A 57,671-nucleotide genomic window follows, 5' to 3' on the forward strand; every position below is an offset into this window, starting at 1 on the left:
ACATGCCTTTTCCCTTCGGCGCCGCACCGGCGCTCCGTCCGCGCGTCTTCGTTCCCCTTCGTGACAACTCATCCAAAAGGAGTGACTCGTGAATATCGCTGCTGAACATCCGGCGCAGAGTGCGTCCGTCCGTACGGCCAAACTGCTGATCGACGGCCAGTTCGTCGATTCGAAGACGACGGATTGGCGCGACATCGTCAATCCTGCGACGCAGGAAGTCGTCGGTCGCGTGCCGTTTGCGACGGTCGATGAAGTCAACGCCGCCGTTGCCGCCGCGCACAAGGCGTTTCAGACGTGGCGCACGACGCCGCTCGGCACGCGCATGCGTCTGATGCTCAAGTTTCAGGACCTCGTGCGCCAGAACCAGAAGCGCATCGCGCGGACGCTGACGGCGGAGCAGGGCAAGACGCTCGCCGATGCCGAAGGCGACATCTTTCGCGGTCTCGAAGTGGTCGAGCACGCGTGTTCGATTTCGACGCTGCAGCAGGGCGAATTCTCCGAAAACGTCGCGGGCGGCGTCGACACGTACACGCTACGGCAGCCGCTCGGCGTGTGTGCCGGCATCACGCCGTTCAATTTCCCCGCCATGATCCCGCTGTGGATGTTCCCGATGGCGATCGTCTGCGGTAACACGTTCGTACTGAAGCCGTCCGAACAGGATCCGCTCTCGACGATGGAACTCGTCGAACTCGCGCTCGAAGCGGGCGTGCCGGCGGGCGTGCTGAACGTCGTGCATGGCGGCAAGGAAGTCGTCGATGCGATCTGCACGCATCCCGATATCAAGGCGATTTCGTTCGTCGGGTCGACGGCCGTCGGCACGCACGTCTACAACCTCGCGAGCCAGCACGGCAAGCGCGTGCAGTCGATGATGGGCGCGAAGAATCACGCCGTCGTCCTGCCCGACGCCAACAAGGAGCAGACGCTCAACGCGCTCGCGGGCGCGGGCTTCGGCGCGGCGGGTCAGCGTTGCATGGCGACGTCGGTGGCCGTGTTCGTCGGGGCGTCGAAGGACTGGGTGCCGGAACTCGTCGAGAAAGCCAGGACGCTCAAGGTCAACGGCGGCACGGAGCCGAATACGGACGTCGGCCCGGTCGTGTCGAAAGCGGCAAAGGAGCGCATTCTCGGGCTCATCAGCAAGGGCGTGGAAGAGGGCGCGACGCTCGCGCTCGATGGCCGCGATATCGACGTGAAGGGCTACGAGAAGGGCAACTTCATCGGACCGACGATCTTCACGAACGTCGATACCGACATGTCGATCTACAAGACGGAAATCTTCGGCCCGGTGCTGTGCGTGCTGGAAGCCGATACGCTCGACGACGCGATCGCGCTCGTCAATCGCAATCCGATGGGCAACGGCGTCGGTCTCTTCACGCAAAGCGGCGCGGCGGCGCGCAAGTTCCAGAGCGAGATCGATATCGGTCAGGTCGGCATCAACATTCCGATTCCGGTGCCGGTGCCCGCGTTCAGCTTCACTGGCTCGCGCGGCTCGAAGCTCGGCGACCTCGGCCCGTACGGCAAGCAGGTCGTGCAGTTCTACACGCAGACGAAAACCGTCACCGCGCGCTGGTTCGACGACGCCACCGTGAACGACGGCGTCAACACGACCATCGCGCTTCGCTAAAGGGAGATGTCCATGCGAATCGGCTTCATTGGTTTGGGTCACATGGGCGGTCCGATGGCCGCCAATCTCCTGAAGGCCGGCCACGCGGTGACGGCGTTCGATCTCGTCTCCGCCGCGCTCGATGCGGCGAAGGCGGCGGGCGCGACGCTCGCCGCATCGCCGCGCGCGGCGGCGGAAGGCGCGGAAGTCGTCATCACGATGCTGCCCGCCGCGCAGCATGTGAAGAAGGTCTATCTGGGCGACGACGGCGTGCTCGCGGGCGTTGCGAAAGGCGTGCCGCTCGTCGACAGCAGCACGATCGATCCGGCGACCGCGAAGCTCATCGGCGAGGCGGCGGCGAAGCAGGGCAACCCGTTCGCCGATGCGCCCGTTTCCGGCGGCGTCGTCGGCGCGCAGGCGGGTACGCTGACGTTCATGGTCGGCGCCGATGAAACGCTCTTCGAAACATTGCGTCCCGTCTTGTCCGGCATGGGCAAGAACATGGTGCGATGCGGCGAAACCGGCACGGGCCAGATCGCGAAGATCTGCAATAACTTGCTGCTAGGGATTTCCATGATCGGCGTCGCCGAAGCGATGAAACTCGGCGAAACGCTCGGCATCGATCCGACGAAACTCGCGAGTATCGTCAATACATCGACTGGGCGTTGCTGGAGCTCGGATACGTGTAATCCCTATCCGGGCATCGTCGAAACCGCGCCGGCGTCGCGTGGTTATTCGGGCGGATTTGGCGCTGATTTAATGCTCAAGGATCTCGGACTTGCCGTCGATGCAGCGCGCGCCGCGAAGCAGCCCGTATTCATGGGTGCGCTGGCACAACAGCTGTATCAGTCGATGAGCCAGCAAGGATTCGGCGGGCTCGATTTTTCGGGCATTATCAAGTTGTACGCGAAGAACTCTGGCGCTTAATACGGCTCGAACACTTTAGGAAATCGGCACGTATGCGCGTGCCGAATTTAGGGCCGGGAAATAACTGCTTTATTCAGTTGCACTGCACAACGAAGCGCGTAAAGCCTTATGGGATACGATCATCGGGAATACGATGATTCGCTTTCCAAAAAATTGTCCTATTCTGGAAGCACGACGCCCGTCTGCCGTTCGATCAGAACGCTCCGGTTTGCGCCACGGTGCAGGTAGAACGCCCGTCGTTTTCGGGCAATGAGATGAGGAGTACGCGATGCAAGTAACACGTCACTTAAATATGGAACTGCGGCACGCCACGGTGCCGACTTATGTAGCCAGCTATTTCTTCCCGTTGCTGCTATTGGCATACGAAGCTTGGCGAGTGGGGTCTTGGGTGGCGGTGAACGGCTTTAACTTTCTGAACTTCAACTCGATGGGTTACGAGTTCGCGTTGATGATTGCCGTGTTTTGCATGCAGGTCATCGTGGAAATCGCGTTCCTCGCGGGCGCCGTGCTGACGAAGCACAAGGACGTCGGACATAGACTGGCGAATTTGTCCTTGGGGCTTTTCTGTTCGCTCGTCGTGCTCGGGTTCGATCTCGCACTGCAATATGGTTTGAGCGGAAGCTGATCCTTGCTCTTTCCGACGATAAACGCCGGTTGCTTGCAACCGGCGTTCGTTTTTTTTGGATCAGCAACCCGCGGCGCTTGGTAATGCCGGCGGTGTTTCCGATCTTTCCTCGTAGCATTTTCTATCTGCATCTTTTAGCGCGGTGCGCAAGCCTTCTTCCACGACCGGATGAAAGAAAGGCAGTTTGAGCGCTTCATCGAGCGTCAATTCCAGTTGCAGCGCCCACGCCAGCAGATGCCCGAGATGCTCCATCGCCGGGCCGCAGCCTTGCGCGCCGCGCAGCTTGCCGGTTTTCGCGTCGGCATAGACGTGCAGCAGGCCGCGATTCTGACGCATGACGCGGCTTCGTCCCTGATTCTCGAACGATGCTTCTCCAGTGACCGTCATCGGCTTGTCGAGATCGTCATACGATGCGCCGACGATCGCCACCTGCGGCTCGCAGAACACGATCGAGAACGGCACCTTGCGCTCGATCCGCTGCACGTCCGGAAAGCGCGCGGCGTTGTCGCCGGCGAGCTTGCCTTCGTCGGCGGCGTCGTGGAGCCACGGGCGTGCGCCGTCGCAATCGCCTGCGATGAAAATCGCGCTGTCGCCGCATTGCATCGTTGTTTCGTCGAAAAGCGGCGCGCCTTTTTCGTTCAGTTCGATGCCCGCGTTTTCCAGCGCGAGCGGCTTCAGATTCGGCGCACGGCCGGTCGCGGCGAGCACGAGATCGAAGCGTTCGACGCGCGCCTCGCCGTCCGGCGACGTGAAGCGCAGTGTCGGCTGGCCGCCCTCTAGCGACATGCCGTCGATTTTCGCGTCGGGATCGAAATAGAACTCGTCGGCGAGCGCGGCGATAAGCGCATCGCGCACCGGTTTGTCCGTAATCGCTCCCGCGCTGCCGCCTTTGCCGAACATGAAAATTTCGATGCCGAGCCGCGCGAGCGCTTGCCCCAACTCGAGCGCGATCGGTCCCGCGCCGAACACGGCGATGCGCTTCGGCAACGTGCGCAGTTCGAAGAGATCGTCGCTCGTGATGAGTTTGTCGCCGAACACCTTCAGCTCGTCGGGCACGCTCGGCGCGGCGCCCGTCGCGATGACGACGCTTTTGGCCTCGACGCGCGTGTCGTCGCCCATCCGCAATCGCGTCGGCGCTTCGAAGCGCGCCTTGCCGCGCAGCAGCATGCCATCCGGCAGCGCTTTGATTTCGTCGAGTACGCCCTTGACGAAGTGATCGCGTTCGCGCCGCACGTAATCGAGCACACGCGCGCGATCGGCTTCGAGCGCGTGCGTGCCTTCGATGCCGCGCGCGGCGAGCGAATGCGCGTCGTGCAAGCCGTTGGCCGCCGCGAGCAGCAGCTTCGACGGCATGCAGCCGACGCGCGCGCAGGTCGTGCCCGGTTCGCCGCCCTCGATCAGCACCGCGTTCGCGCCCGCGAGCCGCGCCGCGCGAAACGCGGCCATGCCGGCCGTGCCCGCGCCGATCACGGCGACGTCCACCTTGATTGGGTTCATTCCGTTGTCCGCCATCAGCCGTTATCCGCGAATCCCGGATAGAGCGTCATGCCGCCATCGACGAAAAGCGTCGTGCCGACGACGTAATCGCTATCGTCAGACGCAAGCCACACCGCCGCGCGCCCGATGTCCTCGACCTCGCCGACGCGCCCGTACGGAATCAGCGTCAGCAACTTGTCGAGCTTGTCCTGCGTATCCCAAGCGTCCTTGTTGATCGGGGTGCGGATTGCGCCGGGCGCGATGCCGTTCACGCGAATGCGCTGCGGCGCGACTTCCTGCGCGATCGTTTTCATCATCATCTGAATGCCGCCCTTGGACGCAGCGTAGTTCACGTGTCCCGCCCACGGAATGACCTCGTGCACGGAACTCATGCAGATGATCTTCCCGAGCGCCTTCGACACGTCGCGCATGCCGCGCCGCTCGAATTCGCGCACGGCGCGCTGCGCGGTGAGGAACTGGCCGGTGAGATTCGTTTCGATGACCGTCTTCCAGTCGTCGAGCGTGAGCGCGGTGAACTTCGCGTCCTTCTGCAAGCCCGAATTCGCGACGACGATATCGACCGTGCCGTAGCGCTTCACGACGGCATCGAACATCGCGTCGATCTGGGTTTCGTCGGAGACGTCCGCGCCGACCGCGAACGCTTCGCCGCCTTTCGCCGTGATCGCGGCGGCGAGCTTTTCGGCGGGTTCCGCGTGCGAGTGATAGTTGATGGCGACGTGCGCGCCCGCATCGGCGAGCGCGGTCGCGACGCCCGTGCCGATGCCCGAACTCGCGCCCGTCACGAGCGCAATCTGGCCTGCGAGGGGTTTATGCATATGCGCTCCTGCATTTGTATTAATTTGTGCCTGACGCAAATTGCGCGCCCGCCGGCGCAAGTTCGCGAACAGGAAACGCCGATAATGCGGCCTTTAGGCTACGCGCGCGGGAACCATGTTTCGACTGCAGCTATTTTTCGTCTTTCTGATGGCATTCCATCTATCGGACAGTCATGCAACCAGCGCCTACGACGCGTTGCGTGCGCCGGTTCCCGCATTGCCCGGCGAACGCGTCGTGCAAGTGCCGGTCGGCGAGCGCGGCGATACCGCGCAATTGCAGGTGACGATCGCGATGCCGGAGGGCGCGGGACCGTTTCCGCTCGCCGTCATCAATCATGGCGGTTACGGCAAGAAAACGAAGGCGACGATGCCACGCTTTCATCTCACCTATCTGGCGAACTACTTCATGTCGCGCGGCTACGCGGTTGCGCTGCCGATGATGCGCGGCTACGCGGGATCGACGGGCGAACTGCGCGCGCACGGGTGCGATCTGGCGGGGCTCGGGAACAAGGCGGCGGACGATATCGGCAAGGTCATCGCGTACATGCGTCAGCAGCCTTACGTCGACGGTTCGCGCGTCGTTGTCGCAGGAGAGAGCGCGGGCGGTTGGTACAGCCTCGCGTTCGGGGCGCGAAACGCGCCGGAAGTGAAGGGCGTCGTGAACTTCTACGGCGGCGTGCGCGTCGACGTATGCGCGTCGGACGACGCTGCGCTCATCCGCGACAGCGCGGCGCTCGGCGCGCGTGCGCACGTTCCGTCGCTGTGGCTGTACGGCGAGAACGATTCGTTCTTTCCGGCCGGCACCTGGCGGGAAATGTTCGCGCGCTACACGTCGGCGGGCGCGAACGCCGAACTGGCGAACTACGGCGCCTTCATGACCGATTCCCACAAGCTGCTGGGTTCATGGGAAGGCTTGCGCGTGTGGACGCCGAAACTCGATGCGTTCCTGAAGAAAATCGGCATGCCGTTCGCGTCGATTTACCCGGAGAACATGCCGATGGCGACGCCGCCCTCGAGCGGATACGCCGCCGTCGACGACATCGCCGCCGTGCCGTATCTCGGCAGCGAGGGCATGCGCGCGCTGTATCGGAAGTTCCTCTCGAAGCCGTTTCCGCGCGCGTTTGCAATCGGACCGAACGGCGGCGCGGCGGCGCACGGCGGCTTCGATCCGTTGACGCAGGCCCTGCGCGACTGTGCGGCGCTCACGGCCGATTGCCGTCTCTATGCGTACGACGACCAGGTGGTCTGGACGCGCTCGGGCCCGCCCGCGACCGGTTTCGCCGCGCTTGCCGATGCGAGCGCCGTGCCGTTCATCGACGCCGCCGGTCGCAAGGGCTACGACGCGTTTCTGAAGTTGCCGCGTCCGCGCGCTTTCGTGATCGCGTCGGATGGCGCGTGGTCGATCGCGGCACTCGGGCCGGACCCGATCGCATCGGCGATCGCGCATTGCAGTCGCAAGCATCGCGGCTGCGCGCTCTACGCGGCGGATGGCGACGTCGTCTGGACGGCTCAGCCGCCCGTCAAATCCCGATAAACCTCCGCGTACTTGAGCGCGGCGTCTTCCCAGCCGAAGCTCTGGCCCATCGCGCGCTTGACGACGGCTTTCCACTCCGTGCGACGCGCCTTGAGCGCGAACGCGCGCCGGATCGCGCCGACGATGCCCGCGCGATCGAAAGTATCGAAGACGAAGCCGGTCGCGAGATCCTCGGCGAGATTTTCGAGCGATGAATCGACGACGGTATCCGCGAGCCCGCCCACGCGATGCACGAGCGGCAGCGAGCCGTACGCGAGCGCGTAGAGCTGCGTGAGCCCGCACGGCTCGAAGCGCGACGGCACCATCACGACGTCGCTGCCCGCGATGATCGAATGCGAAAGCGTCTCGTCGAAGCCGAGTTCGACCGCGACCGCGCCCGGATGCGCCGCCGCCGCGTTCTTCATGCCGGTTTCGAGCGCCGGGTCGCCGGTGCCGAGCACGACGAGCTGGCCGCCGCGCTGGACGATATCGGGCACGGCCGAAAGCAGCAGGTCGAGTCCTTTCTGCTCCGTCAGACGGCTGACGACGCCGAAGAGCAGGGCGTCGTCGTCCTTGGCGAGACCCATGCGCTCCTGCAGCGCCGTCTTGCATTTCGACTTGCCGCCGATCTTCGCCTGCGTGTATTTCGACGCGATGGATTCATCGGCGGTCGGGCTCCAGATCGAATAATCGACGCCGTTCAGAATCCCGGTGATGTCGTGCGTGCGCGTCTGCAGGAGACCGTGCAGTCCGGCGCCTTGCGCCTGCGTCTGGATTTCGCGCGCGTAGGTCGGGCTGACGGTAGTGATGCGATCGGCGAAATAAAGCCCCGCCTTGAGAAACGAGACGTGGCCGTAGAATTCGACGCCTTCCACCGCGTAGAAATCGCCGGGCAATTGCAGCGCGCCGAATTCCGAAGCCGGAAACGTGCCTTGATACGCCAGGTTGTGCACCGTCATCACAGTGCCGACCCGCGCCGCGCCGCCGCGCTCGAACGCGCGCAGATACGCCGGCGCAAGTCCCGCATGCCAGTCGTGAGCGTGGACGATATGCGGCTTCCATGCCGGGTCCACGCCCGTCGCGATGCGCGCCGCCGCCCAGCCGAGCAGCGCGAAGCGGCGATCGTTATCGGCATAGGGACGATTCGTCGCATCCATATACGGATTGCCCGGACGATCGTAGAACTGATCCGCGCGCACCACATACACGACGATGCCGTGCGGCTGCAACACGCCGCGCTCGAGGCGGATATTGCCCGCGCCGAACGCGCTGCCGAGATCGGTCACGGGCTGAAGATCGTCGAGACCCGCGAGCACAGCGGGAAAGCCCGGCAGCACGACGCGCGCGTTCGTGCCCAGTTGGGATTGCGCGGGCGGCAACGCGCCGACCACATCGGCGAGGCCGCCGGTTTTCAACAGCGGAAACATTTCTGCTGCGGCATGCAGCACGCATACGGTCATCGGCACTCCCGTCGATTGGTTTTTATTGGCCGGCGCGCGGCGTCTAACGCTGTCCGAGCCGCGCCAGCGCGTCGCGTGTGATGAGCGTGACGCCGGACTCCGTGCGGAAGAAACGCGCGGCATCGTCGTCCGGATCCTCGCCGACCACGAGACCTTCGGGCACCGTGCAGCCGCGGTCGATCACGACCTTCTGCAAACGGCAACTCGGCCCGATGGTCACTTGCGGCAACAAGACTGCCTCATTGATGTTACAGAACGAGTGGACCCGCACCGCCGACGAAAACACCGACTTCGACACCTGCGATCCCGAGATCACGCAGCCGCCGCACACGAGCAGATTGGTGATCGCGCCTTGCTGCCCGTTCAGGTCGCGTACGAACTTGCCGGGCGGCAACTGCTCCTGATTCGTCCAGATCGGCCATTTGCGGTCGTACAAATCGAGCTCCGGAATCGTCGATGCGAGATCGAGATTCGCGGACCAGTACGCATCGACGGTGCCGACATCGCGCCAGTACGCGGGCGCTTCCGGATCGCTGCTCGACGTCACGCACGACATGCTGAACGGATGCGCGATCGCCTTGCCGGTCGTCACGACGCGCGGAATGATGTCCTTGCCGAAATCGTGATCCGTGTTCGACGTCTCGATGTTTTCCTGCAGCAGGTCATACAAATACTTCGCGCTGAACACGTAGATGCCCATGCTCGCGAGCGCGATGTCGGGCTTGCCGGGCATCGCGGGCGGATCGGCGGGCTTTTCCAGGAAATCGGTGACGCGGCGGTTTTCATCGACGTGCATCACGCCGAACGCGACCGCATCCATGCGCGGCACCTCGATGCAGCCGACCGTGCAGTCCGCGCCGCTTTCCACATGGTCGAGCACCATGCGCGTGTAATCCATCTTGTAGATGTGATCGCCCGCCAGCACGATGACGAACTCCGGCCCGATCGAGCGGACGATATCGAGGTTCTGATAGACCGCGTCGGCGGTGCCGCGATACCAGCTCGAATCCACGCGCTGCTGCGCCGGCCAGATATCGATGAACTCGTTGAACTCGCCGCGCAGGAAACCCCAGCCGCGCTGCAGATGGCGGATGAGCGAATGCGCCTTGTATTGCGTGACGACCGCGATGCGGCGGATGCCGGAATTGAGGCAGTTGGACAGCGCGAAGTCGATGATGCGGTACTTGCCGCCGAAGTGGACGGCCGGCTTCACGCGCTTGTCGGTGAGCGGACCGAGCCGGGTGCCGCGCCCGCCGGCGAGGACGATTGCGAGGGTCGACTTCTGCAAATCGGTGCGATTCTTAGCCAGCATCTCCATGTCAGCCTCCTGATTTGACCTGCGACTATTGATGTTCGATGTCTTGCCGTGTGTGCGTCCTCGTATGCTTTTGTTGGTATCTGTCGATGGAGCATTATCCGGCGCGCATTCGAATTCGTGTGCTGAAGTCGCCCGTTTTTTTCGCCGGGCGATGCGGACCGTTTCGCCGTCCGCATCGAGCAATGCGTGTGCCGAACGCGCACGAGCGTGCTGCGGTGTTGCAGACGCGCGACCTTTGGACTTCCTGTCGATCGCATCGCTCGACAAAACGCGTCCGCGCAATTTATAACGGGCACGCCATGCCGCAGTGCGTCGAGGCACGGCACAATATGAAGGTTGCACTGCCCGCGCACGGCGTCCGCGGGCGTGCTTTCCGAAACCATCGTCGCGTTGCGTTGCGCTGCACGGCGCTGGCGCGCGACGAGCGTTTCGACGTTTCATCCGACCGGACACGATCAATCGGGAAAGCAGAACATGAACAACGTCCTGAGCATTCAATCGCATGTGGTGTTCGGCCATGCGGGCAACAGCGCGGCGGTTTTTCCCATGCGGCGACTCGGCGTGAACGTCTGGCCGCTCAACACCGTGCAGTTTTCCAATCACACGCAGTACGGCCGCTGGACAGGCAGCGCCTTCGATGCCGACGAATTGCAGAACGTCATCGAAGGCATCGGCGCGATCGGTGTGCTCGGGCGCTGCAACGCGGTGCTCTCCGGTTATCTCGGCGCGCCGGAGCAGGGCCGCGCGGTCGTCGAAATCGTGAAGATGGTGAAGGCGGTGAATCCGCGCGCGCTTTATTTTTGCGATCCGGTCATGGGTCAGACGGGCGGCTGCACGGTCGCGGCCGGCATCGAGGATTTCCTCGTCACGACGATGCCCGGAATCGCCGATGCGATCATGCCCAATCACGTCGAGCTGGAAAAGCTCGTCGGGCGTCCGATCGAGACGGTCGAGGAAGCCGTCGACGCATGCCGCGAAGTGATCGCGCGCGGGCCGCGCATCGTGCTGGTGAAGCATCTGCTCGATCGCAACAGCCGCGCCGACACCTTCAATATGCTCGCCGTCACGCCCGGCGAGGCGTGGTTCGCGCAGCGCCCGCTGTATCCGTTCGCGCGCCAGCCGGTGGGCGTCGGCGATCTGACGAGCGCGGTCTTCGTCGCGCGCACCTTGCAGGGCGACTCGCTGCGCACCGCGCTCGAGCACACGCTCGCGGCGGTCAATGCCGTCGTCAAGGCAACGTACGATGCCGGGCGTTACGAACTGGAGATCGTCGCATCGCAGGACGAGATCGCGAAGCCGACCGACCGTTTCCCCGCGATCCGCGTGACCGGCACGGAGATGGTCAAGGGCGGCTAGCTCGCGTCCATCAGACCGAAACGCCACGAAAGGCGCCGCGTCGCGGAAAGCAGCGCGCGGGCGAGCGGGCCGTCGGCGGCGCTGTCGAAGCCCCCCGACGAACCGATCAACGCGATCACGAGGCACACGCTGCCGGTGTGATCGAACACGGGCGCGGCCAGCGTATGGATGCCGGGCACCGGCGCGCCGAGCGCGGTATCGAGGCCGCGTTCGCGGATGTCGTCGAGCCGTGCGCGATACGCGGCGTCGCTTCCCGCAGCCGCTTGCGCGCCCGCGAGGCGGATGGCGTCCTGCGTCATCAGGCTCGCGAGCATGTCGGCGGGAAGGTGCGCGGCGTACACCCGCCCGATCGCGGTGTTGACGAGCGACATCACCGTGCCGACGCGCAAGCTCACATGCTGCGGCCGCGCCGATTCCTCCAGCCGGATCACGGTCGGGCCGAGCGGTCCGAGCGCGGCGGCGGCGACCGTCATCGACGTGCTCGCGGCGAGCGCGACGATCTCGGCTTCGGCATCGCGGATCGGCGAAAGGCGCTGCAGCGCGATCAGCCCGAGCTCGCGGCTCAGCGGGCCGGCGTGGAATAACCCGGCGTCGTCGCGCGCGAGCAGGCCGACCTTCACCAGACTCACCAGATGCGCGAACGCCTTCGCGGGCGGCATGCCGGCCGCGGCCGCGAGGTCGCGCAGCGTGAGCGGCTCGCCGGCGGCGACCAGCGCGCGCAGCAGATCGCCGGTCGCGTCGAGCGCGTTGATGCCGCGCTGCGGCTTCGTGTCCTCGTCGAAGATCGTCATGAAAGCAGTCCGGAAATGTCGCGCGCGGCATCCTTCAGCGCGTGCGCGAGCGGGCCGTCCCACGCGACGTCGGCGAGGCCGGTCGGTCCGATCGCCGTCAGTGCGAGCTGCATCCGATGCGCGCCGTCGAACACCGGCACGCTCATGCTGCTCACGCCGGGACTCGGCGCATCGACGCTGCGTTCGATGCCGCGCGCGCGAATCGCTTCGATGCACGCGGCCATCTCCGGCGCATCGGCTTCGGCCTGATGCGCGAGCATCGCGGCGACGCGGGTGTCGTCGTCGAACGCGCGGAACACGCGGCCCGTGGACGTCGCCGAGAGCGACATCACCGTGCCCACGTGCAGATTCACATGCAGCGGATAGCCGCCGCGCTCGTAACGCACGATCGTCGGCCCTTGCGGCCCGGCGACGCTCACCGCGACGCTCATGCCGGTCGCGAGCGCCAGCGCCGACACGCGCGGCGCGGCGGCCCGATACGCCGGCTGATGCTCGAGATTCAACAGGCCGAGCCTGAGCGAGAGCGGCCCCGGCTCGTAATTGCCGGTGAGCGCGTCGCGCTTGACGAGACCGAGCCGCGTCAAGCTCACGAGGTACGTGTGGGCCTGCGCGGTCGACAGTTCGGCCGCTTCGGCCAGCGCGCTCAACGCAAGCGGCTCGCGGCGCGCGGCGAGCGCATCGAGCAGACGCGCGCCGACTTCGACGCTCTGGATGCCGCGCTGTTTCTTTTCTTCGCCGATTTCGGAACGAGCCAAAAGCACTCCGCGATCTATAAAGGATGAACGAACCGCAGATGTTAGCCGAGCAGGAATCATCCGATGAAGCGATTCGGTACTTACCCGTAATTTGCAAATAGCAAGTATGCTTGCTGTTGACAAACAACGGCATCACGCCGATCATCCACCCATCCCCACGAGAATGGAAGCGAGACACGACCATGGCAAAAGCATTCGCATCGCAGGCCGATCTGGAAGAGAAGAAGATCACGTTCACGCAACTCTCCGAGAACGCGTACGCGTACACGGCGGAAGGCGATCCCAACTCGGGCGTGATCATCGGCGACGACGGCGTGCTCATCGTCGATACGACCGCCACGCCCGCAATGGCGCAGGATCTCATCGCGAAAATCCGCAGCGTCACCGACAAGCCGATCAAGTACGTCGTGCTGTCGCACTATCACGCGGTGCGCGTGCTCGGCGCATCGGCGTATTTCGCGGAAGGCGCGCAGCAGGTCATCGCGAGCCGCGGCACGTATGAAATGATCGTCGAGCGCGGCGAGCAGGACATGAAATCGGAGATCGAGCGCTTTCCGCGCCTTTTCGCCGGTGTCGAGACGGTGCCGGGCCTGACGTGGCCGACGCTCGTCTTCGAGAAGGAAATCACGCTGTATCTCGGCAAGCTCGAAGTGAAGATCGCGCATCTCGGCGCGGGTCACACGAAGGGCGATACGGTCGTCTGGCTGCCGTCGCAGAAAGTGCTGTTTTCGGGCGATCTCGTCGAGTACGACGCCGCCTGTTACTGCGGCGATGCCCAACTCGAAGAATGGCCCGCGACGCTCGAAGCGCTGCGCGCGCTGAAGGCCGACAAACTCGTGCCGGGACGCGGCCCGGCGCTGCTCTCGCCGGCGGAAGTCGACAAGGGCCTCGATTACACGAAGGACTTCGTCACGACGCTCTTGCAGGCGGGCCGCGAGGCCGTCGCCGAGAAACTCGACCTGAAGGGATCGATGGCGCTGACGCGCAAGGCGATGGATCCGAAATTCGGTCACGTCTTCATCTACGAGCACTGCCTGCCGTTCGACGTCTCGCGCGCTTACGACGAAGCGAGCGGCATCAAGCATCCGCGTATCTGGACGGCCCAGCGCGACCAGGAAATGTGGGCCGCATTGCAGGACTGACCGCCGTTTCTTGCGGCGCGCACTGACGCGCCGCTTCTCCCTCTCAACGCAAAACGCGCGCGCAAGACGCCGGCCTCATTACGCCCATCTGGAGCGAGACATGTCGAAGTCGATCAGCACGGCGGCGCTTGAGCCCAGCGCCGTCGCGGATGCGCACGCCCAATCGGACGACGCGCTGTTCCGCAAAATCGCGTGGCGCATCATTCCGTTTCTGTTCCTGTGCTACGTCGTGTCGTTTCTGGACCGCATCAACATCGGCTTCGCGCAATTGCAGATGAAGCACGATCTCGGCTTCTCCGATGCAATGTACGGCCTCGGCGCCGCCGTGTTTTATGTCGGCTACGTGCTTTTCGAAGTGCCGAGCAATCTGCTGCTCGCGAAGTTCGGCGCGCGCCGCACGTTCACGCGGATCATGCTGCTGTGGGGCGCGGCGTCGGTCGGAATGATGTTCGTATCGACGCCCGGCCATTTCTATCTGCTGCGCTTTCTGCTCGGCGTGTTCGAAGCGGGTTTCTTTCCGGGCATCGTGCTTTATCTGACGTACTGGTTTCCGGCGAAACGGCGGGCGGGCGTGATGTCGGTGTTCTTCGCGGGCGTGGCCGTCGCGGGCGTGTTCGGCGGACTCGTGTCCGGCTGGATCATGCGCGACATGGCCGGCGTGATGGGCCTGCACGGCTGGCAGTGGATGTTCGCGATCGAGGGCGCGCCCGCGGTGCTGCTCGGTCTTATCGCGTTGCGCCTGCTGGTGGACACGCCGCGCGATGCGCAATGGCTCACGCAAACGGAGCAGGATCGGCTCACGGCACTCTGCGCGACCGGCCACCACGAGAAGCACGATAACAGCGGCATGCTCGACGCGCTGCGCAATCCGCGCGTCTATCTCTTCGCGTTCATCTATTTCTCGCTGACGTGCGCGTCGCTGACGCTGAGCTTCTGGATGCCGCTGATGATCCGCGACTTCGGCATCACCGATGTCATGTCGGTCAGCCTCTACACCGTCGTGCCGAACGCGATCGGCGCGGTGGGTCTGATTCTGATCGCGCGCCATTCGGATCGCGTCGCCGAGCGGCGCAAGCACTTCGCGTGCTGCACGATCGGCGGCGGCATCGCGCTCGCGGCCCTCACGCTGCATTTTCCGAGCTTCCCGCTGATGCTCGCGATTCTCTCGCTCGCCGCGACGCTGATTTTCGCCGCGCTGCCGATCTTCTGGGCCGTGCCCGCCAGCCATCTGCCGGGCAGGAGCGCGGCGGCGGGCATCGCTTTCATCAGCAGTATCGGCATCACGAGCGGGATCGTGAGTCCGTGGGTGATCGGCCAGATCCGCACCTCGACGGGCAGCATGGATCTCGCCGTGCATCTGCTTTCGTTGCTGCTCTTCGCGAGCGGCGCCGCGCTGTTTTTCGGGCTGCGGCGCGGCAAGTGAGCGTCAGGCCGCAGCCGCGGCCATCGCCTTGAAGTTTTCCGGCGTCGCGAAGGCGAGATATTCGGCCTGCATGTCGGGTGTGAGGAATTCGAGCATCGTCGAGTTCTCGATCCAGAATTCGACGACGTGGAAGAAGTTGTCGCCGCGCGTGCAGCGCACCGCACGCCAGCCTTCGCGTTCGCCGATCGCGATGACTTCCTCTGCGTTCAGCTTCGTCGCGATGGCCATGTGGAACGCGCTGTACTGCGGGCGCTTCACCGTGTCCGCGCCATAGCTGACGCTTTCCTCGTGACCGCCGCCCGGCGTGATGACCTGATCGCTCGGATAGACCTCGATGATGCTGCCGCGATCGTCGCCGGCGACCGCCATCCACGCGCCGGGAAAGGGCGAGAAGGGCGCGGCGAAGCCATCCCACAGTTCGGCGAGCACTTGCGCGACGTGTTTCGGATCGTGGGCGGGAATGGAGGCGTGGAAGATCATTGCGATGGACTCCGGTGGACGTGGGGCGGATTGCGCGGCGATTGCAGAGCCGCGCGGTGGAATGTCGATTCGCAGTGCTATGGTGTGCCGGGATTCTTCCAGAGTCTATTGTTATGAGTGTTTTCAAACGCGTCAGGACTCAGCGCTTATCCGACAAACGCCGAGCCTGTTATTAAGCCGCCGCAACAGAGCGCCAATCGCTACGCCGACGCAAACGCGCCGATATCCGCCGTCAGCCGCGCCGCGTCGCTCAGAAAGATGCCGTGCGGCGCGCCTTCATAGACGACGAGCCGCGCGTTCGGAATCAGGCGCGCCGTGCGCTGCGAAGTCAGTTCGAGCGGATTCGATTCGTCGCGATTGCCTTGCACGATGAGCGTCGGGACGTCGATGTCGCGCAACTCGTTGCGGAAATCGCCGCGATTGACGGTTTCGTTGCACGCGAAAAGCGCCTGATGCGACGTGCGCAATGCCATTTCCCGAATCCAGTCGATCATGGCCTGCGACGCGCCCGGCCCGGCGAAGGGACGCGCGTTGTCGGCCAGCCATTGCGGATAGTCCGTCGTCAAGTCGTGCAGGAAGGCATCGTTGTAGTCGCGGTCGATGCCGTCGGGATTGTCCGGCGTCTTCGCGAGCATCGGCAAGGTCGAAGCGATCAACGCGAGGCGCGCAACGCGCGTGCTGCCGTGACGCGTCAGATAGCGCACGGCTTCGGCGCCGCCCATCGAATAGCCGACGAGCGTCACGTCCGACAGATCGAGCGCATCGATGAGTGCGGCGAGATCGTCCGCAAGCGTGTCGTAGTCGTAGCCGCCGCCCGGATCGCTCGATCGTCCGTGGCCGCGCCGGTCGTAGGTGACGCAGCGAAAGCCCTGTCGCGCGAGCGACAGCATTTGATAGGCCCACATGTCGCCTGGCAGCGAATAGCTCGGAACGAAGACGATGGTCCTGCCGTTGCCCGGCGTGCCTTGCGGATGCCAGTCGCGATAGAACAATTCGACGCCGTCTGCGGTCGCGATAAAACCTGGGCGTGAGTGCTTTGCAGGCATTTCCGTCTCCTCGTCGATGAACAGTGTGAGTGCATCGTCGCAGGAGAAAGTGAGCCGGACAATTACGCCAGAGGTAATAGGCCGCGTGCAAAAAAACGCCGCCCGGGGAGGCGGCGAGAGCGTCCGCTTGTGGGCTCGTTAGTCGAGTGCGGACGCTTGAGGAGACAGGGCGAATGAACTCAGTATGGCAAAGCGCCGCGCCGCACACAATCGCCGATTCGAATCACTGCATTTCAGCATGACCTGAAGATAGTTCGATATGCAGATTAAACGATCCGGCATTGCTATTTTCGGATTTATCTCGTGCTTTTCGGTATTCCTATGAACCTCGATTCATATAAACTCAGCACGCGTTTCAAACACCGTTCTATTGCAGTCATTCATGTATTCCGATTCATTCGCACCTTCGCCCTCTTTGTCCGATGCGGCCCACGCGCTGGCCGTCGCGCTCGACATTCGCCGCTCGGGCGACTGGCTCGCGCTCGAACGTTTCTGCGTCGAAGCACTGGAACGATTCCCGAGAGACTACGAGCTTCGCTGGCAACTGAGTCATTGCTATTGGCTGCGTCACGACAGCGTATCGGCGGAAGCGATCATGCGCGAGGCCGCGCGGCATCATCCGGACAATGGTCACGTGACCGGCGCAATCGCCATGTACCTCAACGAGCAGTCGCGCTACGGCGAAGCGGAAGCGATGTACCGTCTGGCACTCTCGCAGACGCCCGATGCGGCCTGGCTCGCCGTCGATCTCGCCGACCTCGAATTGCGGCGCGGCGCGTGGCGCAGCGGCTGGATGCGCTTCGATCGCCGCACATCGCAACAGGGCGACAACGGCGTCGTCGCGCGCATGGAGCGGCTCGCGCCGGGCTGGCGCGGGCAGCCGCTCGACGGCAAGCGCGTCGTGGTTTACAGCGAACTCGGCCTCGGCGACGACATTCAATTCGTGCGGTACTTTCCGCAATTCGCGGAGGGCGTGCGAAGAAACGGCGGCGCGGCGCTATTGGCGGTGCGTTCGGCGCTGTATCCGCTGGTGCGGCGGTTCGTGCCGGACTGCGTGCAGATCGAAGCGCACGACTTCGGCACGGTCGATTACACCGTCGGCATGATGAGCCTGCCTGTCTGGATCGGTCTGTTGCCGCATCACGTCGATGGCCGCGCGTATCTTCACGCCGCGCCTGAGCGCATCGACGCGTGGCGGCGCGAACTCGCATCTGACGGCACCCATGCGTTGCGCGTCGGTCTCGTGTGGGCGGGCAGCCCGACGCATCGTCGCGACGCCCAGCGCAGCATTCCCGTCGAAGCGCTCGCGCCGCTCTGGAGCCTGCCGAACGTCACGTTCCATCCCGTTGCGCCGGGCCGCGAAGACGATATTGCCGCAATGCGTTCGGCGGGCGCGCGTATCGCCGGCGTGCCCGACTATCGCGAGCAGTTTCATGATTCCGCCGCGTTCGTCAGCGCGCTGGATGTGCTCGTGACCATCGACAGTTCGCCGTTGCATCTCGCCGGCGCGCTCGGCAAGCCGGTGCTGGCGATGATCGATCGCGCGTCGCATTGGTGTTGGGGTGAAGACGAGACGCAGCCGTGGTACGACTCGGTGCGGCTCATTCGTCAGCGCGAACCGGGCGATTGGGCCCCGGTTATCAGGCGCGTCGCCGCGGCGCTGTCGGGGCGGCTCATCGGACGAGCGGCGCCGGAAGATCAGCAGGCGTCCGCGCCCGTCAGTCTCGGGTAGCCGGGCTGGCTGGAGTCGATCGTCGTCACGCAGGCACCCTCGTTGAGATCGAGCGGGCTGTCGATGTCGCGCTTCGAGCCGTCCTTCATCTGCACACTGTAGCGGTAGATTTTCGCGGTCTGTTCCGGGGCCTTCTGGAACAGGTTCGTCAGGTCGAAGCTCAGGCCTGCGCCGCCGCCCACGCCGTTCCATCCATTGCCGCCGATGCCGCCGCCGCCCACGCCGACGGTCGGTCCGGAAGAAGAAGCCGTGTTCGTCGACACAGTCGTCAAATACTGTTTGCCGACAATGCGGCCGGTCGCGAGCGTGCCGTCAGCCGGCAGCGGCGCCGATGCGCCCGGTCCCGATGCGCACGCCGCGAGCACGGCACATGCGATGGCCGCGAAGCCAGCTCGCGCAACGCGTTGAATTGTTTTTCGATCCGAGTTCATTCCAGCCTCTTGCTTCCATTGCCCTCGATGCGAGCGCACGAGTCTTGTGGAATCGGCCGCTAGGGCCGGCGTGGCGGGAACGTGGCGCAGAAATACGCCGCCTTCGAAGGGGCGGCGTTCGTCGACGATTCGTTCCGGAGCTTGCAAGCCGGCGCGCTTCGCGAGGGACGCGAATGCGCGGCGGGAATGTTGACTGATCGTGTTTCGCGATTGAACCAGATTGCTCCGATTCCTCGCACGGCAAACGGTCCCGCGATTCACCCCTTCAATAGATACGCGACGATCGCATCGCACACGCGCCCGAACATCTGCGTGCCGGTGACGGTCGTGCAGCCTCGCGCGCGGGCGGCCTCGATGAAAGGCGTGACCGGCGGCTTCGTCACGACATCGCCGACGAAGGTCGTCGGTGGCAGGCGCGAGACGTCGATCGGCAGCGGGTCGCCCGGACGCATGCCCGCCGGCGACGCATTCACGATGAGATCGTAGGTTTCGGCAGCCGAATCGTCGGCGACGCTCACCGCGCCGCGCCCCAGCGCAGCGAGGCGCGAGGCGAGGGCGCCGGTGCGCGCGGCGTCGAAATCGCGGATCGCGAGCGAGGCCACGCCCGCATTGACGAGCGCGTGGCCGATCGCCGAACCCGCGCCGCCCGCACCGATCAGCAGCGCGCGTTTGCCCTTCGGGTCGCAGCCCGCATCTCTCAACGCCGCCACCATGCCGATGCCGTCCGACGCGCCGCCGTGCCAGGTGCCGTCGGCATTGCGCTTCAGCATGTTGACCGCGCCGAGGAACGCGCCTTCATCGGTCAGCGAACGGCAGTAATCGGTCGCGCTGAACTTGTGCGGGACGGTGACGATCACGCCGTCGCAATTGCGCAGCGGCGCGATGCCCGCGAAAAACGCGCCGAGATCTTCGGGCGCGACGTGCGCCGGAATCACGATTGCATCGCGTCCCGCCGCACGCAGCGCCGCTGTTACGCCGGAAGGCGAGCGTACCTGCGCGATCGGATCGCCGACGATGAAATAGACGCGCGTCGCGCCGCTCAAGCCCGCATCGAGCGATGCGGAAAAAGAAGTGTCGTGCGCCATGCCTCGATTGCCTCCTGATCCGTGATCGGAAAATAGTGTGACCGCACTCGCTGAATGCTAGTTGAAAATGGAATGCTATTCAACAAAATTGCTACTTGAAGGAAGGCAACTAACGGTCTTCCCGAGTCGCGACCACCAAAAAACGCCGGCAGACAGACGGCTGCCAACGCGCATTCAGAGAACGTTCGGCTCGTGCGCGCCGGGACTTGCGCCAGCCGCTGCCAGCGCTTCGTGAAGTGTGTCGTACACGTTCGATGCGCCGAGCGCGGGCGTCAGTCCGTGCCGGTCCATGTCGCTGCGCAGGAAGCGGTTCACGCGTCCGAATATCACGACGACGCCGCGTCCGCGCAGCGTTTCGACAAGTTCGCCGATGGTGCGGGCCGCCGAATAATCGAGGTCCGTGATCGCGCCGGCATCGACGACAAAATGGCGCAACTCGTCCGGCGCCGAATCGACGAGATTCGTCACTTCCGACGCAAAAAAGTGATCGTTCGCATAGAACAGATCTGCGCCGAAGCGATAGACGATCAGGTGCGGCGCGGTCATCGCGGCGGGCTTCGTCGGCTCGTACTGCCACGGTTTGCCGGGCGCGACGGGCGTGAGCACCATCGTGTGCGGATGATAGCTGTGGCGCACGTGCCGCAGCAGCGATAACGCCACCGCGAGCAGAATGCCGTGCTCGACGCCCACCATGACCACCGCAGCCGCCGTGATGAGCGCGAGCGCGAACTCGCCGGGGCTTTCCGCGCGAATGTCCTTCAGGCTTTGCACGTTGATGAGCCCGATCGCGATCGTGAACACGATGCCCGCCAGCACGCAATGCGGCAGATAGCGCAGATAGCCGCTCAAGAAGAGCAGCACGACGGCGACGACTGCCGCGAACACGAGCTGTCCGAACTGGCTGCGCGTGCCGGCGCGGTCGGCCATCGCGGTCTGCGTCGGACTGCCGTTGACGACGAACGTGCCGCTCACGGCCGCCGCCGCGTTCGCCGCGGCCAGACCGAGGATGTCGCTGTTGGTATCGACGTCCTCGCGATACTGCTGCGCGAAGACCCGCGCCGCGGCGGCGCTCTGCGCGATGATCATCACGAAGCACGACAGCGCGACCGGCACGAGGTCGAGCGATTGCTGCCAGGTGATGTCGGGAAAACGGATCGCGGGCAGGCCGCCATCGACCGGACCGAGCACCGAGATGCCGTGCGCGGCGAAATCGAACGCCTTGCTCGCGGCGATGCTGCCGATTACCGCGATGAGCGGCATCGGCAGGCGCGGCGCGAAACGCTTGCAGCCGAGAATCGCGACGACCACGGCCAGCGCGAGCACGAGCGTCGGTCCGTGCGCGTGCACGAGATGACCGAGCACGTAAGCAAGCTGGGCGAGACTGCGCGAGGACGGATACGGCACCGTCATGCCGAAGAGATCGCCGAGCATCGCGATCGACACCTGTACGCCGACGCCCGCGAGAAAACCGGTGAGCACCGTGCGCGACAGGAAATCGGCGAGAAAGCCGAGTTTGAAAAGCCGCGCGACGAGGAGCAGCGCGGCCGTCTGCAACGCGACCATGCCCGCCAGCGCGACGTATTGCGGGCTGGCCATCGCGGCCATCGACGAAACCTTGCTCGCGAAGATCGTCGCGGTCGCCGAATCGGCCGCGACGACCAGATGCCGCGACGCCCCGAACAGCGCAAACGCGATGAGCGGCAGGAACGCGGTGTAGAGGCCCGTCACCGCGGGCATGCCGGCGATGCGCGCATAGCCGAGCACTTGCGGAATGTCCATCGATGCGAGCGAGATGCCCGCGAGCGCGTCGCGCCACGCGGCGGCGCGGCTGATCGGCAGGATGCCTTTGAGCAGTGTCGTTTTTTGCATGCTGGCACCGTGTTCCTGAAGAGGCGATCGTGCCCCAAGGAACAGGCGGTGCCAAGACCCGCTTCGTCTATCGATAGAACGCCACGGTTTGCCGCAATCCGTCGATCAGCGGCGTTTTCGGAAGGCCGGGCAGCAATCGGGCGAGCGCGGGATCGTCTGGAAAGGATGTCGCGATGGGCAACGGCGCGCCTTCTGCGTCGATGCGCGCGCCGGGCGCGATGCGCTCGAGCGTCGAGACCACGCTTTGCATCGGCGTGATGTCGCCTGCGAGCGTGAACGCGTGCGCGCCGTCGAACGCGGTCACGAGCGCGAGTTCGTAGGCGGCGGCGACGTCATCGGCGTAGACGAGGCCGGTCGCGCCCGTGAAGGGAATCGTGTACGGCTCGCCGCGCGCGGCCGCACGGCACGCGAGACCCGGACCCGCGCTCGAACCGGTCTCGCGTCCGCTGCCGTACACGACGAGCGGCCGGAATCCGATGCTCGCGATTCCATGATCGTGCCAGTACGCCCGCGCCGAGCCTTCGCACGCGAGTTTGAACGCGCCGTAGTGCGTCAGCGGAAAGGGCGTCGCGCCATCGTCGGGGCCGAAGACGCCCGCGCTGCTCGCGTAAAGCACCGAGCGCAAACCGCACGCGATGGCCGCATCGAACACGTTCAGCGTGCCGATCAGATCGATGCGCGCGCCGCGCACAGGATCGGCGGCGCACGCGGGCGTAAGCACGCCCGCGAGATGTACGACGGCATCGCAGCCGTCGAGCGCGTTCGCCACATCGCGCGCCTCGCCGATATCCCCGATCCGCCATTGCACGTCACCGGCGCGTTCGGGCGCGAGCGCGTACAGAAGGCGCGCGTCCTCGCGGACATCGAATGCGCGCACATCCATGCCGCGCGCGAGCAGCCGCCGCATGACCCACGCTGCCAGAAAGCCGCTTCCGCCTGTAACCAGCACTCGCATACCGTTTCTCCATCGTCTCAAAAAGAACTTGGCTTACGTCGTGTTTCTGGAATAGTATTCCAATATCAAAGAGAGTTCTACAGGAAGCGCGCACATGGCGGAGACACTGGACAAACTGGAACAGAACGAGACCTTCGATGTAATCGTGGTCGGCGCGGGCGGCGCGGGCATGTCGGCGGCGCTGGTCGCGGCGGTCGATGGCGCGCGGGTGCTGCTCGTCGAGAGCACCGAATACGTCGGCGGAACGACCGCGTACTCGGCGGGCACGACGTGGATTCCCGCGTCGAAGCACGCGGCGAGCGTCAATCGCGACGATTCGTCCGCGAATGCCGAAGGCTTTCTGAATCGCGCGGTCGGCGAGCGCAGCAGCGCCGCGATGCGCCGCGCGTTCCTCGACGCCGGCCCGAAGGCCGTCGCGCACATCGAAGCGAACTCCGATGTCAAATATCGCGCGCGGCCGTTCCATCCGGACTATCTGTCGGAAATCGAAGGCTCGACGTTGCGAGGCCGCGCGCTGGAGCCGCTGCCGTTCGACGGCCGCAAGCTCGGCCGCGCGTTCTCGCTGATTCGTCCGCCGATTCCCGAATTCACCGTGCTCGGCGGCATGATGGTCGACCGCGACGACGTCGGGCATCTTTTGAACATGACGAAGTCGTTGGCATCGTTCAGGCACGCGGCGAAACTGCTCGCGCGTCATGCACGCGACCGCATGAGCTCGCCGCGCGGCACGCGTCTCGTGATGGGCAACGCGCTGATCGGGCGTCTGCTTTACTCGCTGCTTCAGCGCGGCGTGACCGTGCTGACGAGCACGAAGGTGGAGGCTTTGCACGCGGGCGCGAATGGCATCGAAGCCGTGACGCTGAGCCAGATCAACGAGCGTCGGCGCGTCAACGTGAAGGGCGGCGTGATTCTCGCGAGCGGCGGATTCAATCGTCATCCGATGCGGCGCGCCGAGATGCTGCCGGGCGCCGATGCGGCGTGGTGTCCCGGCGCGCCCGGCCACAGCGGCAACGCGCAGGATCTCGCGCTCGCGGCGGGCGCGCGCTTCGGCGTTGGCGCGCTGTCGAACGCGTTCTGGGCGCCGGTCTCCGTGCGCAAGCGCGCCGACGGTACGACCGCCGTGTTTCCGCACTTCATCATGGATCGCGGCAAGCCGGGCATGATGACCGTCGACAAGTCCGGCAGGCGGTTTCTCAACGAAAACACGTCGTATCACCTGTTCGGGATTGCGATGCAGACGGCGAACAAGACGACGCCCGCCGTGCCCGCCTATCTCGTCACGGACTCCGAAGGATTGCGCAAGTACGGCCTTGGCATGGTGCGTCCGGGCGGCAAGGGACTCGCGCCGTTTCTCGCCGATGGCTATCTCGTCGAAGGCAAGACGCTCGACGAACTGGCGGACAAGCTCGATATCGACAAGGCCGGTCTCGCCGATAGCGTCGCGCGCATGAATCGCTACGCGCAAACCGGCGTCGACGCGGATTTCCAGCGCGGCACGACCGATTATCAGAACGCCAACGGCGACGCCAACTGGACCGGCCCGAACAAGTGCCTCGGTCCGATCGGCCAGGCGCCGTTCTATGCGGTGCGGCTCTATCCGGGCGATATCGGCGCGGCGACCGGCCTCGTTATCGATACCGACGCGCGCGTGCTCGACCGCGACGACCGGCCGATCGTCGGCCTCTATGCCTGCGGCAACGATGCGCAATCGGTGATGGGCGGCGTGTATCCCGGCCCCGGCATCACGCTCGGACCCGGTCTCGCGTTCGGCTACCTCGCGGCGCGCCACGCGACGTCGCGCGCGAAGCAACCGAAGCGCGACGAAGCGCTCGATCTTCCGGTCGATCTTTCAATGCACGCGCACGCCAAATGAAGCTCGAACCGATTCTCGAATGCGACGTCCTCGTGTTGGGCTCCGGCGCGGGCGGCTTGTCGACCGCGGTCACGGCGGCCACGCGCGGCCTGTCCGTGCTCGTCTGCGAGAAGGAAGACGTGTTCGGCGGCACGACCGCGTGGTCGGGCGGCTGGATGTGGATTCCGCGCAATCCGCTCGCGACGCGCGCGGGCATCGTCGAGGATGAAAGCGCGCCGCGCACGTATCTGAAGAGCGAACTCGGCGCGCATTTCGATGCCGCGAAAGCCGATGCGCTCATCGAGCACGGTCCGCGCATGATCGAATTCTTCGAGCGCAATACGTCGATGCGTTTCATCGACGGCAACCGCATCCCCGATTTCCACACGACGCAAGGCGCGGCGACGGGCGGCCGCTCGGTCTGCGCGATGCCGTTCGACGGACGCGAGCTCGGCCCGCTCATCGACAAGCTGCGTCCGCCGCTCGCCGAAGTAACGATCAAGGGCATGGCGATCGCGTCGGGACAAGACCTCGCGCACTTCCTGAACGCGACGCGCAGCGCGAAGTCGGCGTGGCACGTCGCGAAGCGTTTCGCCACGTTTGCGTGGCACATGCTGCGTTATCGGCGCTCGATGCATCTGGTGAACGGCAATGCGCTCGTCGCGCGGCTGCTCAAGTCGGCGGCGGATCGCGGCGTCGATCTGCGCACGCGGGCGAAGGCGGTATCGCTGACGCGCGAGGCGAATCGCGTGACGGGCGCGCGCGTCGAGATCGATGGCGTCATGCACGACGTGCGCGCGCGGCGCGGCGTCGTGCTCGCGTGCGGCGGTTATCCGCACGACGCGAAGCGGCAGACCGAAACGTTTCCCGTGATGCCGCACTGGTCCGCCGCGCCCAAGAGCAATACCGGCGATGGCATTCGCCTGGGCGAAGCGGCGGGCGCGCATTTCGACGCGTCGCTCGAAGCGCCCGCCGCGTGGGCGCCGGTGTCGCTCGTGCCGAAATCCACGGGACGCGAAGTCGCGTTTCCGCATCTGATCGAGCGCGCGAAGCCGGGTCTGATCGCCGTCACGCGCGCGGGCAGGCGCTTCACGAACGAGGCGTCGTCGTATTACGACTTCATCTCCGCGCTCATCGGCACGACGTCGCCGGGCGAAGAGACGTGCGCGTGGCTCGTCTGCGATCACCGGTTTCAGCGCCGATACGGCCTCGGTTTCGCGAAGCCGTTTCCGTTTCCGCTGCGGCCTTACGAACGCTCGGGATATCTCAAGTCCGCGCCGACGCTCGAAGCGCTGGCGCAGCAATGCGGCATCGATGCGCGCGGCCTCGCCGATACCGTGGCCACGTACAACGGCTACGCGAAAGACGGCTTCGATCCGCAGTTCCACAAAGGCTCGACGCCGTATAACCGCGTTCAGGGCGATGCATCGTACAAGCCGAATCCGTGTCTCGCGCCGATCGTCGATGGGCCTTTTCACGCGGTGAAGATCGTGCCGGGCAGCCTCGGCACGTTCGCGGGTTTATCGACGGATGCGCGCTCGCGTGTTCTCGACGACATGCGCGCGCCGATTCCCGGCCTCTACGCGGTCGGCAACGACGCCGCGAGCATGATGGGCGGCCACTATCCCGCTGGCGGCATCACGCTCGGCCCAGCGATGACCTTCGGCTATCTCGCGGGCCTCGAACTGGCCGAACCGGCGCGCGAGGACAGCATCACGAATCTCTCCAACTTCAATCAGGCAAGGACTCTGCAATGACTCTGTACGACACGGTCACGTTGACGGTGAAGATCGGCGCGAACGCGCAGGTCTTCGAAAACATCAAGGCAAGCGGCGATGCGCCCGGCTCGAAGCTGCTCGGCTGCTGGTATTCGGATATCGGCGCGCTCGGCAAGGTCATGGTGCTGCGCGGCTTCGAATCCGAAGCGGCGCTGATCGGGGAACGCCGGCGCTTGCTGCTCGAAGGCAATCCGTTCGGCTGCGGCGAGTTCATCACCGATGTCGAAGTGAACAGCTACGCGCTCTTTCCCTTCCTGCCGCCGATCGAGCCGGCCGTGCACGGCGGCATCTACGAGATGCGCGTCTACGGCACGAAGCTCGCGAGCCTGCAACACACGATCGACGCATGGCAGAACGCCGTGCCCGAGCGCACGAAACGCTCGCCGCTCATCGGCGCGATGTACGCGCTCGACGGCACCGTGCCGCGCTTTCTCAACATCTGGCCGTACAAGAGCGTGGACGAGCGCTCGCGGATTCGCGCGGAAGCCGTGAAGGACGGCATCTGGCCGCCGAAGGGCGGACCGGTGCATCTGACGACGATGGAATCGACCATCTACGTGCCCGCGCCGTTCTCGCCGCTGCGCTAACCGGAGATTGTCGATGTCACGACGCAAGCTATCTCTGTCCGCGCTGACGATCCTCGAACTGACGCCGCCGCAGATGGTCGAGTGCGCCGCGCAGGCGGGCTACGACTTCGTCGGCCTGCGCCTCGTGCCCGCGACCGATACGGAAGTGCGCCACGAGATCGTCGGCGCGACGCCGCTGAAACGCGAGACGCTCGCGGCTTTGCGCGATACCGGCATCGGCGTGCTGGATGCCGAAATCCTGCGCCTCAAGCCCGACACGAACGTCGCCGATTACGAACCGATGCTCGCAACCGCCGCCGAGCTGGGCGCGCGCTACGTGCTCGTCGCGGGCAACGATCCCGACGAGGTCCGCACGGCCGAGCGGCTCGCCGCGCTGTGCGATCTCGCGAAGCCGTATGGCCTGTCGCCGTCGCTCGAACCGATGCCCTGGACCGACGCGAAAGACATCGTGCAGGGCGCGCGCATTGTGAAAGCGGCGCAGCGCGCGAATACGGGCCTCATCGTGGATCCGATCCATTTCGACCGCACGGGATCGTCGACGCGAACGCTGCGCGAATTGCCGCGCGAATGGTTCGGTTACGTGCAGTTCTGCGACGCGCCCGCCGAGCGCCCGAGCGATCTCGAAACGTTGCTGTATCAGGCGCGCGCCGAGCGGATGATTCCGGGCGAGGGCGGCCTCGATCTCGCGGGCATTCTGCGCGCGTTGCCCGACGATCTTCCGCTCTCGCTCGAAGTGCCGATGAACGAATGGGCGAAATCGGCGAGCGCGCTCACGCGTGCGAAACGTCTGCGCGAGGCGACGATTGCATGGCTGGAGGAAACATACGCCGGTTGAATTCCGAGGTGGAATCATGTTCTCATTCCGAATCATCGGAACTTCGAGAGACTGAAAGATGGCGGGAAATCTGGAGCGGGCGTTGTCGATCATCGAATTGCTGGCGAAAAACGGCGGGCGGATGCAACTCGCCGCCATCGCCGACACGCTCAATATTCCTCGCAGCGGCACGCATCGCCTGCTCGCGATGCTGATCGACGAAGGGTACGTGCGGCAGGACGAGGATCATGGCGAATACATGCTCGCGCTCAAGCTCGTGTCGCTCGCGCTCATCTATCTGTCGACGGGCGGCGTACTCGACGTGTCGCAGCCCGTGCTCGACCGGCTCGCGGCGCAATCCGGCGAACTGGCGCGGCTGGGCGTCGTCGAGGACGATCACATTACGTTCGTCGGCAAGGCGCAAGGCGCGAAGTCGGGGCTGCGCTACGACCCGGACATGGGCAGCCAGCCGCCCTTGCATTGCACGGCGAGCGGACAGGCGTGGCTGTCGTCGCTTTCCGATGAGGAGGCGCTCGAACTCGTGTCGAAGCAGGGCGGGCTCGGCAAGCCCGGCTCGGGCGGACCGAAGGCGCCGAAGACGATCCAGCAGTTTCTCGCCGATCTGCAGGCGGCGCGCAAACGCGGCTACGGCATCGCGAGCGAGACGTACGAGGCCGGCATGACGTCGATGGCCGCGCCGATTCATCATCCGGTGACGGGCGTCGTCGTGGGCGTCGTGAGTCTCGCCGGGCCGACGAGCCGTTTGCCGGAGGCGCGTCTGAAGGAGCTCGCGCCCGCGCTGCTGGAAGCGGCGTCGGACATGGGCGCGGCGACGTTGAGTTCGCCCTATTTCAAGCGGTCGGCGGCGAAGGTGGAGGGGAAGGCTGTCAGTGCAGGCTGATGCTGGATTAGCCCGAATGGACGAGGTGACGCGGGGAAAACGCCCGCATTATCATCGTTTTCATCATGAAACGAGAATTTGAAATGCCTACTCCACTCGATCCGATCGTGTCCGAATTTGCCACTGTCTGGCGGCGGTGGAAATGCGTCTCGTCGTGTCGATGCTGACGGCGAACTTCACCGCGCAACTCGCGACGAATCCCGCCGATATCCACGAGGTCTGCACCTTCACCGTCGGCCCGAACGAAATGCCGATGCGTCTTTTCCTGCGATGAACGCGTCAGCCGGCGTCCACGGCATCGCGCGCGGATGAGGGCGCCGGCACGCCGCCTGTGGCCATCCACAGCACTTCGGCGTCTTCGTCGCTCGTTGAAATCGCCGCGTGGCCGGTGCGGCTGTCGAAGTAGATGCTGTCGCCGGCATGCAGATGCGTCGGCGCGTAGAGTTCGGAATAGAGGCACACGCTGCCGCTGATCACGTAAAGAAACTCCTCGCCTTCGTGACGGCCCCAGTCGTCGAACGCATCGAGCGTGTGCGCCGAAATGCGGATGCGAAACGGCAGCATCGCCTTGTGCGCGAGTTCGGTGGCGAGCAATTCCATCTGATAGCCGCGATACGCGTGGCGCTGTCCTTCGTTGCGGCGCGTGAGCGCGCGCCGGCCGCTCGCATTCGGCGCGGGCGCGGTGCCGAAGAGTTCGGCGAGATCGATCTGCAGGCCGCGCACGATTTTCTGAAGCACGTCGAAGGTCGGCGACATCAGCCCGTTCTCGATCTTCGACAGCGCCGAGCGCGACACGCCGCACATCCGGCTCGCGGTTTCGAGCGTCAGGTCGTGCGCGAGCCGCGCGCGTTTCACGCGGGCACCGAGATCGGACGCGGATTGTTCGGGCGAATTCTTGGTGCCGGGGCTGGACATGGGAACGTGTGGGAGCGCTTTGTTTCCGATAATAACATCTCGCAAAACGGCGGCGAACGGCCCGCATCTGGTGACAACCCTAATATTGGCGGCTGTTGTGAGCGCCATCGGCAGCGCGTATAGTCTCCTGACTTCCGAAAGTTTCTTATCAGAAACTTTGCTCCGACGAACGAACCCGCTTCGCAAGGACTTTCATCGTGAATGCACAATCGATTCTTTCCGACCTCGGCATCGCGAGCCTCGTCACCGATGGCGATATCGCCGTCACTTCCCCGATCACGGGCGAAGTCATCGGCCGCGTGAAGCAGAACACCACCGCCGACGTCGACGCCGCGCTCGCCGCCGCCCGCACCGCGTTCGCCTCGTGGCGCAACGTGCCCGCGCCGCGCCGCGGCGAACTCGTGCGCCTGCTCGGCAATCGGCTGCGCGAGAAGAAGGAGGCGCTAGGTAGGCTCGTGTCGCTCGAAGCGGGCAAGATTCTCCAGGAAGGCTTGGGCGAAGTTCAGGAAATGATCGATATCTGCGATTTCGCCGTCGGTCTCTCGCGCCAGTTGTACGGCCTGACGATCGCGTCGGAGCGGCCGGGTCATCGCATGGCGGAGACGTGGCATCCGTTCGGCGTGTGCACGATCATCTCGGCGTTCAATTTCCCGGTCGCGGTGTGGTCGTGGAACGCGGCGCTCGCCCTCGTGTGCGGCAACGCGGTCGTGTGGAAGCCATCGGAGAAAACGCCGCTCACCGCGCTCGCCGTCGACCGCATCCTGCGCGATGCCATCGATGAATTCGGCGCGGCGCCTGCGGGCCTCGCGTCGGTCATCATCGGCGGGCGCGAGGTCGGCGCGGCGCTCGTCGCGGACAAGCGCTCGGACATCGTCAGCGCGACGGGCAGCACGGAAATGGGCCGCAAGGTCGGCGTCGCGGTCGCGGAACGCTTCGGCCGCTCGATCCTCGAACTCGGCGGCAATAACGCGGGCATCGTGTCGCAGACGGCCAATCGCGATCTCGCGCTGCGCGGCATCCTGTTCTCGGCGGTCGGCACGGCAGGGCAGCGCTGTACGTCGCTGCGGCGTCTTTTCGTGCACGAAAGCATCTACGACGAAACCGTCGCGCGTCTGAAAGATCTCTACGCCAAAGTGCCCGTCGGCAATCCGTTGGAGCAGGGCGTGCTGATGGGCCCGCTCATCGACGTGCAGGCGTTCGCGCGCATGCAGGACGCGCTCGAACAGGCGAAGGGCGAAGGCGGCAAGGTGACGGGCGGCGAGCGCGTGACCGTGAAGGGCCACGAAAACGGCTACTACGTGCGCCCGGCGCTGGTCGAAATGCCGTCGCAGACGGAGGTCGTGCTGAAGGAGACCTTCGCGCCGATTCTCTACGTGATGCGCTACACGGAGTTCGACGAAGCCATCGCCGCGAACAACGCCGCCGCGCACGGATTGTCGTCGTGCGCGTTCACCACCGATCTGCGCGAGGCCGAGCGCTTTCTGTCCGCATCGGGCAGCGACTGCGGCATCGCGAACGTGAACATCGGGCCGAGCGGCGCGGAGATCGGCGGTGCATTCGGCGGCGAGAAGGAAACCGGCGGCGGCCGCGAATCGGGCTCGGATGCTTGGAAAGCCTACATGCGCCGCGCGACCAACACGATCAACTACTCGTCGGAATTGCCGCTCGCGCAGGGCATCGACTTCAATCTGAGCTGAGGCCAACGTGAGTTCGAGCGTTGTCATCGTAGGTGGCGGCGTGATCGGCAGCTCGGTCGCGTACTTTCTGCGCGCATCGGACCCGACCGTGCAAGTCACCGTGATCGAGCGCGACCCGACTTACGCGCGTTCGTCGTCGGCGCTGTCGGCGGCCTCGATCCGGCAGCAGTTCTCGACGCCGCTTTCGGTACGCATGTCGCTCTTCGGCATCGACTTCCTGCGTTCGATCGGCGAGCGGCTCGAAGTGAACGGCGAGCGCCCGTCGATCGATCTGCACGAAGGCGGTTATCTCTTTCTGGCGACGGCGGCGGGTGCGTCGACGCTGCGCGAAAACCACGCGTTGCAGCGAGCGCTCGGCGCGGACATCAGCCTGCTCGACGCCGCGCAACTGCGCGCGCGTTTTCCGTGGCTCAACACGGACGATCTCGCGGCGGGCGCGTTCGGCGAGAGCGGCGAAGGCTGGTTCGACGGCTACGGTCTCGTGCAAGCGCTGCGTCGCAAGGCGCAGGCGCTCGGCGCGCGTTACGTGACCACGGAAGTCGTCGGTATCGAACGCGAAGGACGGCGTGCGAACGCCGTGCGCGCGGCCAACGGCGAAACGTATCCATGCGATGTCGTCGTGAACGCGGCGGGTGCGTGGTCGCGTCCGGTCGCGGCGATGCTAGGCATCGACATTCCGGTGTTCGCGCGTCGGCGCAGCATCTTCAATGTGTCGTCGCCGGCGACGCTCGAGCGCGCGCCGTTGCTGATCGATCCCACGGGCGTCTATTTCCGTCCTGAAGGGCGCACGTATATTTGCGGCACGTCGCCCTCGGCGGACAACGATCCCGACGACCTGCCGCTCGACGAAGTCGATCACGCGCTCTTCGACGACGTGATCTGGCCGACGCTCGCGCATCGCGTGCCGGCGTTCGAGGCGCTGCGCGTCGAGCGTTGCTGGTCCGGCTATTACGAATACAACGTGCTCGATCAGAACGCGATCATCGGCCATCATCCGGATGTCGATAATTGCATCTTCGCGAACGGGTTCAGCGGACACGGCCTGCAACAAGGCCCGGCAACAGGGCGCGGCGTCAGCGAACTGATTTTGCGCGGGCGTTACGAAACGCTCGATTTATCGCCGCTCGACTGGACTCGCGTGCTGGAAGGCCGGCCGATCGTCGAAAAGAATGTCGTATAACTGATAGAAGACTGCCAACGCCGCTTTCCATAATCGATGATTCAAGTCTGCCCGGTCATGCACCGGGCATTTTTTTCGCTACGAAACAGACAGGCGGATTGGAACCGGTTCGGATTTGCGTTGCGAACGGGCATTCTTATCATCATCGTCAGGCTGGCGGGCTTCGTCCATTAATGAAATCCACTAGGGCCAGCCGCTTTCGATGAGTGCATTCTGAATCTGTCAAAACGCTTTTTTCGCGCTTCATAGATAGGAGACAAAACATGGAAGCCAATACGAGCGCGCATTTCTACGCCTGGATCGACGACGGCGAGCTGCCGCACGACACGAGCGTTCCGGTGTCGCATCGTTCGAGTCAGGTATCGGCGGAACCCGAATATATCGCAGAGATTTGCGGACGTTTCGGCAAGACCGATGAGGAAAAAAACTCCTGCGTCATTCGCGGATATAACTGACGCCCTTTAATGCAGTGTGTTGCGTTCGTGAGACGCTTTGTCACGACGCATATTTACGCGCACAAAGATGCGCCATGCGATTCATGACGCACCTTCATGAAACGCATATAGCGAATTTTTGTGTGCGTTGCCAAACAGAACGCGGTCCGGTGAGTTTGTAAATCGGAACTGCGTAAATCGAACCCGCCGCGTGCGGGTTTTTCCATTCTGGATGTCCGGAAAACAGGTTCGTGCCGCCGGGCAGCGCCTGGCCGCCGATGGCACAATCGCCGCAACGCAGGCAATCAGGAGCAAAGGTGGCGAACCTGGATCTGGACAATCCGTTTCTCGAAGCGCTCGGCGCGACGCTCACGGAATGGCGCGCGGGCTACGCCGAATTCACGATGCCGATACACGCCGGGCATCTGAACCGGCAGCGCATCCTGCAAGGCGGCGCGATCGCCACGCTGCTCGACGCCGCTTGCGGCTACGCCGGTCTCTTTACGACCGGCGCCGCGCCTGTGCACGGCTTCACTCTTTCGCTGACCGTGAACTATCTCGATCGCGGCATCGGCGACAAGGTCGTCGCAAAAGGCTTTCTCGAACGTCAGGGACGCTCCGTCTATTTTGCACGCGGCGAAGCGTGGGTCGACGATCGCGTGATGATCGCGAGCGCGCAAGGCATCTTCAAATACGCGCGCTGATGGCTACCCGCAATCTCCTTCGGCGTCTCGATCTCACGACGCTGCAACTCTTTCTCGCGGTGTTCGAGGAAGGCACGCTCACGCGCGCGGCGGAACGCGAGGCGATCGCGGTGTCGGCGGCGAGCAAGCGTCTGCTCGAACTGGAGCAGGCCGTCGGCGCCGCGCTGTTCGAACGCAAGGCGCGCGGCATGGCGCTGACGCCGGCGGGCGAAACGCTGCTTCATCACGCGCGGCGCGTGCTGCGCGATGTCGAGAACATCGGCATCGAACTCGCGGAACATGCGAGCGGCGTCCGCGGCTACGTGCGGATGATGGCGAATCTCTCGGCGATCGTCGAATTCCTGCCGGAAGACTTGCGCGCGTTTTCGTCCGTGCACGAGCAGATCAAGATCGATCTCGAGGAGCGCCCGAGCGGCGGCATCGTGGAAGGCGTCGCGGACAGTCTCGTCGACCTGGGCATCTGTTCCGGCGACGCCGACACGCGCGGCCTCGAAACCGCGCATTACCGGCACGACCGGCTCGCGCTCGTCATGCCCGGCGATCATCCGCTGGCGAAGCGCGCGAGCATCGCATTCGCGCAGACGCTCGACTTCGATCACATCGGGCTGCATTCGGCGAGTTCCATCAACCAGCGCACGCATCTCGCGGCGCGTCAGGCGGGGCGCGCACTGCGGTTGCGCATCCACGTTCCCGGTTTCGACGCCGTGTGCCGCATGGTGCAGGCGGGCATGGGCGTCGGCGTGCTGCCGATGCAGGTCTTCGAAGCGATGGGTCGTCAGCTCGGACTCGCGGCCGTCGCGCTCGACGACGACTGGGCAGCGCGCAGCCTCGTGATCGTCGTGCGCGATTCGGATGCGCTATCGCCCGTGAGCCGGCTGCTGTTCGATCATCTGCGGACCGTCGAAGCAGGCATTTAGCATTCAAAAAACCGGCGAGCGTTCGCGTTTGACGAACGATGCTTGCCGAAATGCGGTTGGACGCCCCCGAGCGTTCGCCAATAAGCTTGTCTCCATCGAAAAGCACATCATCAGGAGACAGCAGCATGAGCGGACCTCTCCAGGGCATTCGCGTCATCGAAATCGGCACGCTGATCGCCGCGCCGTTCGCGGCGCGCATGCTGGCCGAATTCGGCGCGGAAGTCATCAAGATCGAAGCGCCGAATACCGGCGATCCCCTGCGCAAATGGCGCAAGCTGCACGAGGGCACTTCGCTCTGGTGGTATCTGCAATCGCGCAACAAGAAGTCGGTGTGCGTGAATCTCAAGTCGCCCGAAGGCGCGGACGTGATCAAGCGTCTCGCCGCCGATGCCGACATCGTCATCGAAAACATGCGGCCCGGCGCGCTCGAAAAACTCGGTCTCGGCTGGGATGTTTTGCATGCAATAAACCCGAAGCTCACGATGGTCCGCATCTCCGGCTACGGCCAGACGGGTCCGTACCGCGACCGGCCGGGCTTCGGCGCGATCGGCGAGGCGATGGGCGGCATCCGTTACACGACGGGCGACGCAGAAGGGCTGCCGGCGCGCGTCGGCGTGAGTCTCGGCGATTCGCTCGCTTCGCTGCACGGCGTGATCGGCGCGCTGATGTCGGTGCTGCGCGTGAAGACCGGCAAGGGCGACGGCCAGGTGGTCGATGTCTCGCTCGTCGAAAGCGTGTTCAATCTGATGGAAAGCCTCGTGCCCGAATACGATCTGCTCGGCCATGTGCGCGAGCGCAGCGGCGGGGCGCTGCCGGGCATTGCGCCGTCGAACACGTATCGCACGGAGGATGGCGGCTTCGTTGTGATCGCGGGCAACAGCGACCCGATCTACAGGCGGCTCATGAACGTGATCGGCCGTCCCGATCTCGCGGACGATCCCGCGCTTGCCCGCAACGACGGCCGCGTGCGTCACAGCGCAATGCTCGACGAAGCGATCACCGCGTGGACCTTGCATCACTCGATGGACGATGTCCTGGCGACGCTCGAACGCGAGGAAGTGCCGTCGGGTCGCATCTACTCCGTCGCGGACATCGTCAACGACGCGCATTACCAAGCGCGCGACATGCTGCTGAAGGCAGAACTGCCGGGCGGCGCATCGGTGAAGATGCCGGGCATCGTGCCGAAGCTCTCCGATACGCCGGGCGAAGTGCACTGGCAAGGCCCGGCGCTCGGCGAGCATACGCAATCGGTGCTCGAATCGCTCGGCTTCGCCGCGGATGAAGTGGAACGGCTGCGTGCCGAAGGAGCGGTGCAATGAATTACGAATACAAAGAACCGTTGGTCGTGCAGGAGGTCGCGCCGCGCGACGGTCTGCAGATCGAAAAGCAGTGGGTCGAGACCGAAGACAAGATCGCGCTGATCGACGCATTGTCGGCGTGCGGCTTCACGCGCATCGAGGCGGGCTCGTTCGTGTCGCCGAAAGCGATTCCCGCGCTGCGCGATGGCGACGCGGTCTTCAACGGCATCCGGCGCGGGCGAGGCGTGATCTACGTCGCGCTCGTGCCGAACGTGAAGGGCGCCGAGCGCGCGCTCGCCGCGGGCGCCGATGAACTGAACCTCGTGATGTCCGCGAGCGAGACGCACAATCGCGCGAACATGCGTATGAGTTGCGAGTCGTCGCTGGCCGGTTTCGGCGATGTCGTTCGGCTCGCCTCCGGCAAGGCTTCGCTGAACGCGACCGTCGCGACCGCGTTCGGCTGCCCGTTCGAGGGGCGCATCGACGAAGAGCGCGTCGTGTCGATCGCGCGGACGTATCGCGAAATGGGCATCGACGGCATCACGCTCGCGGATACCACCGGCATGGCGAATCCGCGTCAGGTCGCGCGGCTGGTCGCACGCGTGCTCGAACACGTCCCCGCCGCCGATCTGACGCTGCACTTTCACAATACGCGCGGCCTCGGCCTCGCCAACGTCCTCGCTGCCTACGACACCGGCGCGCGCCGTTTCGACGCCGCGCTCGGCGGTCTCGGCGGCTGTCCGTTCGCGCCGGGCGCTTCGGGAAACATCTGCACCGAAGACCTCGTGAACATGTGCGATGAGATGAGCATTCCGACGGGCATCGATCTGCCAAGGCTGATTGCGCTGTCGCGCACGTTGCCCGCGCTCGTCGGACACGAAGTGTCGGGACAAGTCGCGAAGGCGGGACGCAATTGCGATCTGCATCCGGCGCCCGATTACGTGCAAGCGATCTAATTCAAAAGACCAAAACAACACTGGAGACAAAACATGAGCGATCTAAGCGTCCACGCGGCCGATGAGCCGCACATTGTCGGCAACACCTCGCACATCATCCGCAAGGTGGCATTGCGGCTCATGCCGCTCATCATGCTGTGCTATTTCTTCGCGTTTTTCGACCGCATCAATATCAGCTTCGCGAAGTTTCAGATGCAGAGTTCGCTCGGCCTGTCGGACACCGCATACGGTCTCGGCGCGAGTCTTTTCGTGATCGGCTATGTGCTCTTCGAAGTGCCGAGCAACATGCTGCTCTACAAGGTCGGCGCGCGCCGCTGGATCGCGCGCATCATGATTTCGTGGGGCATCGCGACCGCGCTCATGGTCTTCGTGCAGACGGAATGGCAGTTCTACGGACTGCGCTTCATCATCGGCGCGATGGAAGCGGGCTTCGCGCCGGGCGTGCTGTATTACCTGACGCTGTGGTTTCCGGCGAGCTATCGCGGGCGCATCACGTCGATGCTGTTTCTCGCGTCGGCCTTCTCGGGGCTTTTCGGTGCGCCGCTGTCGGGGCTCGTGCTCGGGCATCTGAATGGCGTCGCGGGCATCGCGGGATGGCACTGGCTGTTCCTGCTCGGCGGCCTGCCGTGCGTGCTGCTCGGCATTCTCGTGCTGAAGGTGCTGAAAGATCGCGTCGATGACGCCGCGTGGCTCACGAGCGACGAGAAGACGTATCTGAAGAGCCAGATCTCGACGCAAAGTCAGCATACCGACACCGGCCATTCGCTGTTCGGCGCGATCAGGACGCCCGGCTTCCTGATGCTCGGCCTGATCTACTTCCTGATTCAGATCGCGTCGTACGGTCTCAACTTCTGGGCGCCGCATCTGATCCGGGCGGCGGGCACGCAGAATCCGACGATCATCGGCTTGCTCACGGCCGTCCCATATATCTGCGGCGCGATCTGCATGGTCGTGGTCGGCCGCATGTCGGACCGGTCGGGCGAGCGCCGCAAGTTCGTCGCGACGCTGCTCGTGATGGCGGCTGCCGGCTTCTTCGCGGCGGGCATCTTCGACAAGCAGACGACGCTGCTCATCGCCGCGCTCGGCGTGATGGGCGCGGGTGTGATCGCCTCGATTCCGGCGTTCTGGGCGCTGCCGCCGAAGCTCTTGACCGGCGCGGGCGCGGCGGGCGGGATTGCGCTGATCAACACGCTGGGGCAACTGGGCGGCATCGTGAGCCCGGTGATGGTCGGCCGCATCCGCGACACGATGGGCAGCACGACGCCCGCGCTGTATGCGATCGGCGCGATGAGCGTGCTGTGCGCGCTGTTGCTGCTCTTCGGCTTGCCGCAGACGCTCAGGCAGAAGGATCATTCGGAGCGCAAAGCCTGACGCCAAGGCTTCTGCGAACGGGAAAGCGCCCGGCGGACTGCATGTCCCCGGGCGCTTGTTGCATTTTGCATCTGGCGTTTTGCATTCATCAGGCCAGATGGCATCTTGCATGCCGCATTCAGTCTCGCATCAATCCTTCCACGTCCACTCGCGGATCTCGTCGCGATCGATGCCTTCCTCATGCGCGTACCGCACGCTCTCGATGATCTGGTTCTTGAGCCATTCCTTCGTATGCGCGCTGCTGCCCGCGATGCGCGGCACGCGGTCGATCACGTCGATCGCGAGCGTATAGCGATCCACGCCGTTGATGATCGCGAGTTCGAACGGCGTGTTGATGTTGCCGCGCTCGCGATAGCCGTGAACGTGCATGTTCGCGTGATTCGTGCGGTTGTACGTGAGCTTGTGCACGAGCGACGCGTACGAGTGGAAGTTGAAGATCACGGGTTTGTCGCGCGTGAAGATCGAATCGAAATCGCGATGCGACAAGCCGTGCGGATGCTCGGTGTCCGGCAGCAGCCTGAAGAGATCGACGACGTTGACGAAGCGAATCTTCAGATCGGTGCAATGCGCCTTCAGGATTTCGACGGCGGCGAGCGCTTCCATCGTCGCGATATCGCCCGCGCACGCGATCACGACATCCGGCTCCGCGCCCTGATCCGTCGACGCCCAGTCCCAGATGCCGATGCCCTTCGCGCAATGCACGATGGCGTCCTGCATGTTCAGATATTGCAGATGCGGCTGCTTGTCCGCGACGATCACATTCACGTAGTCGTGCGTGCGCAGACAGTGATCCGCGACGCTCAACAGGCAGTTCGCATCTGGCGGCAGATAGATACGCACGACGTTCGGGCTCTTGTTCGTGACGACATCGAGAAAGCCGGGATCCTGATGCGTGAAGCCGTTGTGATCCTGCCGCCACACGAGCGACGTGATGAGCAGGTTGATCGACGGCACCGGCGCGCGCCAGCCGACTTCGGTTTTTGCTTTTTCGAGCCACTTCGCGTGTTGGTTGAACATCGAATCGATGACGTGCACGAACGCTTCGTAGGTCGCGAAAAGACCGTGACGCCCGGTGAGCACGTAACCTTCGAACCAGCCTTCGAGCGTGTGCTCCGACAGCATCTCCATGACGCGTCCGTCGACGGACAGCGCGCCGCCGTCTTCGTCTTCGGGCAGCGTCTGTGCGATCCAGCGCTTGCCCGATACTTCGTACACGCCGTCGAGCTTGTTGCTCGCGGTCTCGTCCGGGCCAAAGAGACGGAAGCTCGTCATGTTGCGGCGGATCACTTCGCGCAGGAACGTGGCGAGCACGGCCGTCGGCGACGTGTAGACGCTTGCGGCGCGTTTGAACTCGAACGCGTAGTCGCGGATATCGGGCATGTCGAGCGATTGCCGCAGCGCGCCGCCGTTCGCGTGCGGATTCGCGCTGATGCGGCGCGTGCCTTCGGGCGCGAGCGCGCGCAGCGGTTCGATCAGACGGCCGTCTTCATCGAACAGTTCCTCGGGCTTGTAGCTGCGCAGCCACGCTTCCAGTTGCGCGAGACTGCGGGGATTGCTTACGGCATCCGCGATCGGCACCTGATGCGAGCGCCAGTAATCCTCGACCTTCCGGCCGTCGACTTCCTTCGGTCCGGTCCAGCCTTTGGGCGTGCGCAACACGATCATCGGCCAGCGCGGGCGCGTCACGTTCTCAGGATTGGCGCGCGCGTTCGCCTGAATCGCGCGGATATCGGCGATGCAGCGTTCCAAGGTCGCGGCCATGCGCTGATGCATCGTTTCCGGATCGTCGCCTTCGACGAAATGCGGCGCGTAGCCGTAGCCCCTGAACAGGTCTTCGAGCTCGTCGTGCGGAATGCGCGCGAGGATCGTCGGATTGGCGATCTTGTAGCCGTTCAGGTGGAGAATCGGCAGCACGGCGCCGTCGGTCGCGGGATTGAGAAACTTGTTCGAATGCCATGATGTGGCGAGCGGGCCGGTTTCCGCTTCGCCGTCGCCCACGACCGCCGCGACGATCAGATCGGGATTGTCGAACGCCGCGCCGAACGAATGCGACAGGCTGTAACCGAGCTCGCCGCCTTCGTGAATCGATCCCGGCGTTTCCGGCGTGCAATGCGAGCCGATGCCGCCCGGCGACGAAAACGCGCGAAAGAGCTTGAGCATGCCGCGCTCGTCGAAACTGCGATCGGGGTAAATCTCCGAGTAATGGCCTTCGAGCCACGAGTTCGCGAGCGTCGCCGGCGCGCCATGGCCGGGACCGGAGACGAACAGGACGTTCAGATCATCGCGCTTGATGAGCCGGTTCAGATGCACCCAGACGAACGACTGGCCGGGATCGGAGCCCCAGTGTCCGAGCAGACGCCGCTTGATGTGTTCGCGCTCGAGCGGCTCGCGCAGCAGCGGATTCGCGCGCAGGTAAATCATGCCGACCGAAAGATAATTGCAGGCCCGCCAGTAGGCGTCGATCTTCGCGAGAAGATCGGGATCGAGAGGCGTCTCGAGGGCGGTCGTGCGAGTGACGTCGTCGTTCAATTGGTTCTCCTGATGAGTGAGAGGATTGGTCGAGCGTCGTGCGTGCGGCTTGCGCAGATCGAATCCTGCGCGCTGGTTAATGATCGGCTGTGATTGTGGCGGTTTGGTTGCAGGGCACGCGCGGCGCCGTCCGGTACATCTTACCGGCGGCGCGGCAACGATGGTGGCGAGCGCGTCATTCCATCGCGGCGTGGCGGAGGTCGTAGTCCATGATAAGCGCGCGGTTATCTTCCCACATGCCGATGTAATGAACCATGAAGCTGTCCGGGCGGCGATAGACCCAGGGCGTGTTCAGTTCGATGAAATCGTAAATGCGCGTCGCATCGAAGTCCGGCAGCGAGTGGAAGACATCGATGAAGTAATACTGATCGCCCTGGTTCGCATAGATGTGGGATCTGTCGTCCAGGTTCCGGCACCTTTCGATCACGCGCGCGAGAGCGTCGTAGTTCTGCTGATTGCGCTGAAAGCCCATGATGCCGGAGTTGAACGCCCACGTTCCGATATCGCGTGCCAACACGGTGTCGCGTTCGCGCGTGAGCGGTTCGAGACGGCGGTTCATGTCGTTGATGAGCACATCGGCATCGAGCCAGAACACCCATTGATGATGCGGCAAGTACGCGTGCAGCAACGCGGCCTTGTGCCAGTTCGCCGACGTCTTTCCGTCGTTCAATCGCGGCGGAACATCGCGATGCACGTAAAGCGTGTAACCGTGGCGTTTGCAATATTGCCTGATGTTGGCCTCGGCGATGCGCCCGTACTGCGCGATATTCGGCGTATAGAGCATGACGATCGCGATCGCGTGGTTCGGTTGATAGACGCTTTGCGTTTCGGTTTCATGCACGCCCGGATTGGCGAGCGAGAGAAACGGCGTTGCGCGCGTCCTGCATTCGTTGATGTGTTCAAACGCTGCCGCACGAAGCCGCCGATGATGTTTCTCGTCGCGAAAGCAGGTGGAGAAGCTGTTCCACGTCGCCCAGACGCATTCGAGATTGACCGCGGCCGGAAGCACAACGTACACGTCGCCGACGCGGAACTGTTGCGGGCAAATCGTGAAGTCATGCAGCATTTCGCCTTCGTTTTCCGGCAACGCGACGCCGAGCCGGCAGCGGCCGACGAGATCCGCGAGCTTGCGGCGCACCGGTTCTGTATTGCGGAAGATGAGGATATCCGTCTGCGGGATATGGCCTTCGGCGCAAGTCAGGAGCCAGTCGCGCCCGGCCATGAGATCGGGCAATGCGACGGGCCGCAGTATCGCGGCGTTCTCGCTCAGCAGCATGAGGATTTCGTTCGGCGCGGCGCGGCTCAAATGACGCAGCAACGCTTCGTACTTGTAGACCCATTGCAGGTGCTTGTTGCTTCCCGACAAATCGGACAAGTCGATCTCGATGTGGCGATAGCCGAATTCCCGTGCGTAGTGGCGATGGTTGGCGAGCGCGCCGGGCGCGTGGTCGGACAGAAGGCTTAGGACGATCATGAGAGGCGGAAAGCGTTTGAACGGATTGCTTGGGCGAACCGCCTAGCATCGCTGTAAAGCGTTCCGGGTCGCATGGGAACTGTCCGAAAAGCGCCAGTAATACGCCGTTTCTCAAGCGCCCATAGAATGTCCGAATGATCCGAAAATCCGCTTCCATCGCCGACGCGCTGCACGGCTTTCATCCCGCCGTCGCCGCGTGGTTCGGCGCCCGCTTTCCCGCGCCGACCGCGGCGCAGGCGCGCGCGTGGCCGCTCGTCCACGCGCGCCGCTCGACGCTCGTCGCCGCGCCGACCGGCTCCGGCAAGACGCTTACCGCGTTTCTCGCCGCCATCGACGAACTGGTGCGTGACGGCGTCGCGCGCGGCGGGACGCTGCCGGACGAGACGCGCGTCGTATACGTGTCGCCGCTGAAGGCGCTGTCGAACGACATCCACGTCAATCTGGAGGAGCCGCTCGCGGGCATCGCGCAGACCTTGCGCGAATCCGGCGTGGCCGCGCCCGAGATTCGCGCGGCCGTCCGTACCGGCGACACGACGCAGCAAGAGCGCAACGCCGTCAGGAAGCGCCCGCCGCATATCCTCGTTACGACGCCGGAATCGCTCTACGTGCTGCTGTCGTCCGATTCCGGCCGCGCGATGCTTTCGACCACGCGCACGGTGATCGTCGATGAGATTCATGCGGTCGCGGGCAGCAAGCGCGGTTCGCACCTGAGCCTGTCGCTCGCGCGCCTCGACGCTCTGTGCGAGGAAGCGGGCGGGCAGCGGCCCGTGCGCGTCGGCTTATCGGCGACGCAAAAGCCGATCGAACTGGTCGCGAAGTTTCTCGTCGGTGATAACCAGCCCTGCGAGATCGTCGATGTCGGACATGTTCGAGCGCGCGATCTCGCGCTCGACCTCCCGCCGATGCCGCTCGAAGCGATCATGTCCAACGACATGTGGGAGCGCGTCTACGACCGTCTCGCGGAGCTTGCCGGGCTGCATCGGACGACGCTCGTCTTCGTCAACACGCGGCGCATGGCCGAGCGCGCGGCACGGCATCTGACCGAGCGCCTCGGCAAGGAAGCCGTCGCCGCACATCACGGCAGTCTTGCGCGCGAGCATCGGCTGGACGCGGAGCAGCGTCTGAAGCGCGGCGAACTGCGCGTGCTGATCGCGACGGCGTCGTTGGAACTGGGCATCGATATCGGCGATGTCGATCTCGTCTGCCAGATCGGCTCGCCCGGCTCGATCGGCGCATTCTTGCAGCGTGTCGGGCGCTCCGGGCATCACGTCGGCGGCGTGCCGAAAGGACGGCTTTTCCCGATCTCGCGCGACGATCTGATCGAATGCGCGGCGCTCCTCGATTGCGTGCGGCGCGGCGAACTCGATGCCCTGACGATCCCGCACGCGCCGCTCGACGTGCTCGCGCAGCAGATCACCGCCGAAGTCGCGTGCCGCGAGTGGGGCGAGGACGCACTGTTCGAGCGCATCACGCGCGCGTATCCGTACGCGACGCTCGATCGCGCGCATTACGAGGCCGTGCTGCGCACGCTCGCGGAAGGCTATACCGGACGGCAGGGCGTGCGCGCGGCGTACGTGCATCGCGATGCGGTCTCGCGCACGCTGCGCGGCCGTCGCGGCGGCAAGCTGACGGCCGTGACCTCGGGCGGCGCGATACCGGACAACGCCGATTTCGCCGTGATCCTCGAACCGCAAGGCTTGCAGATCGGCACGGTGAACGAGGATTTCGCCGTCGAGAGTCTCGCGGGCGACATCTTTCAGCTCGGCAATACGTCGTACCGGATCGTGCGCGTGGAAGGCGGGCGCGTGCGCGTCGAAAACGCGAACGGCCAGCCGCCGAACATCCCGTTTTGGCTCGGCGAAGCGCCGGGCCGCAGCGACGAGCTTTCTCATGCGATTTCGCGTCTGCGCGCCGATGTCGACGCATGGCTCGATGGCGGCGTCGAAGCGACGGTCGCGCGGCTTGCACAAGAAAGTGGCATCGACATCGAAGCCGCGCGGCAGATCGTCGATTATCTGGCGCGTTCGCGCGCCGCGCTGACCGTGCTGCCGACGCAGGACACGCTCGTCATGGAGCGCTTCTTCGACGAATCCGGCGGCACGCAGCTCGTCATCCACGCGCCGTTCGGCAGCCGCGTGAATCGTGCGTGGGGACTCGCGCTGAGAAAGCGCTTCTGCCGCACGTTCAACTTCGAGCTGCAGGCGGCCGCGACCGAGGACGCGATCGTGCTGTCGCTGACGGGCAGCCACAGCTTTGCGCTCGATGACGTCTGGCGCTATCTGAAATCGGCGACTGCGGAGCACCTGCTGATCCAGGCGCTGCTCGACGCGCCGCTCTTTGGCGTGCGCTGGCGCTGGAACGCGACCAACTCGCTTGCGCTGCCGCGCTATACCGGCGGGCGCAAGGTCGCGCCGCAGTTGCAGCGCATGAAAAGCGAGGATCTGCTCGCGGCGGTGTTCCCGGATCAGGTCGCGTGCGCGGAAAACATCGCGGGCGAGCGCGACGTGCCGACGCATCCGCTCGTCGAGCAGACGATCGACGATTGCCTCCACGACGCGATGGATGCCGACGCGTGGCTCGCGCTCCTGCGGCGCATCGAAGCAGGCGATGTGCGGCTCGTCACGCGCGAATTGCCCGCGCCGTCGCCGCTCGCGGCCGAGATTCTGTCGGCGCGGCCGTATGCGTTTCTCGACGATGCGCCGCTCGAGGAACGCCGCACGCAGGCCGTGCTCGCGCGCCGATGGAGCGATCCGCATTCGGCGGACGATCTCAGCGCGCTCGATCCCGACGCCATCGCGAGCGTGCGCGACGAAGCCTGGCCCGAAGTCACGAGCGCCGATGAAATGCACGAGGCGCTTTCGACGCTCGCCTGCATCGCCGAATCCGAAGCGCAACGCGACCCGCAATGGATCGCGTGGCTGGATGCGCTCGCGCGCTCCGGCCGAGCGACGCGTCTGCAGATCGCGGAGCACGACGCGCTGTGGACGCCCGTCGAACGTCTCGCGTGTGTGCGCGCCGTCTACGAGCATGCGCCGATGCATCCGTCGCTGCAGCCGCCGCCCGGTTTCGACGATGCGTGGACAACCGACGACGCGCTCGTCGAAATCGTGCGCGCGCGTCTGTCGGGATTCGGGCCGCTGACGGTGCCGGAGATCGCGCGTCCGCTCGCGCTGCCCGCGTCGGCGATCGCGCTCGCCCTGACGCGGCTCGAAGCGCAGGGCTACGTGATGCGCGGACGGTTCGCGCCGGGCGCGCAGGTCGAAGAGTGGTGCGAGCGGCATTTGCTCGCGCGGATTCATCGCTATACGGTGCGGCGGCTGCGTCGCGAAATCGAGCCGGTCGAGCGGCAGGATTTCATGCGCTTTCTGCTCGAATGGCAGCGCGTCGCGCCCGATTCGCGCGGCGAGGGCCGCGACGCGCTCGGCGCCGTGCTCGAACAGCTCGAAGGTTTCGAGGCGCCCGCCGTCGCGTGGGAGGAAGAAATACTGCCGGCGCGCATCGCCGATTATTCGGGCATGTGGCTCGACGATCTGTGCCGCGCGGGCAAACTCGTGTGGACGCGTCCGGCAGGACGCTCGCGCGCATCGGGCGGTCCGGTGCGCGGCACGCCGATCGTGCTGCTGCCGCGCCGTCACCTCGATGCATGGAACGCGCTCATGCGTCCCGACGAAGCGCCGCAACTGTCGTCGCGTGCCGAACGCGTGTTCGACGCGCTGAAAGCGCACGGCGCGATGTTCTTCGACGAACTGCTCTCCGACGTGCGCCTTCTGCGCACCGAACTCGAAGACGCGCTCGGCGAACTGGTCGCGCTCGGACTCGTCAATGCCGACAGTTTCGCGGGCCTGCGCGCGCTGCTCGCTCCGGCGGCGAAGCGCAACGCGTTCGCGCGGCGTCCGAGGCGCGGTGGCCTCTTCATCGGCGGAATGGACGACGCGGGCCGCTGGGCGCTCCTGCGCCGCGCGAAACCGGACGACGCGCGCGAAGACGGCGATCTCGAACACATCGCGCTGACGCTTTTGCGGCGCTACGGTGTCGTGTTCTGGCGTCTTCTGGAGCGCGAGGCGCAATGGCTGCCGCCGTGGCGCGATCTGCTGCGCGTCTATCACCGGCTGGAAGCGCGCGGCGAGATTCGCGGCGGGCGCTTCGTCGCCGGGCTCGCGGGCGAGCAATTCGCGCTGCCCGAAGCCGTGCCGCTGCTGCGCGACATGCGCAAGCGGCCGAAGGACGGCGTGTTCGTGGCGCTGTCGGCGGTCGATCCGCTCAATCTCGTCGGCACCTTGCTGCCGGGAGAAAAGGTGCCGGCGCTCGCGGCCAATCGCGTGCTGTATCTCGACGGCGTGCCGGTCGGCGCGGTGGTCGCGGGCAAGACGCGCTATTTCGGCGATTTCGATGGAGAAGGGCGCGAGCGCATGCGTCTCGCGCTCGTCAAGCGCACGGCGCGTTCGCTCGGCAGTTCCATCGGCAGCGGAGTGACGGGCGCGAGCATGCCGACGCGCCATTGAAGCGGCGAAGGACGCGATCCCTCGCCGCTATCGACGTTATTTCTTCGAGACGAATCTCGTGGTGAACGGACCGGCCTGCGTAGCGGGCACGTCCTTCACCGGCACGCCCGGATAATCGACGACGCGATTCGTCGCCGATGCCGGCCGGATGCGAAACAATGGACGCACGCCATCGCGCGCGCCGCCGACGATCGTATGCATCGCCTGCCTGTCGAGTTCGACGCTGTCGGCGAGATCCCTGATTTTGATGACGGCCATGGATGCTTCCTCCAGAGTGGGGAGTCGCAATCGAGTATAGACAATCGTCTTCGATGTGCCGGAGCGACTCCGTGATCCGCAACACCGATCGCGCGTGAACGCCAATGGCGGCACAAGGCGCGTGCCTTCTGCCGCAAAGACGTTCGTGAAGACCAATGCGAATCGCGTGCCAACGCCGCGTGCGAGCGGCATGAACTGTCCAGTGCGTTGATTTTTCGGTCCTTTTCGCCACGCGGCGAGTTCGTGCCAAGCGTATTTCGATGGCGTGACGCCAACACTCGTCATCGATGTGTCGGTCTCCGAACGACATGTGCGCGATGCCGCTCATGATCGAAAACGCCATTTGCGAAAGCTCCATGTGAAGGCTAGTATCGAACGATCACCGGGGTTTTGTTACGACAAGTAGTTGTCGATCGATTGGAGCCGCGTCGCGTCGCACAGATGACAAGTTTTGCGCAAGCGATTCGTACTTATCGGGGCGACGGCGGGTCGCGCGACGAGTTCTTTGCGGGAGTGGACGGCGCACTGGCGACCGAACAGACTCCGGCAAGGCGGCTCATGGAGATCCTCGACGAGGAGCACGCGGCGCGGCCGTTGCCCCCCGACATCTATGCGGCCATCCGCCGCCGCATCGAGCATGCGGCGCGCATGCGTCCCGAAGCCGATTCCCCTACCGGGCCCGCGAGCCGCGACGAGACGCGTCTGCAAACGTCGCCGGGTTTCGCGCCGCCGCCTTCGCGCGATCCGAGCGGCGGCACCGGGAGTCAGGCGACGCAAGTGATGGTCGATCACGATCAGCAGATGAAAGGCGTCGGCGACACGCTCAACAGCCGCTTCGTGCTGGAAGAATGTCTCGGCATCGGCGGAATGGGGACCGTGTACAAGGCGCTCGATCTGCGCAAGCTCGAAGCGTCGGACCGGCGGCCGTATGTCGCGATCAAGGTGCTCAATCTCCAGTTCCGCGGCAATCCGAAATCGCTGATCGCGTTGCAGCGCGAGGCGCGCAAGGCGCAGCAGCTCGCGCATCGGAATATCGTCACCGTGTACGACTTCGACCGCGACGGTCAGGTCGTCTATCTGACGATGGAATATCTGTCTGGCCAGCCCCTCTCGCGTCTGCTTCGGAACCCGAACTTCAAGGGCATGCCGTTCTCCGAGGTCTTTCCGATCTTCAAGGGCATGGCCAACGCGCTCGCCTACGCGCACGAACGCGGCTTCGTGCACTGCGATTTCAAACCGGCCAACGTGTTTCTCACGGACACGTCGGAAGTGAAGGTGATCGACTTCGGCATTTCGCGCGTGATCCAGCGGCCCGAGGAAGAAACCGAGGCGACCGTCTTCGATCCGGGCAGCCTCGGCGCGCTCACGCCCGCGTACGCGAGCCCGGAGATGCTGGAGCATCGCGAGCCCGATCCGCGCGACGACATTTACGCGCTCGGCTGCATCACCTACGAATTGCTGACGGGCAAGCATCCGTTCGATCGCGTGCCCGCGTTGCAGGCGAGAAGCGCGGGCATGAAGCCGCAGCGTCCCGAGCATCTCGGCAACAAGCAGTGGAAAGCGCTGAAGGCCGCGCTCGCATTCGAACGCGAAGCGAGGACGCCGAGCGTCACGCAATTTCTCGAAGATATCGCCGACGAAAATGCCGCGTCGCCCGCGGGCCGCAAGGGAAAAAAAGGCGGCGTGCCGAAGTTTGCGATCGGCGCGGCGGCGCTCGTGGCCCTGCTGGCGGCGGGCGCGGGATATTACTTCTACGATCAGTCGAGGGGCGGCGAGGAAGTTGCGCACGACGCGCCCCCCGCGCCGGCAGAAGGCAGCGCCGCGGGCACGGTGACACCGCATTCGCCCGGCGCGCCCCCCGCTTCGGCGGCGGTGGCGGTCACGCCCGCCGTGCCCGCGACGCCCGTTCCCGAACTCACTATGGCCGCCGTCACGCCCGTGCTCGGGAGCGTGCCGTGCTCGGCGCTGGTGGCGTCGGTGCACGATCAGACCGTCGACGTGCAGGGCTTCGTATCGCAGAAATACGGTCTCGCGCGACTGAAGGAAGCGCTCGGCCGCGTGCCAGGCGTGAAAACGACGAACTTCGGCGTGCAGCCGGTCGCCGACGACAAATGCGATCTGCTCAAGGTGTACGGCCCGTTCTGGACGGCCAACCGCCAGTCGGGGCGACCGGCATCGGTGCACACGCGCTCGCGCGCGACGAGCCTCACCGAAGGCGACCCGCTCATCGTCGATCTGATGACGCCCGCGTTCGAGTCCTACGTCAACGTCGACTATTTCATGCTCGATGGCAGCGTCGTGCATCTGTTGCCGAACGCGCGCTCGCGCGACAACCAGGCGCCCGCGAACTACACGGCGACCATCGGCACAATGGGCGATTGGGTCGTCGGCAAGCCGTTCGGTTCGGAGATGATCGTGCTGACAGTCACGCCCGCGCCGCTCTTCGACTCGCCGCGCCCCGACAGCGAAGCGAAGTCCGAATATCTGCGCGCCGTCGACAAGCGGCTCTCGGCGCTCGCGGGAAAATCCGCCCGCGAGCGCGTCGCCGTCGATATCTTCCAGATCACGACGCAAGCCAAAAAGTAGCGCCGGCTCAGGGTTTCGTGGCGGACGCCAGCACACAGGGCATCGGCACGAGCAGCTCGCCGTGCCGCGCGTACGCCGTCACGCGGGCGTGCACTTCCTGCGCGATTGCGGCAAGCGCGCTTTTCGATTGCGCGCGCAGCAGCGCCGCAATTCGCACGCCGCCGTGCATCAAGGCGTCGAGCGGCGTTTCGGGCAGCACGAGATGCCACGTTTGCTCGACTTCGACGGCGCGCGCGTCGCCAAAGCCGGCTTCGGTGAGCACGCGCACACATTCGTCGGGATCGCTGAAGCGAAAGAAGGGCGGCGAGGGCGGCAGTCCGACATCGAGCGTCCCATGCAGCCGGACCGCGTCGAGCACCATGCCGAAGCCGACCGCGCGTTCGGGTGCAGCCCACGCGGTGAACGCAATGCGTCCGCCCTGGCGGAGCACGCGCGCCGCTTCGTCGAGCGCGCGCTCGGGCTCGGGAAAATGCAGCATGCCGAAGTTGATGCCGACGGCGTCGAAGCTTTCGTCGCCGAACGGCAACTGCTCCGCGCCCGCGAGATGAAACTCGATCTCGGGATGAAACTGCCGCGCGTGCGCGATCATCGACGCGGAAAAATCGACGGCCGCCGCAGTCGCGCCACGCTCGATCGCCGCCGCGGCGAGATTGCCCGGCCCGGCGGCGACATCGAGCATGCGGATGCCCGGCGCGACCGAAAGCGCATCGAGCAGCGCGGGATGCGCCTGAACGGTCAGCCTTCCAAAATAGTCCTCGTACGACGGGACCACATGCTCCCAGCCGTCCTTCTCGAACGCTGCGAATTCGTCGAATTGCATGACGCACCTCCGCTCGCCGCACGCGCGGCTCGTCGTTGCCGGAGGCCGGGCCTCGTCAGGACCGCGCGAGGCTAGGTCTTGGGCTTCTCGATAGAAGCTTTGAGTTCGTTCAGGGCGTCTTCCATGCGTTTGCTGACGAGCGCATAGGCTTCGGCCTGAGTCTGCTGGGTCGTGCGCGCGATGTCCTGCATGTCCGCGAGCGCGTTGTGCAGCGCGCGTTGCACGACTTCGTTGGCGTTGAACGGCGGTTGCGTCGAGGTCGTGGCGAATTGTTTTGCGATGCCTTCGAGATCGCTCAAGGTCCGGCGCAGGATTTCGAGTTGTTTGTCGCGCAGCGCCTCCATGCCGCCGAACGCGACGCGATTGGTCGCCGCGAGCGCTTCGACGTCCTTGCGGCGCGATTCCATGATCGCGGTGACGTCGAACCCAGGAAGCTGGTACTGCTGGAACATGGCTGCAAACTGGCTGAACGGATCGCTGAAATTTTGGTTCATCGTGCCTCCCCAGGGTTTTGTCGGTCGAATGCGAGCCATTCTTGCGGGCAAAGGCGAGGATGGCCCGGGCAGCATGCGCCGTGTGCGCGAAGCCATGCCAACGCGCAGCCAGCACCTGATACTACCAATATAAGCCGTGGAAATGGGGCAAGGGAAAACACCAGAACGAGCGGTCGCCTCCCCGGCGCGCGCGACGTTCGATTGAGGTTGATGCAGGTCAATTCGTGCCGCGCCGAGCAAGCGACCATTGAATTATCGCGGCGCGGTATCGGTGCGCCCGACGGTCGGGAGAACATCATGATCAGGGGTGAAGGGCGCATCGTGGCGGCTTTGGGCGCGGTGTTCGTGACGCTGGGCGGCATCAATGCGGCGCTGCGCGGCCTGCTCTTCGACGAGACGTCGGTGATGTACTACGGCGTGCTCGCGATACTCATCGGGGCTGCGTCGTTCGTCGTGATGCTGACACCGTTCCCGAGCGACGAGCCCTGACGATTGAGCGCGTGTCGATCAGATTCTCTCCTCGTCGGCGAATACGCCGTGCTCCGCCTTGATCTGCTCGCGATCGATGCACTGGACGTGCCAGCGTCCGGTGCTCTTCATGCCGGCGCCGTCGGCATACCAGAGGACGCGTCCCGCGAGACCCTCGCATGGGCCATCCGGCGCGTCGACATCGAGGCGCTCCAGAACGCAGATGGGATCGCCCACTTGCTGGCCGCAAATCATCGTGCCGTTCGAACCTGTGCGCAAGCCGCCCCAGTCCGGCACATCGACGGACTGATGACCCTCGCGCGACCATCGGCGGGTTTCCTTGTCGAGCCACAGGATGGCGTAGGCCGCCGATTGAGCGCCTTCGAAGCCATCCAGCTTGACCGTGATACGCATGTCATCCTCCATGAAGCAAATTCGATGGACGAAGACGCTCGGCGCTTTCGCCGGCCATGAGCGTCCTCGGTTGAATGGCGGCTTGCGCCGCGCGTATTGTTGAGGCGTTGCGACGCGATCTTCTCAGACTGCGATGAGAGGTTCGAACTGGACGCCGCAGATAAGTTTAATCGCGCCGCATGTAATGGGTTCCATCGCCGATGCGTTCGTAAGGCACGCTTCGGATCGCGAACTTGCCGCGCCGCAACAGCGATGATGTCCGAACCAAACAAGCAAGTCCGATGCCGAAATGTGTCGCCGACACATGTTCGCTTCGTGACTGCATGAGTCAAGTTTAGTACGACAATCTGACCGTTCAGCGACAGTCATCGGAGGCAAATCGCCGCACGCGCGAGCAACCGATGCGCGATGCGTGCGCCGCATCATCGCGTGATGTGGTGTAACCAGAATGCCCGGCGAGCGTGCATCGGTGCACCAAGGCGGCTTCGCGCGCCCCAGCGCATCGCGCGTGCGTGCCGTTCGTTTGCTGCTGCGACGGACAACACGCTGCGCTGCAATATCGATGGAGATGAATTCATGCGCGCAATGGTCTTCGACGGCAACGGTCCTTTCCTGCAGTTGCGCGATCTGCCCGATCCGGTGCCGCGCGCAGGTGAATTGCTCATCGACGTCCATGCGTGCGGCGTGTGCCGCACCGATCTGCATGTAGTCGACGGCGAGCTCGCGCATCCGAAGCGGCCCGTGATACCGGGCCACGAGATCGTGGGAATGGTCGCGCGGCTCGGCGCGGGCGTGACGAACTTCGCGCCCGGCGATCGCGTGGGCGTGCCGTGGCTGGGCCATACCTGCGGCCGTTGCCGCTACTGCATCGCCGGCCGCGAGAATCTCTGCGATGCGCCGGGTTTCACCGGCTATACGATCGACGGCGGTTACGCGCAACGCGTCGTCGCCGATGCGCGCTACTGCCTGCATCTGCCGCAACGGTATTCGGACGTGGAAGCCGCGCCGCTGCTGTGCGCGGGACTGATCGGCTATCGCACGCTCGCGATGGCCGGCGACGCGCAGCGCATCGGCATCTATGGCTTCGGCGCGGCCGCGCATATCGTCGCGCAGGTGGCGAAGCATCAGGGGCGCGCGGTCTATGCGTTCACGCGTCCGGGCGATATCGCGGCGCAACGTCTCGCGCTCGCCCTGAAGGCGCATTGGGCGGGCGGCAGCGACGAGACGCCGCCCGATGAACTCGACGCCGCGCTGATCTTCGCGCCCGCCGGCGCGCTCGTGCCCGCGGCGCTCAAGGCGGTCGCGAAGGGCGGCGCCGTGGTGTGCGGCGGCATCCACATGAGCGACATTCCTTCGTTTCCGTATGCGCTGCTCTGGGGCGAGCGGCGCGTCATGTCGGTGGCGAATCTCACGCGCGAGGACGGCCGCGCGTTCATGGGGATCGCCGCGCAGTTTCATTTGGATCTGCACACGACGCCTTATCCGCTCGACGAAGCGAACCGCGCACTCGCCGATCTGCGCGACGGCAAGCTGACGGGGGCGGCGGTGCTGACGGTCCGCGCGTGAATCAGTGATGTTCGAGCATCGCGCGATCGACGATGCGGACCTGACGCCCGTTGAGCCCGATCGCGCCTTCGCGCTGCAGCTTCGAGAGCGTGCGGCTCACGGTTTCGAGTTCGAGCCCGAGATAGCTGCCGATATCCGCGCGCGTCATCGGCAAGAGCAGATCGACCGGATGTCCGCCGGATGACGTTGCGCCCGCGTCGAGGCGTTCGGCGAAATCGAGCAGGAACGCCGCGACGCGTTCGCGCGCGGGCATGGTGCCGAGCATCAGCGCGAGACGCGATGCGCGCACGATCTCCGCGCTCATGATCGCGAGCAGTTCGTGCTGCATCCCCGCGTATTCGCGACACAGCGGTTCGAGAATGCCGACCGGCATGATCCGCACGACGCTCGCTTCGAGCGCGACGGCGTCGCTTTCATGCCGGTTCGTGCATATGCCGTCGAGACCGAGCGTTTCGTTTTCGAAGTGAAAGCCCGTGACCTGCGTGTGCGGCGCGCTGTCATCGTCGCTGCTGGGGAATGTCGCAACGGTCTTGAAGCAACCGCTTTGCACCGTATACAGGCTGCGCAACGGCTCCCCCGCGCAATACAACGCATCGCCACGCTCGACGGTGCGCGTCGGAAACGGGATCGCGTCGGTGTCCGAAAAGCGGACGTGCAACGTCGGCGCGCGCCGGGTCGAAGCGCCTGCATCGATTGAAGGTTCCATTGCGACTTCCTCCTTCAAGACCAGTATGGTTCACGAATGGAGGAAAAGAAAATCGGCCTGACTCGCGCGACCGTTTCAGAACTCGATATCGAGTTCGTCGATTTCCTCGGCTTCCTGTTGCGCATCGGCGATCCAGCGGCGCATCTCCGGCATCGCGAGAATGCGCTCGCCGTACGCGACGATATCGGCGTCGAGCTTGACATCGTAGGTGACGAAGCGCGTGACGACCGGCGCGAACATCGCGTCCGCGCCCGTCCGTTCGCCGAACAGATACGGACCACCATACTGCGCGAGACATTCATGCCAGATCGTCACGATCCGCTCGATGTCGGTCTGCGCGCGCGCCCATACCTTGAAGCCCGGAAAGTGCGCCTTCAGGTTCATCGGCAGGGCGGAGCGCAGTGCGGCAAAACCCGAGTGCATCTCGCCGCAAATCGCGCGGCAATGCGCGCGTTCGGCGCGCTCCTTCGGCAACAGGCCGGCATCGGGGCATACTTCATTCAGATATTCCGCGATGGCGAGCGTGTCCCAGACCTTGATGCCATCGTGAAAGAGACACGGCACGAGTATCGATGGCGACAGCAAAAGCAGTTCGGCGCGCGCGCCGGGATCGTCGGCGGGCATCACGACTTCCTCGAACGGCAGTCCGCTGAACTTCGTGAGCAGCCAGCCGCGCAGCGACCAGGACGAATAGTTCTTGCTGCTGATGGTGAGCGTGGCGTTCGCCATGAGTCGTTCCTCGCGCGTCGTGCACCAAGACGGATCGAGCGCGGTGCGCCCAAGCACCGAAGCGCGGCAAAACGCGCTCGTGAATGGCATCTGTGCAAAGCCTATGCCAATCGCGTGACATATGAAGGCCCATGTAGCCATCGATTGGCATGGCTATTGCCTCCTTTCGTCGCCATGAATCCGTTCACCTATGCGGGCTATCAGGCCTGGTCCGATTCGATGCTGCCGATCCGCCACGCCGCTACGCTCGTCGAAGGCGCGCTGCGTGTCTGGAAGGGTATCGGCGAGACGCCGCAGGCCCGCGGTATGGCGGCGCTCTGCGAACAGGTCGCGCTCGCGGGCCTGACGCACGCGCGGCCGCCATTCGATATCGCGCCGGTGCAAGCCGAAGGCAAAACGATGCGCGTCCTGGAAGAAGTCGCGGCATCGACGCCGTTCTGCGATCTGCTGCATTTTTGCAAGGACGATGCGTCCATCGTGCAGCCGCGCGTGCTCGTTATCGCGCCGATGTCCGGCCACTTCGCGACCCTCTTGCGCGGCACCGTGCAGACGATGCTCGCCGATCACGACGTCTATATCACCGACTGGCGCAATCCGCGCGACGTCTCGCTGATGCACGGCCGCTTCGGCTTCGACGAATACGTGCAGCACATCATCGATTTCATCGAGACGATCGGGCCGGGCGCGCATCTGCTCGCCGTCTGCCAGCCGACCGTCGCGGCGCTCTCGGCGGTTGCGCTGATGGCCGAGGACCGGCATCCCGCCGAGCCGGCGAGCATGACGCTGATGGCCGGTCCCATCGATACGCGCGTGAACCCGACGCGCGTGAACGAACTCGCGAAAAGCAAGCCGATCGACTGGTTCGAGCGCAATCTCATCAGCATGGTGCCGTTCGGTTTCGCGGGCGCGATGCGGCGCGTTTATCCGGGCTTCGTACAGCTGGGCGCGTTCATGTCGATGAATCTCGCGCGTCACATCGAATCGTTCGAGGAGATGCATCATCAACGCGCGAAGGGCGACGTCGCGAAGGCCGATGCGATCCGCGTTTTCTACGAGGAATACTTCGCGACGATGGACCTCACCGCGGAGTTCTATCTGGAAACCGTCGACACCGTGTTTCAGCGGCACGCACTGCCGCTGAAGCAGCTCGAAGTGCGCGGCCGCAAGGTCGATCCGTCGGCGATCCGGCGCACCGCGCTTTTCACCGTCGAGGGCGAGCGCGACGATATCTGCGCCGTCGGCCAGACGCTCGCGGCGCAGGATCTGTGCGACAAGCTGCGGCCGTATCTGAAGGCGCATCATGTTCAGACGGGCGTCGGCCACTACGGCGTGTTCAACGGCAAGCGCTGGGAGCAGCAGATTTATCCGCGCATTCGCGCATTGATCCACGACAACGAGCCCAGTCCCGCCGGTGTGAATGCGCGCACGCAGCCGATGGTGCCCTTGCACGCAATCGCGCCGCTCGCACGCGAATCCTCGGTCGCCGAGGATCAGGCGCAGACGGCGAACGAGGGCGATGACAAACAGGCGATCGCCGATCCCGAATAACGCTAGCTCGAGAGCGGCAGAACGATGCGCGACTCCGCGCCGCCGCCGTCGCGCGCGCGCAGTTCGAGCGTTCCGCCGTGCAGCCGCGCGATGCGCTCGACGATTGCAAGTCCGAGGCCCGTGCCCTTCGGCTGGCCTTCGCCGCCGCCGCGCTTGAACGGCTGCTTCAGCGCTTCCGGATCCTGACCGCCGAGGCCTTTTCCGCGATCCGCGATCACGACGCAGGCCGTGTTCGCCTCGCGATCTGTCCACGTCCGCACTTCCAGGCCGACTACGCCGTAGAGCACTGCGTTCTGCATCAGGTTCATGAGCATCCGCATCATGCTGATCGGCCTGAACGGGAACGGTTCGATCTCGCCGAGATCGAGCGCGAACTCGTGCCCCAGTCCGGCGAAATCGGCGGCCAGATTGGCGATCAGCGCGTTGAGATCGCCGACGACGGGCGTTTCCTTCGCGCCGCTGCCCGCGTAGTCCATGAACTGCTGAAGAATCGTATCGATGGTGTCGAGATAGCCTTCCGCCGATGCCGCGAAAGCCGCGTCCGTCGATGGCACGGCGGACATCGCCATGGCGAGGCGCAGCTTGGTCATCGGCGTGCGAATGTCGTGCGAAATGCCCGCGAGCATCAGCGCGCGCGTGGCGTCGGCTTCCTTCAGCGCGGCCGTCATGCGATTGAAGGCGCCGCTGACCTGGGCGATTTCCGTCGGACCGTCGGTCGGCAGGACGCCCGGCTCGCCGCCCGCGGACACGAGCCGAGCGGCATCGGCGAGATGCGCGAGCGGACGGTTCAGATGGCGCTGGATCACGTACGCCGTCGCGAACGCGAGCGCGCCGAGTCCGAGCGAAAGGAAAAGGGCGGTCGCGAGGCCGTCGTCGTGCGCCGCTTCGGGCACCGGCAGCGCCAGCCAGCGCGGCTCGCCCGCCAGATGCGCGCGGATCCACAAGCGCTGCTGACCGTCGTCGGACGCTTCTGCGCCTTGCCAGCGCACGAGCATGTCGGCGGGCAGATGCGCGCGCAGGCTCTCGATGAACGTCCGGCGCTGATACGTTTGATAGAAGCGCAAGCGCGATCCCGGCGCCATGTCGCGCGCGCCGGCGGGCAGTTCGGCGCGAAGGTCGAGGTTCACGGCGACGCTTTGCGCGGCTTCGGGCGGCGAAGTTTTCAGGAGCGTATCGAGCGTGACGATATAGCTCGCGAAGGTCGCCGCCGCGCGCTCGATGCGCGGCGTCTGGATGAAATGGAGCAGCACGGCGATCGCGCACACCTGGCTCACCGCGACGAGCGCGACCAGCAGCAGGATGTTGCGCGCGAAGAGCGAGCGCGGCGCCCACTTCACGATTCGATTTCCGCGA

At 64.8% G+C, this 57,671-nt stretch carries 48 protein-coding genes and 1 pseudogene (1 of these 49 only partly in view); 27 read left to right on the forward strand and 22 right to left on the reverse strand.

The features are described 5' to 3' along the window. The first annotated feature begins 88 nt into the window (after positions 1–88). From NCS03_RS16805 to NCS03_RS16815, 3 genes are all read left to right on the forward strand, one after another. A complete protein-coding gene (locus tag NCS03_RS16805; RefSeq protein ID WP_250435700.1) occupies positions 89–1,621 on the forward strand; it encodes a CoA-acylating methylmalonate-semialdehyde dehydrogenase in 1,533 nt (510 codons plus the stop codon). Between the two features lie 12 nt (positions 1,622–1,633). Then, the gene (mmsB, locus tag NCS03_RS16810; protein ID WP_250529426.1) at positions 1,634–2,527 is read left to right on the forward strand and encodes a 3-hydroxyisobutyrate dehydrogenase; all 894 of its coding nucleotides are present in this window, start codon (positions 1,634–1,636) and stop codon (positions 2,525–2,527) included. Positions 2,528–2,795: 268 nt separating this feature from the next. Further along, positions 2,796–3,152, forward strand: coding sequence for a hypothetical protein (locus NCS03_RS16815; RefSeq protein ID WP_033536128.1), 357 nt, complete (start codon positions 2,796–2,798; stop codon positions 3,150–3,152). A gap of 60 nt (positions 3,153–3,212) precedes the next feature. On the opposite strand, the gene NCS03_RS16820 is transcribed toward NCS03_RS16815, so the two are convergent. Both NCS03_RS16820 and NCS03_RS16825 read right to left on the reverse strand, forming a co-directional pair. Next, positions 3,213–4,649 carry a dihydrolipoyl dehydrogenase gene (locus tag NCS03_RS16820; protein ID WP_250529427.1) on the reverse strand — a complete coding sequence of 479 codons (1,437 nt, stop codon included), beginning with the start codon at positions 4,647–4,649 and terminating at the stop codon, positions 3,213–3,215. Positions 4,650–4,663: 14 nt separating this feature from the next. Beyond that, the gene (locus tag NCS03_RS16825; RefSeq protein ID WP_175979254.1) at positions 4,664–5,464 is read right to left on the reverse strand and encodes an SDR family oxidoreductase; all 801 of its coding nucleotides are present in this window, start codon (positions 5,462–5,464) and stop codon (positions 4,664–4,666) included. Between the two features lie 148 nt (positions 5,465–5,612). On the opposite strand from NCS03_RS16825, the gene NCS03_RS16830 reads away from it, so the two are divergent. Beyond that, positions 5,613–6,998 carry a dienelactone hydrolase family protein gene (locus tag NCS03_RS16830; RefSeq protein WP_250529428.1) on the forward strand — a complete coding sequence of 462 codons (1,386 nt, stop codon included), beginning with the start codon at positions 5,613–5,615 and terminating at the stop codon, positions 6,996–6,998. Here NCS03_RS16830 and glgA read toward each other — a convergent pair. Both glgA and glgC read right to left on the reverse strand, forming a co-directional pair. After that, complete coding sequence (glgA, locus tag NCS03_RS16835; protein ID WP_250529429.1) at positions 6,974–8,437, reverse strand: glycogen synthase GlgA; 1,464 nt, start codon at positions 8,435–8,437, stop codon at positions 6,974–6,976. The two genes, NCS03_RS16830 and glgA, sit on opposite strands and share 25 nt — an antisense overlap. 43 nt (positions 8,438–8,480) lie before the next feature. Continuing rightward, entirely contained in the window at positions 8,481–9,755 is a 1,275-nt protein-coding gene (gene glgC / locus NCS03_RS16840; protein WP_008353483.1) for a glucose-1-phosphate adenylyltransferase, read from the reverse strand. Positions 9,756–10,229: 474 nt separating this feature from the next. Here glgC and pdxY point away from each other — a divergent pair, with 474 nt between their 5' ends. Beyond that, positions 10,230–11,111, forward strand: a complete 882-nt coding sequence (gene pdxY / locus NCS03_RS16845) for a pyridoxal kinase PdxY (RefSeq protein WP_033536161.1) — start codon at positions 10,230–10,232, stop codon at positions 11,109–11,111. Here the strand turns inward: pdxY and NCS03_RS16850 are convergent. Next, positions 11,108–12,717: pseudogene (locus tag NCS03_RS16850) on the reverse strand (IclR family transcriptional regulator). The gene pdxY and the pseudogene NCS03_RS16850 overlap by 4 nt on opposite strands. A 122-nt stretch (positions 12,718–12,839) precedes the next feature. Here NCS03_RS16850 and NCS03_RS16855 point away from each other — a divergent pair. Then, entirely contained in the window at positions 12,840–13,799 is a 960-nt protein-coding gene (locus tag NCS03_RS16855) for an MBL fold metallo-hydrolase (protein WP_250521640.1), read from the forward strand. Between the two features lie 100 nt (positions 13,800–13,899). Further along, complete coding sequence (locus NCS03_RS16860; protein WP_250529430.1) at positions 13,900–15,222, forward strand: MFS transporter; 1,323 nt, start codon at positions 13,900–13,902, stop codon at positions 15,220–15,222. 3 nt (positions 15,223–15,225) lie between these two features. Here the strand turns inward: NCS03_RS16860 and NCS03_RS16865 are convergent, their stop codons facing one another. Beyond that, a complete protein-coding gene (locus tag NCS03_RS16865; protein WP_008353479.1) occupies positions 15,226–15,702 on the reverse strand; it encodes a hypothetical protein in 477 nt (158 codons plus the stop codon). Between the two features lie 200 nt (positions 15,703–15,902). Beyond that, the gene (locus NCS03_RS16870) at positions 15,903–16,748 is read right to left on the reverse strand and encodes an alpha/beta fold hydrolase (protein WP_250529431.1); all 846 of its coding nucleotides are present in this window, start codon (positions 16,746–16,748) and stop codon (positions 15,903–15,905) included. Between the two features lie 382 nt (positions 16,749–17,130). On the opposite strand from NCS03_RS16870, the gene NCS03_RS16875 reads away from it, so the two are divergent. Further along, positions 17,131–18,480 carry a hypothetical protein gene (locus NCS03_RS16875; protein ID WP_250529432.1) on the forward strand — a complete coding sequence of 450 codons (1,350 nt, stop codon included), beginning with the start codon at positions 17,131–17,133 and terminating at the stop codon, positions 18,478–18,480. On the opposite strand, the gene NCS03_RS16880 is transcribed toward NCS03_RS16875, so the two are convergent. The 4 genes from NCS03_RS16880 to NCS03_RS16895 form a co-directional block, all read right to left on the reverse strand. Further along, on the reverse strand, positions 18,447–18,911 hold the full coding sequence (locus NCS03_RS16880) for a hypothetical protein (protein ID WP_175979289.1): 465 nt from the start codon (positions 18,909–18,911) through the stop codon (positions 18,447–18,449). The two genes, NCS03_RS16875 and NCS03_RS16880, sit on opposite strands and share 34 nt — an antisense overlap. A gap of 257 nt (positions 18,912–19,168) precedes the next feature. Continuing rightward, on the reverse strand, positions 19,169–19,996 hold the full coding sequence (locus NCS03_RS16885) for a shikimate dehydrogenase family protein (protein WP_250529433.1): 828 nt from the start codon (positions 19,994–19,996) through the stop codon (positions 19,169–19,171). Positions 19,997–20,170: 174 nt separating this feature from the next. Next, on the reverse strand, positions 20,171–21,865 hold the full coding sequence (locus NCS03_RS16890; protein WP_250529434.1) for a SulP family inorganic anion transporter: 1,695 nt from the start codon (positions 21,863–21,865) through the stop codon (positions 20,171–20,173). Positions 21,866–21,932: 67 nt separating this feature from the next. Beyond that, positions 21,933–22,820: an NAD-dependent epimerase/dehydratase family protein gene (locus tag NCS03_RS16895; RefSeq protein WP_250529435.1), complete on the reverse strand. Its 888-nt coding sequence runs from the start codon at positions 22,818–22,820 to the stop codon at positions 21,933–21,935. Between the two features lie 94 nt (positions 22,821–22,914). Here NCS03_RS16895 and NCS03_RS16900 point away from each other — a divergent pair, with 94 nt between their 5' ends. The 6 genes from NCS03_RS16900 to NCS03_RS31155 all read left to right on the forward strand — a co-directional run bounded on the left by NCS03_RS16900 (position 22,915) and on the right by NCS03_RS31155 (position 29,026). Then, positions 22,915–24,693, forward strand: coding sequence for an FAD-dependent oxidoreductase (locus tag NCS03_RS16900; protein ID WP_250529436.1), 1,779 nt, complete (start codon positions 22,915–22,917; stop codon positions 24,691–24,693). Next, complete coding sequence (locus NCS03_RS16905) at positions 24,690–26,429, forward strand: FAD-dependent oxidoreductase (RefSeq protein ID WP_250529437.1); 1,740 nt, start codon at positions 24,690–24,692, stop codon at positions 26,427–26,429. Before NCS03_RS16900 ends, NCS03_RS16905 begins: the two co-directional genes overlap by 4 nt. Continuing rightward, on the forward strand, positions 26,426–27,037 hold the full coding sequence (locus NCS03_RS16910; protein ID WP_250456725.1) for an NIPSNAP family protein: 612 nt from the start codon (positions 26,426–26,428) through the stop codon (positions 27,035–27,037). Before NCS03_RS16905 ends, NCS03_RS16910 begins: the two co-directional genes overlap by 4 nt. 13 nt (positions 27,038–27,050) lie before the next feature. Next, a complete protein-coding gene (locus tag NCS03_RS16915; RefSeq protein WP_250456726.1) occupies positions 27,051–27,872 on the forward strand; it encodes a sugar phosphate isomerase/epimerase family protein in 822 nt (273 codons plus the stop codon). 58 nt (positions 27,873–27,930) lie between these two features. Continuing rightward, entirely contained in the window at positions 27,931–28,752 is an 822-nt protein-coding gene (locus NCS03_RS16920) for an IclR family transcriptional regulator (protein WP_175979296.1), read from the forward strand. 142 nt (positions 28,753–28,894) lie between these two features. Beyond that, positions 28,895–29,026, forward strand: a complete 132-nt coding sequence (locus tag NCS03_RS31155; protein ID WP_284502551.1) for a hypothetical protein — start codon at positions 28,895–28,897, stop codon at positions 29,024–29,026. Between the two features lie 5 nt (positions 29,027–29,031). Here NCS03_RS31155 and NCS03_RS16925 read toward each other — a convergent pair whose 3' ends face one another. After that, entirely contained in the window at positions 29,032–29,667 is a 636-nt protein-coding gene (locus NCS03_RS16925; protein ID WP_008353462.1) for a helix-turn-helix domain-containing protein, read from the reverse strand. A gap of 197 nt (positions 29,668–29,864) precedes the next feature. Here NCS03_RS16925 and amaB point away from each other — a divergent pair, with 197 nt between their 5' ends. The 8 genes from amaB to NCS03_RS16965 all read left to right on the forward strand — a co-directional run bounded on the left by amaB (position 29,865) and on the right by NCS03_RS16965 (position 38,224). Then, on the forward strand, positions 29,865–31,364 hold the full coding sequence (gene amaB, locus NCS03_RS16930) for an L-piperidine-6-carboxylate dehydrogenase (RefSeq protein ID WP_250529438.1): 1,500 nt from the start codon (positions 29,865–29,867) through the stop codon (positions 31,362–31,364). 7 nt (positions 31,365–31,371) lie between these two features. Then, entirely contained in the window at positions 31,372–32,544 is a 1,173-nt protein-coding gene (locus tag NCS03_RS16935; protein ID WP_250502943.1) for an NAD(P)/FAD-dependent oxidoreductase, read from the forward strand. 263 nt (positions 32,545–32,807) lie between these two features. Further along, a complete protein-coding gene (locus NCS03_RS16940; RefSeq protein ID WP_175979298.1) occupies positions 32,808–32,999 on the forward strand; it encodes a hypothetical protein in 192 nt (63 codons plus the stop codon). A gap of 296 nt (positions 33,000–33,295) precedes the next feature. Continuing rightward, a complete protein-coding gene (locus NCS03_RS16945; protein WP_250529439.1) occupies positions 33,296–33,682 on the forward strand; it encodes a PaaI family thioesterase in 387 nt (128 codons plus the stop codon). Then, the gene (locus tag NCS03_RS16950) at positions 33,682–34,599 is read left to right on the forward strand and encodes a LysR family transcriptional regulator (RefSeq protein ID WP_008353454.1); all 918 of its coding nucleotides are present in this window, start codon (positions 33,682–33,684) and stop codon (positions 34,597–34,599) included. The genes NCS03_RS16945 and NCS03_RS16950 overlap by 1 nt, the downstream gene beginning before the upstream one ends. Positions 34,600–34,724: 125 nt before the next feature. After that, entirely contained in the window at positions 34,725–35,918 is a 1,194-nt protein-coding gene (locus NCS03_RS16955; protein ID WP_250529440.1) for a CaiB/BaiF CoA transferase family protein, read from the forward strand. Beyond that, the gene (locus NCS03_RS16960) at positions 35,915–36,853 is read left to right on the forward strand and encodes a hydroxymethylglutaryl-CoA lyase (protein WP_250529441.1); all 939 of its coding nucleotides are present in this window, start codon (positions 35,915–35,917) and stop codon (positions 36,851–36,853) included. The genes NCS03_RS16955 and NCS03_RS16960 overlap by 4 nt, the downstream gene beginning before the upstream one ends. 33 nt (positions 36,854–36,886) lie before the next feature. Continuing rightward, positions 36,887–38,224, forward strand: coding sequence for an MFS transporter (locus tag NCS03_RS16965; protein ID WP_008353451.1), 1,338 nt, complete (start codon positions 36,887–36,889; stop codon positions 38,222–38,224). A gap of 129 nt (positions 38,225–38,353) precedes the next feature. Here the strand turns inward: NCS03_RS16965 and NCS03_RS16970 are convergent, their stop codons facing one another. Together NCS03_RS16970 and NCS03_RS16975 are read right to left on the reverse strand one after the other, a co-directional pair. Continuing rightward, the gene (locus NCS03_RS16970) at positions 38,354–40,753 is read right to left on the reverse strand and encodes a phosphoketolase family protein (RefSeq protein ID WP_008353450.1); all 2,400 of its coding nucleotides are present in this window, start codon (positions 40,751–40,753) and stop codon (positions 38,354–38,356) included. Positions 40,754–40,928: 175 nt separating this feature from the next. Further along, on the reverse strand, positions 40,929–42,227 hold the full coding sequence (locus NCS03_RS16975) for a glycosyltransferase family protein (RefSeq protein ID WP_008353448.1): 1,299 nt from the start codon (positions 42,225–42,227) through the stop codon (positions 40,929–40,931). A 134-nt stretch (positions 42,228–42,361) separates the two neighbouring features. Here NCS03_RS16975 and NCS03_RS16980 point away from each other — a divergent pair, with 134 nt between their 5' ends. Further along, on the forward strand, positions 42,362–46,729 hold the full coding sequence (locus NCS03_RS16980; protein WP_250529442.1) for a DEAD/DEAH box helicase: 4,368 nt from the start codon (positions 42,362–42,364) through the stop codon (positions 46,727–46,729). Positions 46,730–46,765: 36 nt separating this feature from the next. Here the strand turns inward: NCS03_RS16980 and NCS03_RS16985 are convergent, their stop codons facing one another. Beyond that, the gene (locus NCS03_RS16985) at positions 46,766–46,987 is read right to left on the reverse strand and encodes a hypothetical protein (RefSeq protein ID WP_250435723.1); all 222 of its coding nucleotides are present in this window, start codon (positions 46,985–46,987) and stop codon (positions 46,766–46,768) included. Positions 46,988–47,428: 441 nt separating this feature from the next. Here NCS03_RS16985 and NCS03_RS16990 point away from each other — a divergent pair, with 441 nt between their 5' ends. After that, positions 47,429–49,573: a serine/threonine-protein kinase gene (locus NCS03_RS16990; protein ID WP_250529443.1), complete on the forward strand. Its 2,145-nt coding sequence runs from the start codon at positions 47,429–47,431 to the stop codon at positions 49,571–49,573. Positions 49,574–49,580: 7 nt separating this feature from the next. Here the strand turns inward: NCS03_RS16990 and NCS03_RS16995 are convergent, their stop codons facing one another. Both NCS03_RS16995 and phaP read right to left on the reverse strand, forming a co-directional pair. Then, entirely contained in the window at positions 49,581–50,393 is an 813-nt protein-coding gene (locus tag NCS03_RS16995) for a class I SAM-dependent methyltransferase (protein ID WP_250529444.1), read from the reverse strand. A 71-nt stretch (positions 50,394–50,464) separates the two neighbouring features. Then, on the reverse strand, positions 50,465–50,887 hold the full coding sequence (gene phaP / locus NCS03_RS17000) for a phasin family protein (RefSeq protein WP_008353443.1): 423 nt from the start codon (positions 50,885–50,887) through the stop codon (positions 50,465–50,467). Between the two features lie 297 nt (positions 50,888–51,184). On the opposite strand from phaP, the gene NCS03_RS17005 reads away from it, so the two are divergent. After that, entirely contained in the window at positions 51,185–51,376 is a 192-nt protein-coding gene (locus tag NCS03_RS17005) for a DUF2964 family protein (protein ID WP_033536164.1), read from the forward strand. A gap of 18 nt (positions 51,377–51,394) precedes the next feature. On the opposite strand, the gene NCS03_RS17010 is transcribed toward NCS03_RS17005, so the two are convergent. Beyond that, positions 51,395–51,769 (reverse strand): DUF3564 family protein, encoded by a 375-nt coding sequence (locus NCS03_RS17010; protein WP_033536165.1) that lies wholly within the window; start codon positions 51,767–51,769, stop codon positions 51,395–51,397. A 576-nt stretch (positions 51,770–52,345) separates the two neighbouring features. Here NCS03_RS17010 and NCS03_RS17015 point away from each other — a divergent pair. After that, positions 52,346–53,335: a zinc-dependent alcohol dehydrogenase family protein gene (locus NCS03_RS17015; RefSeq protein ID WP_250529445.1), complete on the forward strand. Its 990-nt coding sequence runs from the start codon at positions 52,346–52,348 to the stop codon at positions 53,333–53,335. A 1-nt stretch (position 53,336) separates the two neighbouring features. On the opposite strand, the gene NCS03_RS17020 is transcribed toward NCS03_RS17015, so the two are convergent. Together NCS03_RS17020 and NCS03_RS17025 are read right to left on the reverse strand one after the other, a co-directional pair. Next, positions 53,337–54,041 (reverse strand): Crp/Fnr family transcriptional regulator, encoded by a 705-nt coding sequence (locus NCS03_RS17020; protein WP_008353439.1) that lies wholly within the window; start codon positions 54,039–54,041, stop codon positions 53,337–53,339. A gap of 75 nt (positions 54,042–54,116) precedes the next feature. Then, the gene (locus tag NCS03_RS17025) at positions 54,117–54,770 is read right to left on the reverse strand and encodes a glutathione S-transferase family protein (RefSeq protein ID WP_250529446.1); all 654 of its coding nucleotides are present in this window, start codon (positions 54,768–54,770) and stop codon (positions 54,117–54,119) included. A 174-nt stretch (positions 54,771–54,944) separates the two neighbouring features. Here NCS03_RS17025 and NCS03_RS17030 point away from each other — a divergent pair, with 174 nt between their 5' ends. Next, positions 54,945–56,318, forward strand: coding sequence for a polyhydroxyalkanoate depolymerase (locus tag NCS03_RS17030; protein WP_250529447.1), 1,374 nt, complete (start codon positions 54,945–54,947; stop codon positions 56,316–56,318). 2 nt (positions 56,319–56,320) lie between these two features. On the opposite strand, the gene NCS03_RS17035 is transcribed toward NCS03_RS17030, so the two are convergent. After that, complete coding sequence (locus NCS03_RS17035) at positions 56,321–57,655, reverse strand: ATP-binding protein (RefSeq protein ID WP_250529448.1); 1,335 nt, start codon at positions 57,653–57,655, stop codon at positions 56,321–56,323. Then, positions 57,652–57,671: the 3' end of a response regulator gene (locus tag NCS03_RS17040; protein WP_250529449.1), read on the reverse strand. The gene runs 694 nt beyond the window's last position; 20 of the gene's 714 nt are visible here — the last part of the coding sequence; its start codon lies beyond the right edge, outside the window; the stop codon is at positions 57,652–57,654. The genes NCS03_RS17035 and NCS03_RS17040 overlap by 4 nt, the downstream gene beginning before the upstream one ends.

The sequence above is a fragment of the Caballeronia sp. ATUFL_F1_KS4A genome (assembly GCF_023630905.1).
GTDB lineage: Bacteria > Pseudomonadota > Gammaproteobacteria > Burkholderiales > Burkholderiaceae > Caballeronia > Caballeronia zhejiangensis.

Bases quoted from the DNA above. Each gene is read 5' to 3' on its own strand.
- mmsB (WP_250529426.1), top strand. From the start codon at position 1,634: ATGCGAATCGGCTTCATTGGTTTGGGTCACATGGGCGGTCCGATGGCC.
- NCS03_RS16815 (WP_033536128.1), top strand. From the start codon at position 2,796: ATGCAAGTAACACGTCACTTAAATATGGAACTGCGGCACGCCACGGTG.
- NCS03_RS16820 (WP_250529427.1), bottom strand. From the start codon at position 4,649: ATGAACCCAATCAAGGTGGACGTCGCCGTGATCGGCGCGGGCACGGCC.
- NCS03_RS16825 (WP_175979254.1), bottom strand. From the start codon at position 5,464: ATGCATAAACCCCTCGCAGGCCAGATTGCGCTCGTGACGGGCGCGAGT.
- NCS03_RS16830 (WP_250529428.1), top strand. From the start codon at position 5,613: ATGGCATTCCATCTATCGGACAGTCATGCAACCAGCGCCTACGACGCG.
- glgA (WP_250529429.1), bottom strand. From the start codon at position 8,437: ATGACCGTATGCGTGCTGCATGCCGCAGCAGAAATGTTTCCGCTGTTG.
- glgC (WP_008353483.1), bottom strand. From the start codon at position 9,755: ATGGAGATGCTGGCTAAGAATCGCACCGATTTGCAGAAGTCGACCCTC.
- pdxY (WP_033536161.1), top strand. From the start codon at position 10,230: ATGAACAACGTCCTGAGCATTCAATCGCATGTGGTGTTCGGCCATGCG.
- NCS03_RS16855 (WP_250521640.1), top strand. From the start codon at position 12,840: ATGGCAAAAGCATTCGCATCGCAGGCCGATCTGGAAGAGAAGAAGATC.
- NCS03_RS16860 (WP_250529430.1), top strand. From the start codon at position 13,900: ATGTCGAAGTCGATCAGCACGGCGGCGCTTGAGCCCAGCGCCGTCGCG.
- NCS03_RS16865 (WP_008353479.1), bottom strand. From the start codon at position 15,702: ATGATCTTCCACGCCTCCATTCCCGCCCACGATCCGAAACACGTCGCG.
- NCS03_RS16870 (WP_250529431.1), bottom strand. From the start codon at position 16,748: ATGCCTGCAAAGCACTCACGCCCAGGTTTTATCGCGACCGCAGACGGC.
- NCS03_RS16875 (WP_250529432.1), top strand. From the start codon at position 17,131: ATGTATTCCGATTCATTCGCACCTTCGCCCTCTTTGTCCGATGCGGCC.
- NCS03_RS16880 (WP_175979289.1), bottom strand. From the start codon at position 18,911: ATGAACTCGGATCGAAAAACAATTCAACGCGTTGCGCGAGCTGGCTTC.
- NCS03_RS16885 (WP_250529433.1), bottom strand. From the start codon at position 19,996: ATGGCGCACGACACTTCTTTTTCCGCATCGCTCGATGCGGGCTTGAGC.
- NCS03_RS16890 (WP_250529434.1), bottom strand. From the start codon at position 21,865: ATGCAAAAAACGACACTGCTCAAAGGCATCCTGCCGATCAGCCGCGCC.
- NCS03_RS16895 (WP_250529435.1), bottom strand. From the start codon at position 22,820: ATGCGAGTGCTGGTTACAGGCGGAAGCGGCTTTCTGGCAGCGTGGGTC.
- NCS03_RS16900 (WP_250529436.1), top strand. From the start codon at position 22,915: ATGGCGGAGACACTGGACAAACTGGAACAGAACGAGACCTTCGATGTA.
- NCS03_RS16905 (WP_250529437.1), top strand. From the start codon at position 24,690: ATGAAGCTCGAACCGATTCTCGAATGCGACGTCCTCGTGTTGGGCTCC.
- NCS03_RS16910 (WP_250456725.1), top strand. From the start codon at position 26,426: ATGACTCTGTACGACACGGTCACGTTGACGGTGAAGATCGGCGCGAAC.
- NCS03_RS16915 (WP_250456726.1), top strand. From the start codon at position 27,051: ATGTCACGACGCAAGCTATCTCTGTCCGCGCTGACGATCCTCGAACTG.
- NCS03_RS16920 (WP_175979296.1), top strand. From the start codon at position 27,931: ATGGCGGGAAATCTGGAGCGGGCGTTGTCGATCATCGAATTGCTGGCG.
- NCS03_RS31155 (WP_284502551.1), top strand. From the start codon at position 28,895: ATGCGTCTCGTCGTGTCGATGCTGACGGCGAACTTCACCGCGCAACTC.
- NCS03_RS16925 (WP_008353462.1), bottom strand. From the start codon at position 29,667: ATGTCCAGCCCCGGCACCAAGAATTCGCCCGAACAATCCGCGTCCGAT.
- NCS03_RS16940 (WP_175979298.1), top strand. From the start codon at position 32,808: ATGGAAGCCAATACGAGCGCGCATTTCTACGCCTGGATCGACGACGGC.
- NCS03_RS16950 (WP_008353454.1), top strand. From the start codon at position 33,682: ATGGCTACCCGCAATCTCCTTCGGCGTCTCGATCTCACGACGCTGCAA.
- NCS03_RS16955 (WP_250529440.1), top strand. From the start codon at position 34,725: ATGAGCGGACCTCTCCAGGGCATTCGCGTCATCGAAATCGGCACGCTG.
- NCS03_RS16960 (WP_250529441.1), top strand. From the start codon at position 35,915: ATGAATTACGAATACAAAGAACCGTTGGTCGTGCAGGAGGTCGCGCCG.
- NCS03_RS16965 (WP_008353451.1), top strand. From the start codon at position 36,887: ATGAGCGATCTAAGCGTCCACGCGGCCGATGAGCCGCACATTGTCGGC.
- NCS03_RS16975 (WP_008353448.1), bottom strand. From the start codon at position 42,227: ATGATCGTCCTAAGCCTTCTGTCCGACCACGCGCCCGGCGCGCTCGCC.
- NCS03_RS16980 (WP_250529442.1), top strand. From the start codon at position 42,362: ATGATCCGAAAATCCGCTTCCATCGCCGACGCGCTGCACGGCTTTCAT.
- NCS03_RS16985 (WP_250435723.1), bottom strand. From the start codon at position 46,987: ATGGCCGTCATCAAAATCAGGGATCTCGCCGACAGCGTCGAACTCGAC.
- NCS03_RS16990 (WP_250529443.1), top strand. From the start codon at position 47,429: ATGACAAGTTTTGCGCAAGCGATTCGTACTTATCGGGGCGACGGCGGG.
- NCS03_RS16995 (WP_250529444.1), bottom strand. From the start codon at position 50,393: ATGCAATTCGACGAATTCGCAGCGTTCGAGAAGGACGGCTGGGAGCAT.
- phaP (WP_008353443.1), bottom strand. From the start codon at position 50,887: ATGAACCAAAATTTCAGCGATCCGTTCAGCCAGTTTGCAGCCATGTTC.
- NCS03_RS17005 (WP_033536164.1), top strand. From the start codon at position 51,185: ATGATCAGGGGTGAAGGGCGCATCGTGGCGGCTTTGGGCGCGGTGTTC.
- NCS03_RS17010 (WP_033536165.1), bottom strand. From the start codon at position 51,769: ATGCGTATCACGGTCAAGCTGGATGGCTTCGAAGGCGCTCAATCGGCG.
- NCS03_RS17015 (WP_250529445.1), top strand. From the start codon at position 52,346: ATGCGCGCAATGGTCTTCGACGGCAACGGTCCTTTCCTGCAGTTGCGC.
- NCS03_RS17020 (WP_008353439.1), bottom strand. From the start codon at position 54,041: ATGGAACCTTCAATCGATGCAGGCGCTTCGACCCGGCGCGCGCCGACG.
- NCS03_RS17025 (WP_250529446.1), bottom strand. From the start codon at position 54,770: ATGGCGAACGCCACGCTCACCATCAGCAGCAAGAACTATTCGTCCTGG.
- NCS03_RS17030 (WP_250529447.1), top strand. From the start codon at position 54,945: ATGAATCCGTTCACCTATGCGGGCTATCAGGCCTGGTCCGATTCGATG.